The organism is Pseudoxanthobacter soli DSM 19599 (genome assembly GCF_900148505.1).
Classification (GTDB): Bacteria; Pseudomonadota; Alphaproteobacteria; order Rhizobiales; family Segnochrobactraceae; genus Pseudoxanthobacter; species Pseudoxanthobacter soli.
On record NZ_FRXO01000005.1, the window covers coordinates 1 to 57,671 of the forward strand.

General features: G+C 68.7%; 44 protein-coding genes (1 of these 44 running past the window's edge). 26 read left to right on the forward strand and 18 right to left on the reverse strand.

What is annotated here, in order from left to right:
* From BUF17_RS12825 to BUF17_RS12845, 5 genes are all read left to right on the forward strand, one after another.
* Positions 1 to 7,669 (forward strand): autotransporter-associated beta strand repeat-containing protein (locus BUF17_RS12825; RefSeq protein WP_175563694.1); only part of this gene is annotated, 7,669 nt, incomplete at its 5' end.
* A gap of 435 nt (positions 7,670 to 8,104) precedes the next feature.
* Positions 8,105 to 9,499 (forward strand): aminotransferase-like domain-containing protein, encoded by a 1,395-nt coding sequence (locus BUF17_RS12830; RefSeq protein ID WP_073629331.1) that lies wholly within the window; start codon positions 8,105 to 8,107, stop codon positions 9,497 to 9,499.
* 479 nt (positions 9,500 to 9,978) lie between these two features.
* A complete protein-coding gene (locus BUF17_RS12835; RefSeq protein WP_073629333.1) occupies positions 9,979 to 11,418 on the forward strand; it encodes a cytochrome ubiquinol oxidase subunit I in 1,440 nt (479 codons plus the stop codon).
* A gap of 11 nt (positions 11,419 to 11,429) precedes the next feature.
* Positions 11,430 to 12,440 carry a cytochrome d ubiquinol oxidase subunit II gene (gene cydB / locus BUF17_RS12840; RefSeq protein WP_073629335.1) on the forward strand — a complete coding sequence of 337 codons (1,011 nt, stop codon included), beginning with the start codon at positions 11,430 to 11,432 and terminating at the stop codon, positions 12,438 to 12,440.
* Positions 12,441 to 12,505: 65 nt separating this feature from the next.
* Complete coding sequence (locus tag BUF17_RS12845; RefSeq protein WP_073629337.1) at positions 12,506 to 12,661, forward strand: DUF2474 domain-containing protein; 156 nt, start codon at positions 12,506 to 12,508, stop codon at positions 12,659 to 12,661.
* Positions 12,662 to 12,852: 191 nt separating this feature from the next.
* Here the strand turns inward: BUF17_RS12845 and yghU are convergent, their stop codons facing one another.
* From yghU to BUF17_RS12860, 3 genes are all read right to left on the reverse strand, one after another.
* Positions 12,853 to 13,728, reverse strand: a complete 876-nt coding sequence (gene yghU, locus BUF17_RS12850) for a glutathione-dependent disulfide-bond oxidoreductase (RefSeq protein WP_073629339.1) — start codon at positions 13,726 to 13,728, stop codon at positions 12,853 to 12,855.
* A 433-nt stretch (positions 13,729 to 14,161) separates the two neighbouring features.
* Positions 14,162 to 15,082: an alpha/beta hydrolase family protein gene (locus BUF17_RS12855; protein WP_073629977.1), complete on the reverse strand. Its 921-nt coding sequence runs from the start codon at positions 15,080 to 15,082 to the stop codon at positions 14,162 to 14,164.
* Positions 15,083 to 15,543: 461 nt separating this feature from the next.
* Entirely contained in the window at positions 15,544 to 16,896 is a 1,353-nt protein-coding gene (locus BUF17_RS12860) for an aminotransferase-like domain-containing protein (RefSeq protein WP_073629979.1), read from the reverse strand.
* A gap of 164 nt (positions 16,897 to 17,060) precedes the next feature.
* On the opposite strand from BUF17_RS12860, the gene BUF17_RS12865 reads away from it, so the two are divergent.
* The 4 genes from BUF17_RS12865 (at position 17,061) to BUF17_RS12880 (ending at position 22,434) form a co-directional block, all read left to right on the forward strand.
* Entirely contained in the window at positions 17,061 to 17,957 is an 897-nt protein-coding gene (locus BUF17_RS12865; protein ID WP_073629341.1) for an NAD(P)-dependent oxidoreductase, read from the forward strand.
* A 117-nt stretch (positions 17,958 to 18,074) separates the two neighbouring features.
* Entirely contained in the window at positions 18,075 to 19,019 is a 945-nt protein-coding gene (locus tag BUF17_RS12870) for a bifunctional helix-turn-helix transcriptional regulator/GNAT family N-acetyltransferase (protein ID WP_073629343.1), read from the forward strand.
* A gap of 326 nt (positions 19,020 to 19,345) precedes the next feature.
* Complete coding sequence (ftsH, locus tag BUF17_RS12875) at positions 19,346 to 21,202, forward strand: ATP-dependent zinc metalloprotease FtsH (RefSeq protein ID WP_073629981.1); 1,857 nt, start codon at positions 19,346 to 19,348, stop codon at positions 21,200 to 21,202.
* Positions 21,203 to 21,462: 260 nt separating this feature from the next.
* Complete coding sequence (locus BUF17_RS12880; RefSeq protein ID WP_073629345.1) at positions 21,463 to 22,434, forward strand: glutathione S-transferase family protein; 972 nt, start codon at positions 21,463 to 21,465, stop codon at positions 22,432 to 22,434.
* Between the two features lie 202 nt (positions 22,435 to 22,636).
* On the opposite strand, the gene BUF17_RS12885 is transcribed toward BUF17_RS12880, so the two are convergent.
* Both BUF17_RS12885 and BUF17_RS12890 read right to left on the reverse strand, forming a co-directional pair.
* Complete coding sequence (locus BUF17_RS12885; RefSeq protein WP_073629347.1) at positions 22,637 to 24,016, reverse strand: aspartate aminotransferase family protein; 1,380 nt, start codon at positions 24,014 to 24,016, stop codon at positions 22,637 to 22,639.
* Positions 24,017 to 24,107: 91 nt separating this feature from the next.
* Entirely contained in the window at positions 24,108 to 25,001 is an 894-nt protein-coding gene (locus tag BUF17_RS12890) for a MurR/RpiR family transcriptional regulator (RefSeq protein ID WP_073629349.1), read from the reverse strand.
* A gap of 181 nt (positions 25,002 to 25,182) precedes the next feature.
* On the opposite strand from BUF17_RS12890, the gene BUF17_RS12895 reads away from it, so the two are divergent.
* The gene (locus tag BUF17_RS12895; protein ID WP_073629351.1) at positions 25,183 to 26,475 is read left to right on the forward strand and encodes a type I glutamate--ammonia ligase; all 1,293 of its coding nucleotides are present in this window, start codon (positions 25,183 to 25,185) and stop codon (positions 26,473 to 26,475) included.
* Between the two features lie 72 nt (positions 26,476 to 26,547).
* Here the strand turns inward: BUF17_RS12895 and BUF17_RS12900 are convergent, their stop codons facing one another.
* Genes BUF17_RS12900 through BUF17_RS12915 form a run of 4 tightly spaced genes read right to left on the reverse strand, consistent with a single transcriptional unit; the run spans position 26,548 to position 30,275 of the window.
* The gene (locus BUF17_RS12900) at positions 26,548 to 27,882 is read right to left on the reverse strand and encodes an aspartate aminotransferase family protein (protein ID WP_073629353.1); all 1,335 of its coding nucleotides are present in this window, start codon (positions 27,880 to 27,882) and stop codon (positions 26,548 to 26,550) included.
* Positions 27,883 to 27,931: 49 nt separating this feature from the next.
* A complete protein-coding gene (locus BUF17_RS12905) occupies positions 27,932 to 28,714 on the reverse strand; it encodes an N-formylglutamate amidohydrolase (RefSeq protein WP_244530873.1) in 783 nt (260 codons plus the stop codon).
* Between the two features lie 2 nt (positions 28,715 to 28,716).
* The gene (locus BUF17_RS12910) at positions 28,717 to 29,373 is read right to left on the reverse strand and encodes a cysteine hydrolase family protein (protein ID WP_073629983.1); all 657 of its coding nucleotides are present in this window, start codon (positions 29,371 to 29,373) and stop codon (positions 28,717 to 28,719) included.
* 17 nt (positions 29,374 to 29,390) lie between these two features.
* Entirely contained in the window at positions 29,391 to 30,275 is an 885-nt protein-coding gene (locus BUF17_RS12915) for a MurR/RpiR family transcriptional regulator (protein ID WP_073629355.1), read from the reverse strand.
* 168 nt (positions 30,276 to 30,443) lie between these two features.
* Between BUF17_RS12915 and BUF17_RS12920 the strand changes: the two genes are divergently transcribed.
* The 10 genes from BUF17_RS12920 (at position 30,444) to BUF17_RS12965 (ending at position 42,200) form a co-directional block, all read left to right on the forward strand.
* Entirely contained in the window at positions 30,444 to 32,330 is a 1,887-nt protein-coding gene (locus tag BUF17_RS12920; protein ID WP_244530874.1) for a branched-chain amino acid ABC transporter ATP-binding protein/permease, read from the forward strand.
* Positions 32,323 to 33,498 carry an ABC transporter substrate-binding protein gene (locus tag BUF17_RS12925; protein ID WP_073629359.1) on the forward strand — a complete coding sequence of 392 codons (1,176 nt, stop codon included), beginning with the start codon at positions 32,323 to 32,325 and terminating at the stop codon, positions 33,496 to 33,498. Before BUF17_RS12920 ends, BUF17_RS12925 begins: the two co-directional genes overlap by 8 nt.
* Before the next feature lie 4 nt (positions 33,499 to 33,502).
* Positions 33,503 to 34,207 carry an ABC transporter ATP-binding protein gene (locus tag BUF17_RS12930; RefSeq protein WP_073629361.1) on the forward strand — a complete coding sequence of 235 codons (705 nt, stop codon included), beginning with the start codon at positions 33,503 to 33,505 and terminating at the stop codon, positions 34,205 to 34,207.
* Positions 34,208 to 34,261: 54 nt separating this feature from the next.
* Positions 34,262 to 35,143 (forward strand): branched-chain amino acid ABC transporter permease, encoded by an 882-nt coding sequence (locus BUF17_RS12935; protein ID WP_073629363.1) that lies wholly within the window; start codon positions 34,262 to 34,264, stop codon positions 35,141 to 35,143.
* A 20-nt stretch (positions 35,144 to 35,163) separates the two neighbouring features.
* Positions 35,164 to 35,796: an FMN-binding negative transcriptional regulator gene (locus tag BUF17_RS12940; RefSeq protein WP_073629365.1), complete on the forward strand. Its 633-nt coding sequence runs from the start codon at positions 35,164 to 35,166 to the stop codon at positions 35,794 to 35,796.
* Positions 35,797 to 36,152: 356 nt separating this feature from the next.
* Positions 36,153 to 37,436, forward strand: coding sequence for a metal-dependent hydrolase family protein (locus BUF17_RS12945; RefSeq protein WP_073629367.1), 1,284 nt, complete (start codon positions 36,153 to 36,155; stop codon positions 37,434 to 37,436).
* Positions 37,437 to 37,508: 72 nt separating this feature from the next.
* Positions 37,509 to 39,041: a sugar ABC transporter ATP-binding protein gene (locus BUF17_RS12950; protein ID WP_244530875.1), complete on the forward strand. Its 1,533-nt coding sequence runs from the start codon at positions 37,509 to 37,511 to the stop codon at positions 39,039 to 39,041.
* The gene (locus BUF17_RS12955; RefSeq protein ID WP_073629369.1) at positions 39,038 to 40,021 is read left to right on the forward strand and encodes an ABC transporter permease; all 984 of its coding nucleotides are present in this window, start codon (positions 39,038 to 39,040) and stop codon (positions 40,019 to 40,021) included. The genes BUF17_RS12950 and BUF17_RS12955 overlap by 4 nt, the downstream gene beginning before the upstream one ends.
* Positions 40,022 to 40,059: 38 nt before the next feature.
* Positions 40,060 to 41,007: an ABC transporter permease gene (locus tag BUF17_RS12960; RefSeq protein ID WP_073629371.1), complete on the forward strand. Its 948-nt coding sequence runs from the start codon at positions 40,060 to 40,062 to the stop codon at positions 41,005 to 41,007.
* A gap of 56 nt (positions 41,008 to 41,063) precedes the next feature.
* Entirely contained in the window at positions 41,064 to 42,200 is a 1,137-nt protein-coding gene (locus BUF17_RS12965; protein ID WP_073629373.1) for a substrate-binding domain-containing protein, read from the forward strand.
* Between the two features lie 74 nt (positions 42,201 to 42,274).
* On the opposite strand, the gene BUF17_RS12970 is transcribed toward BUF17_RS12965, so the two are convergent.
* The 4 genes from BUF17_RS12970 to BUF17_RS12985 form a co-directional block, all read right to left on the reverse strand.
* Positions 42,275 to 42,865 (reverse strand): MarR family transcriptional regulator, encoded by a 591-nt coding sequence (locus BUF17_RS12970; protein ID WP_073629375.1) that lies wholly within the window; start codon positions 42,863 to 42,865, stop codon positions 42,275 to 42,277.
* Positions 42,852 to 44,294 (reverse strand): substrate-binding domain-containing protein, encoded by a 1,443-nt coding sequence (locus tag BUF17_RS12975; RefSeq protein WP_073629377.1) that lies wholly within the window; start codon positions 44,292 to 44,294, stop codon positions 42,852 to 42,854. The genes BUF17_RS12970 and BUF17_RS12975 overlap by 14 nt, the downstream gene beginning before the upstream one ends.
* A 170-nt stretch (positions 44,295 to 44,464) precedes the next feature.
* Positions 44,465 to 45,193, reverse strand: coding sequence for an acetoacetyl-CoA reductase (gene phbB / locus BUF17_RS12980; RefSeq protein WP_073629379.1), 729 nt, complete (start codon positions 45,191 to 45,193; stop codon positions 44,465 to 44,467).
* Between the two features lie 198 nt (positions 45,194 to 45,391).
* Positions 45,392 to 46,570: an acetyl-CoA C-acetyltransferase gene (locus tag BUF17_RS12985; RefSeq protein ID WP_073629381.1), complete on the reverse strand. Its 1,179-nt coding sequence runs from the start codon at positions 46,568 to 46,570 to the stop codon at positions 45,392 to 45,394.
* A gap of 428 nt (positions 46,571 to 46,998) precedes the next feature.
* Between BUF17_RS12985 and phaR the strand changes: the two genes are divergently transcribed.
* The 6 genes from phaR to acs all read left to right on the forward strand — a co-directional run bounded on the left by phaR (position 46,999) and on the right by acs (position 51,803).
* Positions 46,999 to 47,592, forward strand: a complete 594-nt coding sequence (phaR, locus tag BUF17_RS12990) for a polyhydroxyalkanoate synthesis repressor PhaR (RefSeq protein ID WP_073629383.1) — start codon at positions 46,999 to 47,001, stop codon at positions 47,590 to 47,592.
* Between the two features lie 157 nt (positions 47,593 to 47,749).
* A complete protein-coding gene (locus BUF17_RS12995) occupies positions 47,750 to 48,184 on the forward strand; it encodes a GlcG/HbpS family heme-binding protein (RefSeq protein ID WP_073629385.1) in 435 nt (144 codons plus the stop codon).
* A 70-nt stretch (positions 48,185 to 48,254) separates the two neighbouring features.
* Positions 48,255 to 48,542 (forward strand): YciI family protein, encoded by a 288-nt coding sequence (locus tag BUF17_RS13000; protein ID WP_073629989.1) that lies wholly within the window; start codon positions 48,255 to 48,257, stop codon positions 48,540 to 48,542.
* A 16-nt stretch (positions 48,543 to 48,558) separates the two neighbouring features.
* The gene (locus BUF17_RS13005; protein WP_073629387.1) at positions 48,559 to 48,981 is read left to right on the forward strand and encodes an EVE domain-containing protein; all 423 of its coding nucleotides are present in this window, start codon (positions 48,559 to 48,561) and stop codon (positions 48,979 to 48,981) included.
* Positions 48,939 to 49,643 (forward strand): class I SAM-dependent methyltransferase, encoded by a 705-nt coding sequence (locus BUF17_RS13010; protein WP_073629389.1) that lies wholly within the window; start codon positions 48,939 to 48,941, stop codon positions 49,641 to 49,643. Before BUF17_RS13005 ends, BUF17_RS13010 begins: the two co-directional genes overlap by 43 nt.
* 192 nt (positions 49,644 to 49,835) lie before the next feature.
* Positions 49,836 to 51,803, forward strand: a complete 1,968-nt coding sequence (gene acs, locus BUF17_RS13015; RefSeq protein WP_073629391.1) for an acetate--CoA ligase — start codon at positions 49,836 to 49,838, stop codon at positions 51,801 to 51,803.
* A gap of 80 nt (positions 51,804 to 51,883) precedes the next feature.
* On the opposite strand, the gene BUF17_RS13020 is transcribed toward acs, so the two are convergent.
* The 5 genes from BUF17_RS13020 to BUF17_RS13040 all read right to left on the reverse strand — a co-directional run.
* Positions 51,884 to 53,050 carry an alpha-hydroxy acid oxidase gene (locus BUF17_RS13020; RefSeq protein WP_073629393.1) on the reverse strand — a complete coding sequence of 389 codons (1,167 nt, stop codon included), beginning with the start codon at positions 53,048 to 53,050 and terminating at the stop codon, positions 51,884 to 51,886.
* Positions 53,051 to 53,324: 274 nt separating this feature from the next.
* A complete protein-coding gene (locus BUF17_RS13025; RefSeq protein WP_073629395.1) occupies positions 53,325 to 53,825 on the reverse strand; it encodes a thermonuclease family protein in 501 nt (166 codons plus the stop codon).
* Between the two features lie 117 nt (positions 53,826 to 53,942).
* Entirely contained in the window at positions 53,943 to 55,592 is a 1,650-nt protein-coding gene (purH, locus tag BUF17_RS13030; protein WP_073629397.1) for a bifunctional phosphoribosylaminoimidazolecarboxamide formyltransferase/IMP cyclohydrolase, read from the reverse strand.
* A gap of 130 nt (positions 55,593 to 55,722) precedes the next feature.
* On the reverse strand, positions 55,723 to 57,468 hold the full coding sequence (locus BUF17_RS13035) for a heparinase II/III family protein (protein WP_084564618.1): 1,746 nt from the start codon (positions 57,466 to 57,468) through the stop codon (positions 55,723 to 55,725).
* Between the two features lie 143 nt (positions 57,469 to 57,611).
* Positions 57,612 to 57,671, reverse strand: partial view of an RsmB/NOP family class I SAM-dependent RNA methyltransferase gene (locus BUF17_RS13040; RefSeq protein ID WP_073629993.1) — the 3' portion only. It continues 1,257 nt past the right edge of the window; only the last 60 of its 1,317 coding nucleotides appear in the window; the start codon falls outside the window, past its right edge — the gene reads right to left on this strand; the stop codon is at positions 57,612 to 57,614.

The following is a 57,671-nucleotide window of genomic DNA, read 5'->3' on the forward strand; positions in this document are numbered from 1 at the left end:
CACGCCCTCCACCGGCACCACGCTCACCCTGTCGGGCGTGATCTCCGGCTCCGGCGGCCTCACCAAGACCGGCGCCGGCACGCTCGTCCTCACCGCAACCAACACCTATACCGGCGGCACCACGGTCTCGGCCGGCACGCTGCAGGTTTCCGGGAGCCTCGCCGGCACAGCGTCGGTTGGCTCAGGCGCGACGCTCGGCGGCGCGGGTTCGATCACCGGCAGCGTGACGCTGGCCTCCGGCGCCACCCTCGCGCCCGGCGTCGCCGGTACGCCCGGCATCCTGTCCACCGGCAGCCTCACGGTGGGCTCCGGCGCCATCCTGGCCTTCGACCTCGCCCAGCCCGATGCGCCTTCCAGCACCCTCAACGACCGCATCTCCGTCACCGGCGACCTGACGCTCGCGGGCGGGCTGGTGACCGTGAACGGCGGCGGCACCTTCCAGGCCGGCAGCTACCGCCTCATCGATTATACCGGCACGCTCAGCCTCACCGGGTCGGGCCTGACCCTTTCGGGCGTGCCCTCTTCCCTGGCTTCGAGCGTGATCCAGACGGCGGTGGCGGGGCAGATCAACCTCATCGCCGTGGTGGACGGTGTCTCCACCCAATGGTGGAACGGCGCCGGCACGGCCGGCAGCGGCACCATCACCGGCGGCGACGGCAGTTGGACGACGACGGCGACCAACTGGTCCAACGTCAACGGGACGATCGCGTCGAGCTGGATCGCGGGCGGGCTCGCCATCTTCACCGGTACCGCCGGCACGGTCACGCTCGGCACGGCGGAGAGCGCCAGCGGCCTGCAGTTCGCGGTGACGGATTACGTGCTGGACGGCACCGGAACGCTGTCTCTGGTGACGCAGGCTGGTGGCGGCGCGCCCTTCGTGCAGGTTGACAGCGGCACGGCCACCCTCGGCGTGACCCTTGATGGCACGGCCGGCCTCACCAAGACCGGGGCGGGCACGCTCGTTCTCTCCGGGACGAACACCTATACCGGCGGCACGACCGTTTCGGCCGGCACGCTGCAGGTCTCGGCCGATGCCAATCTGGGCGGCACCGGCGGGCTCACCCTCAATGGCGGCACGCTCTCCACCACCGCCACCTTCAGCTCCACGCGCACGGTGGCGCTCGCGAGCGCCAGCACGATCACGCCCTCCACCGGCACCACGCTCACCCTCTCCGGCGTCATCTCCGGTTCCGGCGGCCTCACCAAGACCGGCGCCGGCACGCTCGTGCTCTCCGGGACGAACACCTATAGCGGCGGCACCACCGTCTCGGCGGGCACGTTGCAGATCGGCGGCGGTGGCACCTCGGGCAGCATCGCCGGGGACGTGGCGAACAACGGAGCGCTCGTCTTCAACCGCTCCGACGCGACCACCTTCGCGGGCGTCATCTCCGGCACCGGCGCGCTGACGCAGGCGGGCGCCGGCACGCTGACGCTGTCGGGCACCAACACCTATACTGGCGGCACGACCGTTTCGGCCGGCACGCTGCGGGTGTCTTCTGACGCGAACCTCGGCGATGCCTCGGGTGGCCTGACGCTCTCCGGCGGCACGCTGGCGACGACGGCGGACATGGCGTCGGCCCGGGCGGTCGCGCTGTCCGCTGATGGGACGTTCAGCCCGGCGACGGGCATGAACCTGACGCTGTCTGGCGTCATCTCCGGCTCCGGCAGCCTCACCAAGACCGGCGCCGGCACGCTCGTTCTCTCCGGCACCAACACCTATAGCGGCGGCACCACGGTCTCGGCCGGCACCCTGCAGATCGGCAACGGTGGCACCTCGGGCAGCATCGCCGGGAACGTGGCGAACAACGGAGCGCTCGTCTTCAACCGCTCCGACGCGACCACCTTCGCGGGCGTCATCTCCGGCACGGGCGCGCTGACGCAGGCGGGCGCCGGCACGCTGACGCTATCGGGTACCAACACCTATACCGGCGGCACCACGGTCTCGGCCGGCACGCTTCAGGTCTCCGCCGACGCCAATCTCGGCGGCACCGGCGGTCTGACCCTCAGTGGCGGCACGCTCGCCACCACCGACACCTTCACCTCCGCCCGGACCGTGGCGCTCGCGAGCGCCAGCACGATCACGCCCTCCACCGGCACCACGCTCACCCTGTCGGGCGTGATCTCCGGCTCCGGCGGCCTCACCAAGACCGGCGCTGGCACGCTCGTCCTCACCGGCACCAACACCTATACCGGCGGCACCACGGTCTCGGCCGGCACGCTTCAGGTCTCGGCCGACGCCAATCTGGGCGGCACCGGCGGGCTCACCCTCAGTGGCGGCACGCTCGCCACCACCGCCACCTTCACCTCCGCCCGGACCGTCGCCCTTTCCGGCAGCAGCACCCTCTCCGCGGCCGATGCCACAACGCTCACCCTGTCGGGCGTGATCTCCGGCTCCGGCGGCCTCACCAAGACCGGCGCCGGCACGCTCGTCCTTTCGGGCACCAACACTTATACCGGCGGCACCACGGTCTCGGCCGGCACGCTGCAGATCGGCGCCGGCGGCACGTCGGGCTCGCTTGTGGGCGCGATCGCGAACACTGGAACGGTTGCGTTCAACCGCTCGGACGACGTCACGGCTGCCGGGGCGATCACCGGCTCGGGCGCCCTCGTGCAGCAGGGATCGGGCACGCTCACTTTGGCCGGCGCGAACAGCGCCGCCGCGGGCACGACCGTTGCTGCGGGCACGCTGGAAATCCTCGGGGGCGTGACGCTGGCGAGCAACATCCTCGTCCAGTCCGGCGGGACGCTGCAGGGCGCCACCGACGGTGGGGCCGGCGGCGGCGTCACCGGAAGCGTGACCGTGCAGGACGGCGGCACGCTACGCGCCGCGCCGGGGCTCGCGGCGGGCGCCTATGGCCTGTCCATGACCAGCCTCACCCTCTCCAGCAGTTCGAACCTCGATGTGGCGCTGGGCACGGCGGCAGGCAGCGGCGCGTTCTCCACCGGCACGCTGACGCTGGATGGTGTGCTGAACGTCACCAATGCCGGCACTATGGCGCTGGGCGTGTACCGGATCATCGACTACACGACCCTGACGGCCGACAACGGGCTCACGCTCGGCTCCACCCCGACGGGCTTTAGCTACGAGATCCAGCAGGCGCCGGGCGCGGTGAACCTCGCCGTCCTGAACAGCAACATGCTGTACTGGAACGGCACCACCACCACGCCGGACGGAACCCTGCATGGCGGCAGCGGAATCTGGACGGCCAACCCCTCCGATACCAACTGGCTCACCGCTCCGTTGAACCAGTCGGTGGCATGGAACGGCGGGTTTGCCGTGTTCGCCGGCACCGCCGGGGCCGTGGCCGTCTCGGGCCCGGTCTCCACGACCGGGCTCCAGTTCATGGTCGGCGGCTATTCCGTCTCGGACGGCACGATCACGCTGGCCGCCACCTCGGGACAGACCCAGGTCCGTGTCGGCGACGGCACGCTGACGGGGGCCGCGTATACGGCCAGCATCGACTCCGTTCTGGAGGGCGCGACCGGCCTCGAAAAGACCGACCTCGGCACGCTGGTCCTGACCGGCGGTAACACCTATACGGGCGGCACCACCGTCACGCAGGGCCGCCTCCAGATTGGCAACGGCGGAAGCACCGGCTCCGTTCTGGGCGATGTGACGGTCGCGACAGGTGCGACGTTGGCCTTCGACCGCAGCGATGCGGTGACGTTCGATGGCAGCATCTCCGGCGCCGGTGCGCTCATCCAGGCGGGCACGGGCACGCTGACCCTCACCGGCACCAACAGCTTCACCGGCGGCACGACGATTTCGGCCGGGACGCTCCAGGTTGGCGACGGCGCCACGTCCGGCACGCTCTCCGGCGCTGTGGTCAACGCTGGCGCGCTCATTTTCGACCGCTCGGATGCGGTGACCTTCGCTGGCGCCCTCTCGGGCACCGGCAGCCTCACCCAGGCGGGCGGCGGCACACTGACGCTTTCGGGCATCAACAGCTTCACCGGCACGACAACGGTGTCCAGCGGCACCCTGTCCCTCGTGGGCGGCTCATCGCTGGCGGACGGCGCCCGCCTCACGATCGATGCCGGCGCCACGCTGTCGCTGGGCGATGCCGACGAAACCGTGGGCTCCGTCGCTGGCGCCGGCACCCTCGCCCTTGGCAGCCACGCCCTCACCGCAGGAGGCGACAACACCTCCTCGACGTTCTCCGGCGTCATCTCGGGCACCGGCAGCATCATCAAGGCGGGGACGGGCACGCTGACCCTCAGCGGCACCAACACCATCGCGGCGACCACCGTCTCCGCCGGCACCCTCGTCGCCGACGGCACCGGCGCCCTTGCAGACGCCGTCGCCGTCACGGTCGCGAGTGGCGCCGGCCTCACCCTGCAGATGGGCGCCACCAAGACCGTGGGCGCGCTCAGCGGCGGCGGCAGCGTCCGGATGAACGCCACGCAACTGGTGGTCGGCGCGGGTGGCGCCTCCTCCACCTTCTCCGGCGTGCTCTCCGGCACGGCCGGCTTCGGCAAGGTCGGCACGGGCGCCCTGACGCTGAGCGGCGCCAACACCTTCACCGGCACGACCACCGTAGGCGGCGGTACGCTGGACCTCACCGGCAGCCTCGCGGGCAGTGTGACGGTGCAGGATCAGGCCACCCTCTCCGGCACCGGCACCGTGGCACAGACCGTTCTGGTCGGGGCGGGCGGCACGCTGGGCGGCACGCAGCCCACCGGCCTCACCATGGGCGGGCTCACCCTCGCTGCGGGCGCGAACACGGACGTCACCCTCGGTGCAACCACGGGCGGCGGCGTCTTCACCGTCAACAGCGATGTGGTGCTCGACGGCACGCTGAACGTGACGCAGGCGGCGGGCTTCGGCACCGGGCTCTACCGCATCATCACCTATGGCGGCGGCCTTACCGACAACGGCATGGAGGTGGCGGCGCTGACGGGCGGGTTGGTCGGCGGGGTCCAGACCTCCGTGAAGGGCCAGGTGAACCTGGTGGTGGAGAGCGCGGGCAGCACCCTTCAGTTCTGGAACGGCACGCAAACCTCGCCGACCCAGTCGGTGCAGGGCGGCAGCGGCACATGGAGCGCGGCGGCCCAGACCAACTGGACCAATGCGTCCGGCACCATCACCGAGCGGTGGAATGGCGGCTTCGCCATCTTCCAGGGCAATGCGGGAACGGTGACCGTGGACACAGGCGCCGGCCAGGTGGCCACCACCGGCATGCAGTTTGTGACCAGCGGCTATGAGGTGACCGGCGGAACCCTGACCCTCACCGGAACGGATCCGGCCGTGATCCGGGTGGGTGACGGCACCGAGGCGGGAGCGGCCACTGTCGCCACCGTCTCCAGCGTCCTCGCCGGCACATCCGGCCTGACGAAGAGCGACCTCGGCACGTTGGTTATGACGGCGGACAATATCTATACGGGTGGCACCACCATCTCGGGCGGCACGCTGCAACTCGGCAATGGCGGAACGACCGGCTCGCTTCTGGGCGACATCGCGAACACGGGAGCCCTGGTGTTCGACCGCGCGGACACGACGAGCTTCGACGGCGTCATCTCGGGCAGCGGCAGCGTCTCGCAGATCGGCAGCGGCACCCTGACGCTTACCGGCACCAACACTTATAGCGGCGGCACCACGGTGAGTGCGGGAACCCTTCGGGTGCTCACCGCGGGAGCCCTCGGCACGGGCGCGGTCACACTCGCCCGCGGCGCGACGCTCCGGGCCGGCGACACCTTCACCCTCGGCAACGACATCGCGCTGACCAATCTGGTGTCAGCACCCGGCAATGCGGCCATAGAGGTGGACGCCGCAAAGACCCTCACGCTTTCCGGCTCGATCTCCGGCGACGGCGCGCTGGACAAGACCGGTGCGGGCACGCTGGTCCTCACCGGGACCAACACCTATACCGGCGGCACCACCATCGTCGACGGCACCCTCCAGATCGGCGACGGCGGCGTCACCGGAACCCTCACCGGCGCCATCGTCAATAACGGGTCCCTCGTCTTCAACCGCTCCGACGCCTACAGCTTCACGGGCACGATCACGGGCACGGGCACCATCACCTTCACGGGCGGCGGCACAGTGCGGCTCTCGTCGGACACCACCGCGCCCATCACCGTCGACGACACGGTGGTCAGCCTGGACCAGGGCTCGTCCTCGGCATCGACCTTCACGATCAATGCCGGCGGCGTGCTGAAGGGCACGGCGGCGATCGGCGGGCTCGTGCTCAATTCGGGCGGCAAGGTCGCCCCCGGCTACTCGCCGGGCACGCTGACGGTGAACGGCACGGTGACCTTCAATTCCGGCGCCATCTATGCCGTGGACGTGACGCCCGCCGGCGGCCATGACCTCATCGTCGCCACCGGCAATGTCACGATTTCCTCCGGCGCCAGCGTCCAGGTCAATGCTGTGCCCGGCGTCTATGCCGCCAAAAGTCAGGTGACCATCCTGACCACATCCGGAACGGTGACCGGCAGCTTCGGCTCCGTCACCTCGGATTATGCCTTCCTCGAGCCGTTGCTCAGCTATGACGCGCAGAACATCTATCTGACCCTCATCTCGAACGGGAGGGATCTGATCCAGTATGCGCAGACCCCGAACCAGGCGAATGTCGCCGTGGCGGCGCAGGCGCTGGGAGACCAGAGCCCGGTCCTTGAGGCCATCCACATGCTGCCGCAAAGCGCGGTAGCCCCGGCCTTCAACCAGCTGTCGGGCGAGGTCTACCCCTCCACGAGCACGGTCATCCAGCAGGAAAGCGTCTATCTGCGGGACGTGGTGGGCGCGCGCCTGCGCCAGTCGATGATGGGGGCCGGCGCCGATGCGATGTCCCGTGCGGCCGACGCGGCGGGGCCGGCAACCGCGGCCCTCAGCCGGGATCTGACCCCCACCTTGTGGGCGCAGGGCTATGGCGCCTGGGGCAATGCTTTCGGCAATGGCAATGCGGCCACCATCTCATCCTCCATGGGCGGCTTCTTCCTCGGCCTCGACTCGGCCATCGGCGAGACCGTCCGCGCCGGCATCATGGCGGGCTTCAGCCAGACCCAGTTCGAGGCGGATGCCCGCGGCTCCTCGGGCTCCATGGACAATTACGACGTGGGCGTCTATCTCGGCGGCCAGTTCGGCGGGCTGGGGCTGCGCGGCGGCGTCTCCTATAGCTGGCACGACATCGATGTGCAGCGGAGCATCGTCTTCCCCGGGTTCGCCGGCTCGGAGAGCGGTGGCTATGGGGTCGGCACCACCCAGCTCTTCGGCGAGGCGGCCTACCGCATGGCCTTCGGCGCCTACGATCTGGAGCCGTTCGCCGGCCTTGCCTATGTGAATGTCTCCGGCGGCTCCACCACGGAAACCGGCACCGGCGGCGCCGGCCTCGGGGTGGACGTTCAGGGCATGAGCACGCTCTACACCTCCCTCGGCGCCCGCGCTGCCACCACCTTCATGCTGGGCGGCCGTGCCCTCACGCCCAGCGTGACGCTCGGCTGGCAGCACGCCTTCGGCGACACCACGCCCACGGCGGACATGCGGTTCCTCGCAGGTTCGACACCCTTCCAGACGCAGGGTGTGCCGATTGCAGAAGACACGCTGCTGGTGGGGGCGGGGCTGTCCTATGCCCTCTCCGACCTCGCCAGCATCCAGGTGAACTATTCCGGCCAGATCGCCAGGCAGGCGAGCGAGAACGTCTTCTCGGCGCACTTCTCCCTGAGGTTCTGACCGCACGCAGCCCGTCCGCCGTGAGCTAAAGCCCACCGGCACTGCCGCGCCGCGTTCCGTGCCCCCGTGCAGTGCCATGCTCGTGCGCTGGCGTAGGGGCACGGCCGGTGCCCGGCGAGACCACCGCCGCCTATCGGGACTGGCTCGCGCGTCGCGTCAGTCCGGCTGACCGGCCCCGCGCCTGCGAAAGGCTCCAGAAGCTGCAAATCCAGGATCAGGGCCTCGTGGACGGGTTCTGGTGACGGAGTGTCGGTTCGAGTCCGACCGCCCGCACCATCGGCCGTGCGCCCGTATCGCCTCCCGCCGGTCCCCCGCCGCGCATGGCCTGACCCGTCCCGCCGTTCGTCCCCGCGTTCTTCCCCATACATCCCTTTCTCCATCGATCCATACATGCTACAGAGGTGTATGGCATTGGACCATACATTGGGGAAAGACATGTGGCAGCCGTGGCTGGTGGAGAGCGCCCGCCTGAAATATCTCGGCCTCGTCGAGGCGCTGGAGGCCGATATCCGCACCGGCCGCGTCCTGCCGGGCGACCGGCTGCCGCCTCAGCGCGCCATCGCCGAGGCGCTCGACGTCGACCTGACGACGGTGACGCGCGCCTTCAACGAGGCGCGCCGCCGCGGGCTGGTGGAGGCGCAGGCCGGCCGCGGCACCTTCATTCGCGAGGATCGCGGCGGTGGCGAGGGCGCCGCGCCGCCGCGGCCGCTGGTCGATCTCGGCATGAACATCCCGCCGCAGCCGCCGGAGGCCGATTTCCGCCGGCTCCTGTCCCAGGGCGTCGCCGGCGTGCTCGGCAGCCCGCGCGGCCTCCTCAGCCTGCACTATCAGGACAGCAGCGGCGCGGAGGCCGACCGAGCCGCTGCCGCGAACTGGCTGTCGTCCCGGCTGGGCCCGGTTTCGGCCGATCGCGTGGTGGTCGCCAGCGGGGCGCAGGGCGCGCTGTTCGCCATCTGCGCGCTCATGCTCGGCCGCGGCGATGCGGTCGCCGCCGGCGAGACCACCTATCCCGGCCTCAAGGCCGTCGCGGCGCAGCAGGGGCTGGCGCTGGTGCCGCTCGCCATGGACGAGTTCGGCCTCGTGCCCGCGGCGTTCGAGCGCGCCTGCCTCGAAGCGGCCGCATCCGGCCGGCCGCTGAAGCTGCTCTACCTGATCCCGAGCATCGACAACCCGACCACTGCCACCCTGCCGGAGGATCGCCGCCGCGCGCTGGCGGCGCTGGCGAGAACCCACGGCGTCGCCATCGTCGAGGACGATCCCTATGCGCCGCTGCTGCCCAAGCGCGCGGCGGCCCTCGCCGAATTCGCCGGCGACATCGTCTGGCACGTCGCCACCTTGTCGAAATGCGCCACGCCGGCGCTCCGCGTCGCCTATGTCGTGGCGCCCGGCGCGGCACAGGCGTCCCGGCTCGCGGGGGTGCTGCGGTCGACCACCCTGATGGCGCCGCCGCTGATGTCCGCGCTTGCCAGCCGCTGGATCGCTGACGGCACGCTCGACGGCCTCGCCACCGCGATCCGGGTGGAGAATGCCGGCCGGCAGGCCCTCGCCACGGCGATCCTCGGCGGCACGGCCTTCGCCGCCGATCCCAACGGCCATCATCTCTGGCTGCATCTGCCCGCCCACTGGCGCGCGGCGGATTTCGCCGGCCATGCCGATCGGGCCGGCGTTTCCATCGTGCCGGCCTCCGCCTTCTCCGTCGCGCCGCATCCGCCGGAAGCGGTGCGGATATCGCTCGGCGTCGCCCCGGATCGCGGCGCGCTGGAGGATGGGCTCTTGCAGCTCGCGAGCCTGATGGCGGAACCGCCGCTCGATGCACGGGCGGTCGTCTAAAGCGCTTTCCGAATCGGACGGGATCGTCCGATCGACAGGAAATCGCTCTTGATTCAAAGGCTTGGGCATATCCCGCTCAGGGCGCTTCGCGCGCGACGGGATGGGCTCCAGCCATCTCCCCGCCGCCCGCCCGCTCCGCCGGGCCGGGCTGCCGCGGGGGTGCTCCGCCGCGCGCCCGCAGCGCGGAAGCCGGAGCGCACATGCGGGAACCGGCTTCCCGGCCGGCCGGGCGTCCATCGGGCGCCGGCCGCCGGGGGCCCTTCGAAGGACGAACCGATGTCTGCGTTGATCGAAACCGCGACGGCCGGCCATTGGCCGGTGCCCCATTGGCCGGTGCCGCTCGCCCCGCAGCCGGCCGCCCGCGGTGGCACGGGCGTTCACGCGCCCGAAAGCCGGCGGCGGCCCGTTTTCACATCGCCGTTGCCCCCGCAACGCTTCGGCCCGGCCCGCGTTGCGGCCGGGGTACAGGAGGATGCGGCATGTTCGGATTGACGGCGCTGGAACTCGCCCGCATCCAGTTCGGCTTCACGGTTTCGTTCCACATCATCTTCCCGGCGATCACCATCGGGCTGGCGAGCTATCTCGTCGTGCTTGAGGGGCTGTGGCTCTGGAAGAAGAACGAGGTCTATCGCGATCTCTATCACTTCTGGACGAAGATCTTCGCGGTCAACTTCGCGATGGGCGTCGTCTCAGGTCTGGTGATGGCCTACCAGTTCGGCACCAACTGGAGCTATTTCTCGTCCTTCGCCGGCTCGGTGACCGGGCCGCTGCTCGCCTACGAGGTGCTGACGGCGTTCTTCCTCGAAGCGGGCTTCCTCGGCGTCATGCTGTTCGGCTGGAACAAGGTCGGGCCGGGCCTGCATCTGTTCGCCACCATCATGGTGGCGGTCGGCACCCTGATCTCGGCGACCTGGATTCTCGCCTCCAACAGCTGGATGCAGACGCCCCAGGGCTTCGAGATCATCGACGGCCGCGTCGTGCCGGTGGACTGGCTGAAGGTCATCTTCAACCCGTCCTTCCCCTATCGCCTGGCGCACATGACGATCGCGGCCTATCTCGCCACCGCGCTGTTCGTCGGCGCCTCCGGCGCGTGGCATCTGCTGCGCGGCCGCGATACGCCGGCGGTACGCACCATGTTCTCCATGGCGCTGTGGATGGTGCTACTGGTGGCGCCGGTCCAGATCGCGGTGGGCGACGCCCACGGCCTCAACACGCTGGAGCACCAGCCGGCGAAGATCGCCGCGATGGAAGGCCACTGGCGCAACGAGCCGGGCGCGAAGGGCGTGCCGCTGATCCTGTTCGGCTGGCCGGACATGGCGGCGGAGGAAACGCGCTACAAGATCGAGATCCCGCAGCTCGGCAGCCTGATCCTCACCCACAGCCTCGATGGCCAATATCCCGGCCTCAGCGCCTATCCGCCCGAAGACCGGCCGAACGCCACCATCGTGTTCTGGTCGTTCCGCGTGATGGTCGGGCTCGGCTTCCTGATGCTGCTGCTCGGCGTCTGGGGTGCGTGGCTCCGGTGGCGCGGCCGGCTCTATGCCTCGCCGCTGTTCCTCCGGTTCGCGACGGTGATGGGGCCGGCCGGGCTGGTCGCCATCCTCGCCGGCTGGTTCACGACGGAAATCGGCCGCCAGCCCTGGGTGGTCTACGGGGTGATGCGCACCGCCGACGCGGTCTCGAACCACTCGGCGGTGGCGCTCTCGGCCACGCTCGGCCTGTTCATCGTGATGTATTGCGCGGTGTTCGGCACCGGCATCAGCTACCTGCTCAAGCTCGTCGCCAAGGGGCCGCAGCAGGGCGAAGGCGAGGGCCACGGCCATACGCCCGTGCCCGGCGCCAACGATTACGGCCAGTCGGCGCGCCCCGCGCGGCCGCTGTCCGCCGCGCCCGACGACATCGATCCGGCGCTCGGTTGAGGAGACCGTTCATGGGCATCGATCTTCCCCTTCTCTGGGCGGTCATCATCGGCTTCGGGCTGATGATGTACGTCATCATGGATGGCTTCGATCTCGGCATCGGCCTCCTGTTCCCCTTCGTGCCCGGCCGCGACGACCGCGACGTGATGGTCAACACCGTCGCGCCGGTGTGGGATGGCAACGAGACGTGGCTGGTGCTCGGCGGCGCGGCGCTGCTCGCCGCCTTTCCGCTCGCCTATGCCGTCATCCTATCCGCGCTCTATCTGCCGCTGGTGCTCATGCTCGCCGGGCTCATCTGGCGCGGGGTCGCCTTCGAGTTCCGCTTCAAGGCGGACGAGGCCCACAAGCCGTTCTGGGACAAGGCCTTCGCCTGGGGCTCCTATATCGCCACGTTCTTCCAGGGCGTCTCGCTCGGCGCCTTCATCAACGGCTTCCCGGTGGAGAACGGCGCCTATGCCGGCGGCCTGCTCGACTGGCTCACCCCGTTCAGCCTGTTCACCGGGTTCGGGCTTCTTGTCGCCTACGCGCTGCTCGGCGCCACCTGGCTCGTGATGAAGACCGAGGGCGCGCTCCAGCGCCGGATGCGCGCGCTCGGGCGGCCGATCACCGCCGTGCTGCTCGCCACAATCGCGGCCGTCAGCCTGTGGACGCCGCTCGCCCATGCCGACGTGTCGGCGCGGTGGTTCTCGATGCCCAATCTCGCCTTCTTCGCGCCGGTTCCGGCGCTGGTGCTCATGGCGAGCGCGGCCCTCGTCCGGTCCCTCGGCCGCGACGACAGCCACGCGGCGCCGTTCGTGCTGGCGCTGGCGCTGCTGTTTCTCGGCTATACCGGGCTCGCCATCAGCCTGTGGCCCAACATCATCCCGCCGGCGGTCTCGATCTGGCAGGCCGCGGCGCCGCCCCAGAGCATGGGCTTCGCGCTGGTCGGGGCGCTGTTCATCATCCCGTTCATCCTGGCCTACACCGCGTGGTCCTATTACGTGTTCCGCGGCAAGGTGAAGGCGGGGGAGGGCTATCACTGATGAAGGCCCATCCAGTGATGACCCCGCCCGGCGTGATGAAGAGGCCCGGGGCGACGAGGCGGCCCATGGCGAGGAACGGGCGCGGCACACCGCGCCCCGGCACCCTCTGGGTGCGCCGCGTCGGCTGGCTCGTGCTGATCTGGGTTGCGAGCGTCGCCGCACTCGGCGTCGTCGCGCTGGTGTTCCGCGCGGTGATGAGCCTCGCCGGCATGACGCCCTGAGGCCGGCTCCGGCTTCCGGAGCAAAGTCCGGGCGAACCAGGGGCTCCGGTCACTGGGAGGCCGTCGGCTGCGGCCGGAAATGCGGGCGGCGAGCCGGAATGCCGCAACGGCATGCGCCCGGGCAGTGCGGCAGGGGCATGCCGCCGGCCGGAACGGGTCAGCCCCGCCGGCCAGCGGCCGCCTCGGAGGCGTCAGCCCGTCTTGCCCAGCTTGTCCTGCGTCTTCGTGGCGAAGTCGCCGGCATCGTGGCGCTCGTGAAGCTGCTCGGACGGATCGCCGTACGTGCGGTTCACCATGCGCCCGCGCTTGACGGCAGGGCGGGCGAACACCGCTTCCGCCCAGCGGCGGACGTTCTTGTAATCCTGCACCGACAGGAACTCGCCCGCATTGTAGAGCCAGCCCATCACGAGGCCGCCATACCACGGCCAGATCGCCATGTCGGCGATGGTGTAGGCGTCGCCGGCGACGAACGCGCTCTCGGCGAGCCGGCGGTCGAGCACGTCGAGCTGGCGCTTCACCTCCATCGCATAGCGGTTGATGGGGTATTCCAGCTTCGTCGGCGCATAGGCATAGAAGTGGCCGAAGCCGCCGCCGAGGAACGGCGCGGAGCCCATCTGCCAGAACAGCCAGGACAGACATTCCGCCCGGGCGGCCGGCTCGGTCGGCAGGAAGGCGCCGAACTTCTCGGCGAGATGGATCAGGATGGCACCGGATTCGAACACCCGGATCGGCTGCGGGCCGGACCGGTCCATCAGGGCGGGAATCTTGGAGTTCGGATTGACGGAGACGAAGCCGGAGCCGAACTGGTCGCCCTCGCCGATCTTGATCAGCCAGGCATCATATTCCGCGCCGCTGTGGCCGAGCTCCAGGAGCTCTTCCAGCATGATCGTGACCTTCTGGCCGTTCGGCGTCGCCAGCGAATAGAGCTGGAGCGGATGCTTGCCGACCGGCAGTTCCTTGTCGTGGGTCGGCCCGGCGATCGGCCGGTTGATGCTGGCGAACGTGCCGCCGCTCGGCTTCTCCCAGGTCCAGACCTTCGGCGGCGTGTATTCGGATGAATCGTTCATGGCCGATCGCTCCACTTCATCGTTGAACAGGCCCTTGCTTGAACAGGCCCTTGCGGGGAACGCCCGGCGCGATGCCCCGGGCAATGGGAATGGAAACGCCGCCTTCCCTCCGCCACAGAGGCGCCCGGGCCGCCTTGCCGCAGCCGGCAGGGCACGCGGCTTTGCAGGATCATGGCGGGTCGGGCAGGGCAGTCGCGAAAGGCGGGACGTCGGATCTGCGCCTCGGGCGCACCCTAGAGCGCTTTCCGATCTGATGGAATCATCAGATCGACAAGAAATCGCTCCAGATTCAGAAGCGTGAGCATATCCTTGTCGTTCAGATCGGTTCGATCTGAACGGGTTATGCTCTAGCATGTCGTGTCTTGCCTGGCGGAATTGAACCCCCACCGCCCCGCCATCCCGGCGGAAAATTTCGTTGCCGGGGCCGGGAATGTCAGGGCGTCCCGCCGGGCAGGGTCGGGCCGTGCAATGTCCGCTCCGGCCACGGATTTCGCCCCTGCTCAAGCCACAAAAGCATGTCCCGCCAGAAGCTGTCGGCGAAGCGGGAATGGAACAGGGCGAAGTGGCCGATCTCGGCGAGGCCGAAATCGGCGGGCTGGAGTTCGACCTGGGTGCGCGGCGCGCCGGCATAATAGGCGAGGCTGCGGCCGATGGCGCGGGGTGTGCCGAGTTCGTCGTCCGAGACGCCGACAGCGAGGATCGGCGCGCGGACGGCGGCGAACCGCCCCAGGATGGCATCGCGCTCCGCAGCGGGATGGCTGAGTTCCATCCGCGCGCGGCGGAAGCTCCAGTCGTTGGCGACGCCGGCCGGCAGGTCTTCCAGCCAGCCGAGGCGGCGGCCGGGGAAATAGCCGCAGAGCGCGGTGACGAGCGGCATCGCCACATGCCATTTCAGCACGAGCCCGGCCCGCCGCGCCGCGGCGTAGTCCCGCCACCAGGCATATTGCGCCCCGACGGTCAGCATCCGGTCGATCCGCGGTGCGCTCGCCGAAAGCCCGGGCAGGAAGCCGCCGATGCTGTGGCCGACGACCATCACCGGCCGCCCCGCCGCCAGCTCGTCCGCGAACCGCAACGCGGCCTCGAAGTCCCGCGTGCCCCAGTCGTGCCAGCGATAGCCGCAGCCGCGCAGTCGCGCCGGGCGCGAAGCCCCGATGCCGCGATAATCGTAGGTCAGCGCCTCGAAGCCGTGGCCGGCGAGGAAGCGGGCATAGCGATGATAGTAGCGCGCCAGCACGCCGGTGGCCGGATTGACGACCACGACCGCCTTGGCCGGCCTGTCCCGCTCCCGCCAGCGGTGGCCGCCAAGCCGCACGCCATCGGCGCACGCGATCTCGACGGCTTCACCGTCCGTCATCGGCGCGGCGGCAGGCGCCACCGCGTCCGGTTCGCGGGCGTCAAGTCCGCCGACAGGAGAACTGTCGACAGGAGAACCCCCGAGAGAGGAGCCACCGACAGGAGATCCGCCGGAGAGGGGTTCGCCGGAAGCGGCGGCACGGCCTGGAGGCACGGTCATCGGCGGCATCCCTGCTTGATCGACGTTCGGCCGGTCCCCCCGGAACCGGCGGCCGGGTCGCTGACTGCCGCCGCCGGCACCGCTCCGGTTCGACGGGCCGGAGGTCGGCATCGAGTCCGATCGGCCAATTGTATCGATTGAACAGTCAAAATGCTGTTCAATTTTGGAGTCCGGACCGACACGCTGGTCGTCGCTTGTCCCCGTGTTGGCTTTCCTGCACCGGCCCCTCTGTGAGCTGCCTCGTCCGGTAAAGCGGGGCGATCGGCGGTGTCCTCGGCCGGATGCGGTCCGGTCGCGCGATGTCAGATTACGGTCTCCTCCGGATCGCGCATCAACCGCGCAATGATGTGCAATGCGCGCTCAAGATCGTCGCGATGATCGGGCGCCAGAGTGCAAAGACGAACACCGCCGGCCTTGTCTCCGCCGAGCGAGGTCGCGTCGGGCGGGGTGAGGCGAACGCGGTGCTCGCTGCACCGGCGGGCGAGCTTTTCCGCCGCCACCGCCGGCATCGGAAGCCAGAGATGCGGCGATCCTTCCGGCATCGGCACGTCCGCAAGCCGCAGCACCTTCCGGGCGAGGTCGATGCGGGCTTTGGCCTCCCGGCGCAGCGCCTCGGCGGCGATGGCATCGGCGCCGAGTTCGATCAGCGCGCATCCGAGCTCGACCGCGCTCGGCGGCGCGCCGAAGACGTCGGCCCGAAGCGCCCTAAGCAGGGGCGGAAGCCGGTCTTCCGGCGGCACCAGCACGCCGAGGCGCACGAGCGGCGTCAGGCATTTCGAGAGGCTGGTCAGGTAGTAGGTCCGATCCGGTGCGAGTGCCTTGTAGGTCACCGGTCCCGCCGTGGCATAAAGACCATAGACATCGTCCTCGACGATGAACGCATTATGTGCTTCACAGACCTTGATTAGCGCGAGACGTCTTGCTTCGCTGACTTCGAATCCGAGGGGATTCTGACAAACCGGCGTGGTATAAACCATGCGGCATCCGGTTTCCTTGAAAGCCCGATCGAGATCGTCGGGCATCATTCCCTCGGCGTCATGGTCGACGACCTCCCACCCGAGCCCGAGATGGACGGCGGCAGCGATGGCGCCGGAGAACGTCGCCGCCTCGCAGGCGATCGAGGGCGACAGCCCGGCGAGGTCGGCGAAGGCGAGGTGGATCGCCTGCTGCGCGCCGACGCAGAGCAGAAGGCCGTCGGCCTCAGCCTCAAGCCGCGTCCGCGACAGCCATCTGGCCACGATGGCGCGCTGCCCCTCCGTGCCCCTCAGGTCGTGCAGTCCGCCAGCCGGCAGCGTCAGCACCCTCCGCGCCGCCCGTTCGCTGGCCTGCAGAAACAGCGCCTCCTCGATCATCAGCGGCGGCACGTTGAGGGTCAGGTCGACAGGCACGCCCCACGATTTCCGCTCAAGCTCGCTGACGAACGTGCCCCGTCCGACCTCGCCGCGCACCAGCCCGCGCCGGGTGAGCATGTCCACTGCCCGCGTCACCGTGCCGATGGCGACGCCGGCTCCCTGCGCCAGCACGCGGTGGGACGGCAGCCGTTCCCCCGGCGCGAGCCGCCCGTCCGCGATCAGCGCAGCGAGTGCGTTCGCCAGCCGTTCATGAAGCGGGTCGTCGGTTTCGGCCAGTTGCAATTCGGGAACGGCGCGCGCCACGGAACCTCCAGATGCCTCGCTGGCGTCTTCGGAGACACCCGGCGCTGCAATGATGATCGGGTTGACGATTCCGGACAAGTCACCGCAAACTGTATCGAATGTCATTATAAAATGGCGATCCAATTCCGCGGAAGACGCCGCCGGGGTTGGCAGGGAGGCGGCACATGGAGATCGGCTTCATCGGCCTCGGCATCATGGGTCAGCCCATGGCGGCGAACCTCAAGCGCGCCGGCGTGCCGCTGGTGGTGTGGAACCGGACGCCTCAGCGGACCGCGCCGCTCGCCGCGGAGGGTGCGGCGGTGGCGGAAACGGCCGCCGCGCTGCTCGCACGGGTCGGGATCGCCTTCCTGATGCTGATGAACGGCGAGGCGATCGATGCTGCGCTCGGTCGCGGCACCGATGCGTTTGCCGCAAACGTCGCCGGCCGCACTCTCGTCAATATGGGCACGGTGCCGCCGGGCTATTCCATCGCGCTGGAACGCGACATCCTCGATGCGGGCGGCGCCTATCTGGAAGCCCCGGTTTCGGGATCGCGGGCGCCGGCCGAGGCGGGCCGGCTGATCGCCATGCTGGCTGGCAGCTCTCCGCGCAAGGAAGAGGTCGAGCGCCTGCTCGGCTACATGTGCACGCGGGTGGTGCCGTGCGGTCCTGTGCCATCGGCGCTGCGCATGAAGCTCGCCGTTAATCTCTACCTGCTCACGACGGTCGCCGGGTTCGTCGAAGCCTTTCATTTCGCAGACGGACTGGGGCTCGACCTTTCCCGTTTCGTCGAGGTGCTCGAAGCCGGCCCCATGGCGAGCGAGGTGTCGCGCATCAAGGGCCGTAAGCTTCTGGCAGGCGACTTCACCGCCCAGGCCGCCATCGGCGACGTGCTGAAGAACAGCGCCCTTGTCGCGGACGCCGCGCACGAGGCCGGTGTGGCCTCGCCGCTTCAGAATGCCTGCCTGTCGCTCTATCGCGAGACGCTCGATCTCGGCCATGGCGATTCCGACATGGTGGCGGTGCTCCATGCCTTCGCCGCCCGGACGGCGGCGATCCGGCGGGCGTCGGCGGGCGCCTGAGAGCGGCTGCCGGGGTGGCGCCACGGCCTGATACCGGACAGCCACCCCGCGACCGCACATTGTTGTGCGCAACAACTGTTGTATGATGCAACGAAATACATGGGAGGGGGCGCGTCGATGGGCGAGAATGTGGACGTACAGGCGATCCGCGATGCGTCGCGCCGGCTGGTGCGCGCGCTCGGCTTCATGCGGCCGACGCTCGCCGGCACGCGCTATCACGCCTCGGCGGTCCATGCGATCATCGAGATCGGCCGCGGCCGCGGCATCACGGCGGCCCACCTCGTCGCGCTGCTCGATCTCGACAAGTCGAGCGTGAGCCGCATGATCCGCAAGCTCATCGAGGCCGGCGAGGTCGCCGAGGCCGTGTCGGATCGCGACGCGCGCGCCAAGATTCTGACGCTGACGGCGAAAGGGCGCGCCACTCTGGCGGAGATCGACGACGTCGCCACGCGGCAGGTCGTGCGCGCCACGGGCCCGCTCGATGACCCGACGCGACGAGACATCTCTGCCGGCCTGGCCGCCTACGCGGAGGCTCTCGAGAACGAGCGGGCCGGTCGTGCCGCCGCCCAGGCGACGGTCGAGATCGGACGAGGCTACCGGCCGGGCCTCGTCGGCCGCTGCGCTGCCATGCACGCGGCCTATTATTCCCGCACGGCGCGCTTCGGTGCCGTGTTCGAGGCCAAGGTGGCTGCGGGGCTGGCAGAGTTCGTCACCCGCCTCGATCGCCCGCGCAATGCGATCTGGACCGCGATCCACGGCAGTGAGATCGTCGGCACCATCGCGATCGACGGCGAGGACCTCGGCCGCGACGCGGCGCACCTCAGGTGGTTCATCGTCGGCGACGGCCTGCGCGGTCACGGCATCGGACGCCGGCTGATCGGCGAGGCGGTCGCGTTTTGCGACAAGGCCGGCTTCGGCGAGACCGAACTCTGGACCTTTGCGGGGCTGGACGCCGCGCGCCATCTCTACGAATCCGCCGGCTTCGTGCTCGTCGAGGAGAGCCCGGGTAGCCAGTGGGGCACGGAGGTGCTGGAGCAGAGATATGTCCGCCCCAGGCCTTGAGGCGGTCGCGGCGTTGGGAACGGGGCGGACAGCGGGGTGTTGTGCCCATAAGGTTCGCTGCGCGATCCCGATACCGGACGGCGTTCCGGCCAGCGCCGATCCCGCTTGAGCCAGGTCATCGCGTCAGGAACACCGCATGGGCTACAGCACTTCCGGCGTCTGTCCGGCACGGCTTGCCGGCAAACGGATGATTTTTTCCGACTGAAAGTGCCCCCGCGGGACTGAATGACCGGCCGGACATGGGCAATCGCCGGGGGGCACCGGACAGATAGCGGGCGCGACATGGCTTCCGGACCACGACGGAGGATGCGGCGATGGCGGTGCAGATGAACCGGAAGACCCAGTTTCACCTCTGGTACTGGGTCGCCGCCTTCCTCGGCCTCATGGTTTTTCAGTACCTGTTCATGAGCGCGACGCAGGTTGCGCAGATTCCCTACAGCCAGTTCGACGCCGATCTCGCCCAGGGCAAGATCGCCGAGGTCTCGGTCTCCGAGCGCTTCATCCAGGGCAAGTTCAAGGAGCCGCAGGACGGCCGCTCCATGTTCATCACCACACGCGTTGAGCCGGATTTGGCGAAGAGCCTGCAGCAGCACGGCGTCGTCGTGACCGGCGAAGTCGAAAGCACTTTCCTGCGCGACCTGCTGTCGTGGGTGGTGCCGGTGGCGCTTTTCTTCGGCGTCTGGATGTTCATGCTGCGGCGCATGGGCGGCGGCCTCGGCGGCGGGCTGATGCAGATCGGCAAGTCCAAGGCCAAGGTCTACGTCCAGTCCGATACCGGCGTGACCTTCAAGGACGTGGCGGGCGTCGACGAGGCCAAGGACGAGCTGAAGGAGATCGTCGATTTCCTGAAGGACCCGGTCGGCTACGGCCGGCTCGGCGGGCGGATGCCGAAGGGGGTGCTTCTGGTCGGGCCGCCCGGCACCGGCAAGACGCTGCTGGCGCGCGCGGTCGCCGGCGAGGCCGGCGTGCCGTTCTTCTCGATCTCGGGCTCTGAGTTCGTGGAGATGTTCGTGGGCGTCGGCGCCGCCCGGGTGCGGGATCTGTTCGAGCAGGCCCGCGCCAAAGCGCCGGCCATCATCTTCATCGACGAACTCGATGCGCTCGGACGCGCCCGCGGCATCGGCCCCATGGCCGGCGGCCACGACGAGAAGGAACAGACGCTGAACCAGCTTCTGGTGGAACTCGACGGCTTCGATCCGTCGAGCGGTCTCGTGCTGCTCGCCGCCACCAACCGGCCCGAAATCCTCGATCCGGCGCTGCTGCGGGCAGGGCGCTTCGACCGGCAGGTCCTGGTCGACCGGCCGGACAAGGCGGGACGAATCCAGATCCTCGGCGTGCACCTGCGCAAGGCGAAACTCGCCCCCGACGTGGAGCCGGAGAAGATCGCGGCGCTGACGCCGGGCTTCACCGGCGCCGATCTCGCCAATCTCGTCAACGAGGCGACCCTGCTCGCCACCCGCCGCAAGGCGGATGCCGTGACGATGGAGGACTTCAACAACGCCATCGAGCGCATCGTCGCCGGTCTGGAAAAGCGCAACCGCCTGCTCAATCCCAAGGAGCGCCGGATCGTTGCCTATCACGAGATGGGCCACGCGCTGGTGGCGATGGCGCTACCGGGCGTCGACCCGGTCCACAAGGTCTCGATCATCCCGCGCGGCGTCGGCGCGCTCGGCTACACCATCCAGCGCCCGACCGAGGACCGCTTCCTGATGACGCGGGACGAACTGGAGAACAAGATGGCCGTGCTGATGGGCGGCCGGGCCGCGGAATGGATCGTGTTCGGCCATCTCTCCACCGGCGCGGCTGATGACCTCGTCAAGGTCACCGACATCGCGCGGGCCATCGTCACCAGATACGGCATGACCGAGAAGCTCGGCCACGTCGCGCTGGAAAAGGACCGCCGCTCGCTGCTCGCCACCGATCAGCCCTATTACGGACCGCAGGAGCACGACTATTCCGACGAGACCGCCGCCACGGTGGACGAGGAGGTGCGCCGCATCGTCGACGAGGCCTTTTCCCATGCCGCTTCCGTGCTGACGGAGCGGCGGGAGGCGCTGGAACAATCCGCGCGCCTGCTTCTCGAAAAGGAAACCATCGGCGAGGACGACCTTGCCGCCATCGCCCGCCGCACGGGCAGCGCGGATGCCGGACCTGCAAAGGCGGAAACGACGACCGGGGCCTGAAGACAGCGGCGGCCCGGCGTGCATCGGGGGCCATTGAACACGTCCCGACAGCAAGCCCAGCCATTTCAAGCTCCTGGGTGTCTGTCTGCAGCCGGGAGACGGAACACGGTGCGTGCGGGGATGCGTCCGGGCGCCGGGCGTGCGAAGGTCCGGACGACCAGCGCGGCAGCGCACCCGATTCAATGGCTCTTGCCTTGTCCCTTCCGCCCGGTTGCGAAGGCGGGGAGGGGAGGCTCTGGAGCAGCAAAGGGAAGACGGCCATGGGGCTTCTGATCGACGGCAAATGGCAGGACCGCTGGTACGAGACCAAGTCGACCGGAGGCCGGTTCGTGCGCTCCCAGAGTGCGTTCCGCAACTGGGTGACGGCCGACGGCTCGCCGGGGCCGACCGGCGAGGGCGGCTTCGAGGCCGAGCCGGGCCGTTATCATCTCTATGTCTCCTATGCCTGTCCGTGGGCGCACCGCACTCTGATCATGCGCGCGCTGAAGGGGCTTGAGGACATGATCTCGCTCTCGGTGGTGCACTGGCGGATGCTGGAGAACGGCTGGACCTTCGAGGATGGCCCGGGCGTCATACCCGATCCGATCCACAATGCCGCGTTCCTCTATCAGGTCTACGCGGCGGCGGATCCGGGCTATAGCGGCCGGGTGACGGTGCCTGTGCTTTGGGACAGGAAGCGGGCGACCATCGTCAACAACGAGTCGTCCGAGATCATCCGCATGTTCACCCGGGCGTTCGACGGCGTCGGTGCGAAGCCTGGCGACTATTATCCCGCCGCGCTTCGCGAGGAGATCGACGCGGTCAATGCGCGCGTCTACGACACCGTCAACAACGGGGTCTACAAGGCCGGTTTCGCCACCTCGCAGGATGCCTATGAGGAAGCGGTCAAGCCGCTGTTCGCCTCGCTCGACTGGCTGGAAGAGCGGTTGTCGTCAACGCGCTATCTGGTGGGCGGGCAACTGACGGAGGCCGATATCCGCCTGTTCACCACGCTGGTGCGGTTCGATGCGATCTATGTCGGCCACTTCAAGTGCAACCTGAAGCGCATCGTCGACTATCCGGTGCTGTCGGCCTATCTGCGCGACCTCTACCAGACACCAGGAATCGGCGAGACCTTCGTCCTCGAACACGCCAAGCGACACTATTACGAGAGCCACCGCACCATCAACCCGACCGGCATCGTGCCGCTCGGGCCGGAGCTCGACTTTTTCGCGCCCCACGGCCGCGGCTAGAGCGCTTTCCGATCTGATGGAATCATCAGATCGCCAAGAAATCGCTCCAGAGTCAAAAGCTTGAGCATATCCCGCTCAGACAGGCCGAACTCGATCTGAACGACAAGGATAGGCTCAAGCCATTGAATCCCGCGTGATTTCTCTCCGGCCGCATGGGCCTGTCCGATCGGAAAGGCCCACCCGGCCGGGCGGGATTGCGGCTTTACAACTCGGCGGCCACGGTCTCCACCGCACCCTTGGTGGCGGCAGCGACGATGTCGGCCTCCTCGCGGGTGAGGCAGAGCGGCGGAGCGAAGCCGAGGATATCGCCCTCCGGCATGCCGCGACCGAGCACGCCGCGCGCGGCAAGAGCCGCCGCGATCCGCGGCCCGACCTTGAGGGCCGGGTCGAAGAAGCGGCGCGTCTCGCGGTCGGCGACGAACTCCACCGCTGCCAGCATGCCCTCGCCGCGAATGTCGCCCACGATGGGGTGATCGCCCACCGCGGCGGTCAGCGCCCGGCGCAGATAGGCCCCGACATCGGCCGCGTTTTCCACGAGGCCCATGCGGTCGATCAGGTCGAGATTGGCAATGCCGGCCGCCGTGCAGATCGGGTGGGCGGAATAGGTCCAGCCATGGCCGATGGGCCCCATCGCGTCGGAGCCGTCCTCCAGCACCTTCCAAACCTTGTCGGACACGACGACGCCGGAAAGCGGCGCATAGGCCGAGGTCAGCCCTTTGGCGATCGTCATCAGATCGGGCCTGAGGCCATAGAATTCCGAGCCGAACATGGTGCCGAGGCGGCCGAAGCCGGTGATGACCTCGTCCACCACAAGCAGGATGTCGTACCGGGCGAGCACGGCCTGGATCTTGTCCCAGTAGCCCGCGGGCGGCGGCACGATGCCGCCCGTGCCGAGCACTGGTTCGCCGATGAAGGCGGCCACGGTCTCCGGCCCTTCCTCGAGGATGGTCTTCTCCAGCGACGCCGCGCAGAGATCGGAGAACGCCTCCTCGCTCATGGAAAGGTCGTCGCGGCGGAAATAGTAGGGCGCCATCGTATGCAGCACCGGCGCGCGCGGCAGGTCGAACGCCCTGTGGAAGCCCGGCAGGCCGGTCAGGCTGCCGGTCATCACGCCCGAGCCGTGATAGCCGCGATGGCGGGAGATGATCTTCTTCTTCTCCGGGCGGCCGAGCACGTTGTTGTAATACCAGATGAGCTTGATGTTGGTCTCGTTGGCATCCGAGCCCGACAGCCCGTAATAGACCCGCGACATGCCGGCGGGCGCCCGGTCGATGATCATCTTCGACAGCCGGATCGAGGGCTCGCTGCCGTGGCCGGCATAGGCGTGGTAGTAGGCGAGACTGTGGGCCTGCGCGGCGATCGCATCGGCGATCTCGGTGCGCCCGTAGCCGACATTGACGCAATAGAGCCCGCCGAAGGCATCGAGACTGCGCCGCCCCTCGCGGTCGACGATGTAGACGCCCTCGGCCCCGGTAACGATGCGGTTCGGCGTTTCCCCGCGCGCATGGCCGGCCATGTGCGTGGAGGGATGGAAGAAGTGATCGCGATCCCAGGCATCGAGTTCGTTGGAGCGGTCGGTCATCGTCGTGGTTCTCCGGATAGGGCGTCGCGCGCCGATGGCACGGCGCGGCGTCGGGAAGCGTGGCAGGGCGCCCGGGGTCAGTCCCGTGGTGTCAGTCCCGTCTCGATGCGGGTAGCGAGGCGTCACCCGAGGGATCGATGCGCAGACGGTCGCGCAGGCCGTCCCAGGCCTCGAAGCGGGCGCGGGTGTTCTCCCATTCGTCCTCGCTGATCTTCACCACCAGCGCCTCGATCAGGGCGAGCGGGCCGACCAGCGTGTCCCACGCCGTTCCAACGGCGATGGGCAGGGCGAAGATGCGCTGGGCCAGTTGCGCCACGGGCGAAAGCCACTGGTCGGTCACGACCACGATCTGGGGGCGGGCGGTGCGCGAGGCGGTTTCGGCGAAGCGCAGCAGGCTCGGCTGATAGCGGCGGAAATCGAACAGAACCACCACGTCGCGGCTGGTCATGGTCTGGATATAATCGGGCCACATCTCCGGGTCGGCCGGAATGTGATGCACGCCCTTGCGCACCAGCCGGAGATTGATGGCGAGGAAGCGGGCAAGGGAATCGCTGACCCGCCCGCCCATCACGTAGACCGCGCGTTTTGGATCCGCGATCAGGGCGCAGACCGCCTCGAAGGTCTCCTCCGGCACATCGGCCGCGGCCTGCTCCAGCCGGCTGCGCACGCGCTCGAAATAGGCCGGCAGGAAGCCCCGCCGCGCGCTGATATCCTGTGTTGCCCGCAGGTCGATCGGCGATCGCGCGCCTTCCTTCAACTCATCGATCAGGCGGCGCTGGAATTCCTGATAGCCGGCGCAGCCGAGCTTGGCGACGAAGCGCGTGATCGAGGGGGCGCTCACCTTGGCGCGCTCGGCCAGTTCCTGGATGGAGGCGAGGCCCCCGAACGGATAATCGGCCAGGACGACCGCGGAGATCTTCCGCTCGGCCGCCGTCATCTCCTCGGAGACGGACAAGATCTGGGCTTTTACCGTCATGGTCGACATGCACCGTCGGAGGGGCGCGACGGGTTCCTGCTACGGGAGCCTGCCGGCGAGATGCACCCAGAGAATGAAAATCGAAGATCATCGTCAACCTGAATCTTATCATTTGACATTTCATTTTCAGATGCGAGATCATTCCTCGATAACGGCAGGGCCGAGGGGACAACAGGTGCGTGAGACGTTGATGATGGCCTGCGTGGCCGATTTTTCCGGCCGGCTGCGCGGCAAGGGCATTCCCGTCGCCGGGCGTCACGAGCGCTTCGGGAAGGGCCTTGGCTGGACGCCCACCAACATCCAGATCACCTGTTTCGATACGATCTCCGACAGCCCGTTCGGCTCGTTCGGCGATGTCGTGATGAAGCCCGACGCGGAGACCGAGATCGACGTCGATCTCGGCGACGCGGTGCCGCGCGAGCACCTCGTGCTGTCCGACATCCATCAGGGTGATGGGACGGTCTGGCCGTTCTGCATCCGCTCCGCCTGCAAGGCCGCGCTGGCCGATCTGGAGGCCGAGGCCGGCCTGACGCTGTTCTCGACCTTCGAGCACGAATTCATGTTCAAGTCGGAGGCGGATGCGGGATTCGCCTATTCGCTGCGCGGCTTCCGCAAGCGCAAGGCGTTCGGCGAACTGTTCGTGGACGCTCTGGTGCAGGCCGGGATGAAGCCCGACACCTTCCTGCGCGAATATGGCGACCGGCAGTTCGAGATCACCGTGGATCCCGAAGCCGGCATCCGCTCGGCCGATCAGGCGGTGCTCCTGCGCGAACTCGCCCATGCCTGTGCCGATGCCATGGGCGAGGAGGTGACCTTCACGCCGCTCAGTGCGCCGGACGGCATCGGCAATGGCGTGCACATCCACCTGTCGTTCCGCGACCGCGAGGGCCGTCCGGCGACCTACGATCCCGCGATGCCGGCGAACATGACCGCCAAGGCCGGCGCGTTCGTGGCCGGCATCCTGAAATATCTCAACGAGTTCGTGGCGATCGCCGCCCCCAGCGCCATTTCCTACCGCCGCCTGACACCCCACCGCTGGAGCGCGGCCTACAACAATCTGGGCGACCGCGACCGCGAGGCCGCCGTGCGCATCTGCTCGCTCTCCGCGCAGACGGAGGAGGGCAAGGCGAAGCAGTTCAACGTTGAGTTCCGCCCAACGGATGCCGCCGCCAGCCCCTATTTCGCCATTGCCGCGCTGGTGCGCGCCGGGCTGCAGGGCATCCGCGAGGGCCTGTCGGTGCCGGAGCCGACGCGGGAGGACCTGAGCCTGCTCTCCGCAGAGGCCCTTGCCGGCCGCGGCATCGCGCGCCTGCCGGAAAGCCTCGGCGAGGCGCTCGACAATCTGGCGGCGAGCGAAACCGTGCGCGGCTGGTTCCCGCCCGGCCTGATCGACGTCTACGTCGCCCACAAGCGCGGCGAACTGGCCTCGCTGGAGGGCAAGACCGAGGACGAGATCTTCGCCGCCTACGCCCGCGCCTATTAGAGCGCGCTGTCCACCGCTCCGGCTGCGAAGACCGGCCGGAGCGGCCCTTCATCCAGGCCGCGCCTTGCGCCCCTACCACATCATGAAGGGTGCCACGGCCTCGTCGCTGACGCGGCCGGCGGCGACGTCCGCCAGCGCGCGGTCGACGATGGCCACGCCCTCCAGCGCCTCGGCCTCGGTCAGCGTCAGAGGCGGGGTGAATTCCAGCACGTTGCCCTTCAGGCCGACATAGCTGAAGGCGGCGCCCAGTTCGTAGCCGCGATAGATCACCTTCGCCGTGGTCGAGACGGGAACGGGCGCGCGGCTTTCACGGTCGGCGACGAGATCGACCCCGACGGCGAGGCCGCGGCCGCGCACGTCTCCGATGATCTCGTGGCGTTCCGCCAGTGCCCGCAATCCGTCGGAAAACACCTGCCCGACGCGCGCGGCGCGTTCCCATAGCCGTTCCCGCGCGACGGTCTCGACCACCGCCCGGCCCGCCGCCGTGGTGACGGGATTGCCGGCCGTGGTCTGGAGCGCGAAGGCCGGCGCGTGGTCCATGATTTCGCGCGGGCCGACCACCGCCGAAAGCGGCAGCCCGCCACCCAGCCCCTTGCCCAACACCACCATGTCCGGCGCGAGCCCCTCGTGCTCGAAGCAGTGCATCAGGCCGGAGCGGCCGAGACCGACCTTGACCTCGTCGACGACGATGCGGATGCCGTGGCGCCGGCAGCGGTCGGCGAGCGCCTTCAGGAAGCCGGGTGGCGGCACGATCAGGCCGCCGTCGGACATCAGCGGCTCGATGAACACAGCCGCCACCTGATGGGGCGGGCAGGTGGTCTCGAACTGGTAGTCCAGCATGTCCAGCACCGCGTCCGCCGTGAAGCGGGGCCGGAATGGTTCGGGATAGGGCAGCAGCACGAGGCCCGGCCGGGGGAGGGTGTGGGTCATGGCGGTGTGGCCGCTGACCGCCATCGAGCCCGAGAGATTGCCGTGGTAGGAGCCGATGAACGAGATGAAGCGCGACCGCCCCGTTGCGGCCTGAAGCACGCGAACCGCGCAGTCGTTGGCGTCCGAACCTGAATGGCCGAACCACACCTTGCGCGCGCCCTCGCCGGGCGTGACCGCAAGCAGCGTTTCCGCCAGCGAGACCGCGTTTTCGTTGGGATAGAGCAGGAGGCTGGCACCCGCCATGTCGCGTGTCGCCTCCGTCACCGCTTCGACGACGGCGGGATGGCCGTAGCCCAGCGACGCCGAGCCGGCGGAAGCTGACAGATCGAGAATCTCGCGGCCACCCTCCTCGATCAGGCGGCTGCCGCGTCCGCCGATCAGGCTGAGCGGCGAGAACCGCAGGCGGGCGATCTCGGCGATCGTGTCGGCGTCGCGCTCTCGCAGGGACCGGGTTTTCTGCACTGCCTCGCGGGACATGGCGGCCCTCCGTGAAAGGGGTGAACGCGGTCGGTAAGGCGCGGGACCGCTAGGGTTGCAGCGCCTCTGCCATGCGCGCGATCCATTCGGCGACACCGGCGTCGTCGGAGATCAGGTCATTGCGGATCTCGACGAGCACGGCTTCGTGGCCGCGATCCTCGCCATGGACGAGAATGGCGTAGTCCTCGTCTCGGCTGACGACATAGGGCTCATTGGGCGCGACGACGAGGCTGCCGTCGGCGGCGAGCCGCGCGAGGATCGTTTCGGCCAGTTCCCGCGAGCGCTCGAACAGCACGCCCGCGTGCCACGGCCGCGCCCGGCCGAGAAAGACCGGGTTGAACGAATGGATCGCCACGATCCGCGTCGCCCGTCCCTCCTCCTCGCGACGGTCTAGATCCGCGGCGAGCCGGTCGTGGAAGGGATGGAACATCCGCTCCGCCCGCAGCGCGCATTCTTGCCCCGAAAGCCCGATATTGCCGGGGATGTCGGTCGCCTCGGAGCGCACGGGAATGGAACTCGGCGCATCGAGCGGGCGGTTGAGGTCGATCAGAAGCCGCGAATAGCCGGCGAGATAGGCGACGGCGTCGATCTCCCGGGAAAGCCCCCGCGTCACCGCCGCCGCGCCGATGTCCCACGCGATATGGCGGACGAGATCGTCCGCGCCGAGGCCGAGGCCTCGATAGGAGGCCGGCATGTGCCGCGAGGCATGCTCGCAGACCAGCACGACGGGCGAGGCACCCGCGGGGTTCAGCACCTCAACGGCCGCCGGCCAATCGGTCGGGACGTCATGCACGGCGGGGTCGAGCATGACACCCGCCGTTTCGTCAGCCATGGTCATGCCGCCACCGTCGCGCGCTTCATCGCCTCAAACCGCTTCACCACCTCGTCGGTGTTGGTAATCCAGCAATAGCCGCCGAAGGCCTTCAGCGCATTGTCGTGGCGCTCGGGCGTCGGCGCGGCGCAGGCGTCGGCCACGCAGGTGACCATGAAGCCACGGTCCGCGCCGTCGCGCACCGCCATGTCCACGCACTGGTCGGTGACGATGCCGACCACCACGAGATAGCGGATGCCGAGATTGCGCAGGAGATAATCGAGATTGGTGGAGTTGAAGACGCCGGACGAGGTCTTCGGCAGCAGGATTTCGTCTCCAACCGGGGCAAGCTCGGGCACCGGCAACCCCTCGGGGGCGCTCTTCGGAATGTTGATCGGCGACAGCTTGTGGTCGAGCGAGCGGTCGCGGCCGTCTTCGGTCAGGCTCTGGATGATGGTGTGGATCACCTCCACGCCCGCCTCGCGCGCCGCCTTCAGAAGCCGCACCTGGTTCGGGATCGTCCGGGTCGCGGTCTCGCGGTAGAAATAGTGGTCGGGGCCGCGCTCGGGATGGCCGTGATCGAGGCCAGGCTCCAGCCAGATGCGCTGCATGTCGACCAGCAGCAGCGCGGTCTCGCCCGGCACATAGGGCGCATCGCGGCGTTCGTCGGATCGGCTCATTTCGCTCTCCTGCGCGATCAAGTCTGTTCGGAAATGCCGGGGGCGCCGTCCCCGTCCAGGGTCACGGCGTTCTGGCGGCGCACCTGTTCGATGTCCTCGACGCGGCGGCGCAGGGCGGAATCCTCGGTCGCCAGCAACTGCGCCACCAGTGCCTCCACCTGGGCGACGGCCGGTACGAGGGTGTCATAGGGCGAGGCGGCCTCGATGGGCGCCACCATCACCACCTCGGCGCCCTCGGCGATGGGCGACAGCCAGGCATCCGTGAACAGCACGATGCGGGCGCCGCGCGCCGCCGCCTGCCGGGCGAACTGCACCACATCGGCCTGGTAGCGGCGATAGTCGAACACCACCAGCACATCGCGCTTGTCGAGATCCACCAGAAGATCGAAGGCTTCCGGCCCCAACCGGCCGAGATCGCGCACGCCGGGCCGGAACTGCACGAGATAGGCGGCGAGCATGCCGGCGACATGGCGGCTGAACCGGCCGCCCAGCACCACGACCTTGCCTTTCGCGTCGGCGATCAGGCGGATCGCCCGCTCGTAGTTCTGCGCGGGCACGAGGCCGACCGTATCGCCGACGACCGCGCCGATGGAGCCGAGATAGCTCTGCGCCACGCTCGCGTCTCCCGACGCCGGCCGCTTCGCCTCCATCATCAGGAGCGGCGAATGCAGCCGGGCCTCGACCTCCGCCAGAAGCTGCGACTGGAAATCGGGGAAGCCCTCAAACCCGAGCTTGACCACGAACCGCACCACCGTCGGGTCGCTGACGGCGGCCTTCTTGGCGAGGCTCGACACCGTGCCGAGGCCGGAAAGCGGATAATCCCCGAGCAGCGCCTGCACGATCTTGGCTTCCGATGGCGTCAGCGTCAGCCCGCTGTCCGTCAGCATGTCCCGGATCCGCATCGCCCGCCCTTCCACCAAGCCCCGCTCTTCTGCCATGGCATTTCGCCTCGCGTGGTTGTCCATCGAATTACAAAACTATCATCGAATGTCAAATCTGAAATAGAATTGACATTATGGTTCGCTGGCTTTCTACTGCACCGCACCACGGTACAGAATGGGACCGAGCGCATGGAAGCCGGCTTGCACAACAGGGCCGACAGAGGGCTGTCGAAGGCAATGGGCGGCGCGCTCGTGGATGCCGTCGCCATGGCGGTCCTGCTGGGGGTCATCGCGCTCGTGCTGACATCCGCGGGCGTCGCCTGGCAGCGCACCGGCGTTCAGGCCGCCATCATCCTGACGGCCGTGGTCTCGTTGCAGATCTTCTCCGGTAACACGGGCATCGTCTCGTTCGGGCACGCCGGGTTCGTCGGACTCGGTGCCTATGCGGTGGGGCTGCTCACCATGAGCGCATCGGTGCAGGCGAGCGCGCTGCGCAACCTGCCGGCCTTTCTCGCCGGCCACGAGATGTCGCTGCTGGCCGCTCTCGGCATCGTCGTGCTGCTCGGTATCGTCGTGGGGCTCGTGAGCGGCGCACCGCTGTTCCGCTTGTCGGGCTCCGGCGCGTCCATCGCCACGCTCGCGCTGCTCATCATCGTCTATACGCTGCTGGTCGCCTCGCGGGACATCACGCGGGGCAGTCAGCCGTTCTACGGCGTGCCGCGCGGCGTGGGACTTTGGACGGCGGTGCCGATCGCAGCTGCGGCGCTGGCCTTCGCGCGCATCTTCCGCGAGCTGCCGATCGGGCTCTCGGCGCGCGCGGCCGCCGACGACGAGCGCGGTGCGGCCGCCATCGGCGTCGACCGGCGGTTCACCGCGATGTTCACCTGGGCGGCGAGCATCGTGGTGGCGATGGTGGCCGGCGGCATGATGGCCCAGTTCCTGGGCGCCTTCTCCCCCAAGGACTTCTATTTCGAACTGGCGTTCACCACGCTGGCGATGCTGATCGTCGGCGGCATGACGTCCTCGCTCGGCGCGCTTTCGGGCGTTGTGGTGACCACGGTGGTGATCGAGTTCGTGCGCCGGATCGAAGGCGGCGGCGAGATCGGCGGGATCGTCATTCCCCACATCTTCGGCCTGACCGAGGCCGTGCTCGCGCTTTCCATGATCCTCATCATCTGGCGTCGCCCGGAAGGCCTTTGCGGCGGCCGCGAGCTCAACCTGCTGAAGCGCCTCGGGCTGTCCCGTCCGCCGGCCGTCGCCGCGGAGCCGCCGCCGCGCACGGAGCGCCTGACGATCCGCGCGGAGAAGCTGACCAAGCGCTATGCCGGCGTGGTCGCCGTGGACGAGGCGAGCGTCGAACTGCCGACCGACCGCATCACCGGCATCATCGGGCCGAACGGCGCGGGCAAGACCACCCTGATCAACATGCTGGCCGGCGCGGTGGAGCCGACCTCCGGCACGCTTGCCATCGCCGGCAAGCCGGTGACCCGCTTCGCCGCCAACCGCTTCGCCCGGGCCGGCCTCGGCCGTACCTTCCAGAACATCCGCATCTTCCCGCGCATGACGCTTCTGGAAAACGTGCTGGTCGCGGCGCGCCAGGTGGTGCCGGGGCTGGCCGCCGCGGAGCAGGCGGCGATGCGCGAGCTGGCGCGCGTCGGCCTCGCCCACCTCGCGGACCAGCCGGCGGCAAGCCTGCCCTACGGCCTGCGCCGGCGGCTCGAGGTCGCCCGCGCCCTGGCGCTCGATCCCGCCTTCCTCGTGCTCGACGAGCCGGCCGCCGGCATGAACCCGGTGGAGACCGAGGGACTGATGGCGATGCTGGCCGAGGTGCGGACGGAGCGCCGTCTCGGCATCGTGCTGATCGAGCACGACCTGAAGCTGGTGATGAAGCTCTGCGACCGCATCGTCGTTGTGGACCACGGCCGCGTCATCGCGGAGGGAACGCCGGCCGAGGTGCAGGCCAATCCCGACGTCATCGCCGCCTATCTCGGCAGCCGGACCGGTGCCCGGGTGCTCAAGCAGACGGAACAAGAAACCGGACCTTCAACGACAACAGGGGAATTTTCTCATGCCTGACCGCCGCTTCTCCGCCCGCCGGCTCGCCGGCGTCGTCTCCGCCGCCGCGCTCATGCTCGGCGTGGCCTCTCCCGCCTTCGCCGAGGACATCATCGTCGGCGTTGCCAGCGCGCAGACGGGCGGCCTCGCGCCGTTCGACCAGCCGTCGCTGGCCGGGCTCAAGATCGCCATCGACGAGATCAACGCCAAGGGCGGCTTCGACGGCAAGTTTCCGGTCAAGCTGATGATCAAGGACACCCGCTCGGACCTGGGCGCGACGGCCACCATCGCGCAGGAACTGGTCGATGCCGGCGCGAAGATCCTGATCACGCCGTGTGACGCCGATCCGTCCATCGCCGCGGGCCAGGTGACCCAGCCGCTCGGCATTCCCACGCTCACCTTCTGCGGCACCGCCCCGATCCTGACCGGCGCGGTCGGCGACGTGATGTTCGGCACCTATCCGGGCGACAACCTGCAGGCGACGGTGTTGGCCGACTACGCCTACGAGCAGGGCTTCCGCAAGGTCTACCTGCTGAAGTCGCCGGATTCGACCTACACCATGCGGCTGCCGGAATATTTCGGCGAAGTCTTCACCAAGAAGGGTGGCGCCATCGTCGGCGAGGGCACCTTCTCGATGAACCAGGCGGATTTCTCCGCCGAGGTCACCAAGATCAAGAATCTGGCCGACAAGCCCGACCTGATCATGACCGCCGGCTACGAGCCGGACTTCCCGGCCTTCGTGCAGCAGCTTCGCGCCGCCGGCGTGCAGACGCCCGTGTTCGGCGCGGATGCCATCGGCACCGGCACGATCCTCGGCCTCGGCAAGCTGGTGGACGGCACGGTCTATACCGCCGCCGGCTACGCCACCCCGGGCAGCAAGCTCGAGGCGTTCGAGGCCAAGTTCAAGAAGATCACCGGCCATGCCCCGGAATCGGCCTATGAGGCCAACGGCTACGATATCGGCCTGATCCTCGACACCGCTGTGACCAAGGCGGGGTCCGACGATCCGAAGGCGATCCGGGACGCGCTCGCCGGCATCGAGAAGCTGGAAGGCGTGACGGGCGAGATCACCTATGCCGGGACCGACCGGATGCCGCTGCGCTCGGTGGCGCTGGTGAAGTATGAGGACGGCAAGCGCGTGTTCATCGGCACGGTCGTGCCGGCCGCCTCCGAAGTTCCGGCACCCTGAGCCGATGCTTTCGGTCCGTTCGCTCCAGGTCCGCTACGGCGAGGTCGAGGCGGTCCGCCGCGTCGACCTCACAGTCGGCCACGGCGAGATCGTTGCTCTTGTCGGCGCCAACGGTGCCGGCAAGAGCACGACGCTTGCCGCCATTTCCGGCCTCGTACGCCCGGCGGGCGGCACGGTGACGTTCGAGGGCGAGGACGTGACGGGGCTCGCCCCGGAGCTGATCGCCCGGCGCGGCGTCGCGCTCACGCCGGAAGGCCGGCGGGTGTTCGCCAGCCTGACGACGGCCGAGAACCTGATGCTGGGCGGTGCGGTCCATCTCGGCCGCGCCGCGCTGAAGGAACGGGAAGCGGAGATGCTCGACCTGTTCCCCATTCTGCGGCGCTACTACCGCGTCAAGGCGGGCAATCTTTCCGGCGGCGAGCAGCAGATGCTGGCCATCGCCCGCTCGCTGATGTCGAAGCCGAAGCTTCTCCTGCTCGACGAACCCTCGCTTGGGCTCGCGCCGCAGATGATCGACAGGGTTTTCGATCTGATCGCCGACCTGCGCCGGAGCGGCCTCACGATCCTGCTCGTTGAGCAGAATGTGGCGCTGGCGCTGGAGATCGCCGACAGCGCCGTCGTCATCGCCAACGGTGATGTGGCGCTGTCCGGCTCGGCCGAAGACCTCGCAACCTCCGACCTTGTCCGGCAGGCCTATCTCGGCATCTGAGCCTGCGTGTCGCACCCTTGGCGGGCGCACTTCTTCGTGGGAGATCGAACGGCGATGTTGGTTCAACAGATCGTCAATGCCATCAGCCTCGGCGGCGTCTATGCCCTGCTCGCGCTCGGTCTCGCCATCGTGTTTTCCATCGTCGGCCTGATCAACTTCGCCCACGGCGAACTGATGACGATCGCCGGCTACAGCCTGCTCGGTGCGTTGCTGATGGGCGTGCCGCTGGCCGCCGCCGTGGTGGTGGCCGTGATATCGGCGGCGCTCGCGGCCGTGCTGATGGAGCAGATCGCCTTCAAGCCGATGCGCGGGGCGAGCGTCACCAGTCTGCTCATTACCTCGTTCGCGGTGTCGAACCTCCTGAAGGTTCTGTTCCAGAACGGCATTTCCGCCCGGCCGCAGCCGGTCGCGATGCCCTCGTGGATGACCGGGGCGTTCCAGTTCGGCGATGTCTCCATCGGTATCGGTCCGGTGCTGTCGATCACGGGCTCGGCGCTGGCGTTGGTGGCGCTGGAAGTGTTCCTGCGCCGCACGGTGATGGGAACCGCGATGCGCGCGGCGGCCGAGGACTTCAACGTGGTGCGGCTGATGGGCATTCCCGCCGGCCGCATCATCGCCGCCGCCTTCCTGTTGTCCGGCCTGCTGGCGGGCCTCGCCTCGCTCTTGTGGATCGCGCAGCGCGCGTCGGTCGATCCGCTGATGGGGTTCACGCCGGTGCTCAAGGCCTTCATCGCGACCGTTGTGGGCGGTCTCGGCAGCCTGCCGGGCGCGGTGGTCGGGGGCCTGCTGCTCGGCGCCATCGAGGTCGCGCTGCAATCCACGCTGCCGCCGGATATCGCGCCCTACCGCGATGCCATCGTGCTGTCGGGCGTGATCCTGGTGCTGCTGTTCCGGCCGGACGGCGTCATTCCGGCCGTGCGCGCCCAACGGAGCTGACGGAAGAGGAGCGGGAGGCGATGTATTCCAAGCCGGAGTTCGCGGCCCGCTCGCCCGCCGACGTTGCGGATGTGATCGCGGCCGCGCCGTTCGCCACGCTCGTCACCCACGGGCCGGAGGGCCTCGTCGCCACCCACCTCGTCATGCTGTTCGAGCCGGACCGGGGGCCGAACGGCACGCTCGTGTCACACCTTGCGCTCGACAATCCCCATGCCGCGCTGATCGCGGAGGGGAGGGAGACGCTCGCGATCTTCACCGGTCCGCACGGCTACGTGTCGTCGTCGTGGTATCCGGCCCTGCCGGTGCGCGACAGCGCGCCGACGTGGAACTATGCCGCCATCCATTGCCGCGGACGGCCGGTGCCGCTCGACGCGCGGCAAACCGCCCGCCACCTCGCGCAACTGGTGGAGCGCATGGAGCAAGGCCGCCCGGAGCGGTGGCGGATGGGCGAACTCGGCCCCGGCGGCCTGGAGCGGAGGCTGCCGCGCATCCTCGGCTTCGACCTTCCCGTCGAGCGGCTCGACGCCAAGTTCAAGATGGGACAGGACGAGCGCCTGCCCGACACCCGCGGGGCCATCGCCGCCCTGGAGAAGACCGATCCGCCCCTCGCGGCCATGATGACCCGTCACAACGCCGACCGCGACGAAGGCTGAGACGGCGGCGGCAGGCCATTGCTGCCGGGCCGCGGCCTGCCCCGGGCACCGCACGACTACCGCGGCGCCGCTTCGACGGCTGCCACCACAATTCCCCGCAAGCGCCCGCACGCCATTCCCGACCGGGCTTCGGAGGCAGAGGGCGGACGTTTGGCGACCGCTCCGGCTTCCGCCGATTGCCCCGTTGCTGGCCTTCCGGTTCCCTCCAATGTCCCAGATGTGGGACTGAAGCCCGACATTGGCGATACAATCCCGTTACCGATCCGCTTACTCATCATGGAAAGGCCGTCACAGAACGGCCGGTGAGGGGCGGGAGGCGGGGCATGGCACTGCGCCTCCATCCGGGAGGAAATGCCATGACGTCCTACCTTTTCAGGAACGTGGAGATCTGGGACGGCGAGCACGATGATCGCTATCCCGGTGAGGTGCTGGTTACGGGCAACCGCATCGCCATGGTCGCGCGCGGGCGGAACCAGATCGCCGCCGAGCAGGCAGCGGAGATCGTCGACGGCGGCGGCATGACGCTGATGCCGGGGCTCGTGGAAGGCCACTGCCATCTCTCGTTCGTGGGTCCGCGCCGCAATCAGGATCTCGGCGAGATCCCGCCGGAAGAGCATCTGCTCCGGACCTGCCGCAACGCCACCTTCATCCTCGATCACGGCTTCACCTCCTGCTACTCCGCCGCGTCGGCCAAGCTCAGGATCGATGTCGTCGTGCGGCAGGAGATCGAGGACGGCTATCTCGCCGGTCCGCGCTATCGCGCCGCTGGCCCCGAAATCACGGTGACGGGTGGCCTCGGCGACGAGCGCAAGCAGCACATCCACGCCGAAGGCTTCGGCATGATCGCCGACGGCGTCGACGAGGTGATGCGTGCCGTCCGGCTTTGCTGCCGCGAGGGCGTCGACAACGTGAAGCTCAACATTTCCGGCGACGAGTTCGTCGGACATGCCCGGGCCGAGGTCGTGTCGATGACGCAGGCCGAGGTCGATGCCGCGGTCGCGGTCGCCCATGACTGGGGCAAGCGCGTCGCCTGCCACAGCCGCGCGGCGGAATCGGTGAAGCGTGCGATCCGGGCCGGCGTCGATTGCATCTATCACTGCGACTTCGCGGACGAGGAAGCGCTCGACATGCTCGAAGCGGTGAAGGACCGGGTGATCGTCGGCCCTGCCTTCGGCCTCGTGCACAACTGCGTCTTCGAGGGCGACGTGGTCGGGCTTTCCAGGGCCGTCGTCGAAAGCATGGGCCTGCCACGCAAGCTCGAACACACAATCGCGACCTACCAGGAGATGCGCAAGCGCGGCATGAAGGTGGTGGTCGGCGGCGACTATGGCTTCACGGTCACCCCCATGGGCCAGAACGCCCGCGACATCGGCCACTTTGTGAAGTTCTTCGGCTATTCGCCAGCCGAGGCGCTGCGCTGCGCCACGGTCGTCGGCGGCGAACTCATGGGCCTGAAAGGCGAGCTCGGGGTGGTCAAGCAGGGCGCGCTCGCCGACCTTCTTCTCGTCGACGGCAATCCGCTCGAGGACCAGTCCGTGCTGGTCGGCCCGGCCCGCCTGGCCATGATCATGAAGGACGGCGGCATGCATCGCGATCCGCGGCGCTACGGCGCGCAGGACCGTTGCGCCGCCGCCGAATAGCGCCCATCCGAGGACCCGCCCGGCCGCATTCCGTCGGCCGCGACAATCCGCGATTCCCGTGGAGGCCCAGCCGTGTCCAAATCCGCCATCGCGCTCGAAATGCGCGACATCACCAAGTCGTTTCCCGGCGTTCGCGCACTCGAAGCGGTCAGCTTCGAGTGCGCGCATGGCGAAGTGCACGCCATCTGCGGCGAGAACGGCGCCGGAAAATCGACCCTGATCAAGGTGCTCGGCGGCATCTACCGGCCGGACGCCGGCGCGATCTTCGTCGAAGGAAAGCCGGCGGTGTTCTCGCACCCTGTCGAGGCGCGGCGGGCGGGCATCAGCATCATTCATCAGGAACTGAGCCTTCTGCCGCACAGGACTGTGGCGGAGAACATCTATCTCGGGCTGGAGCCGACGCGGCGCGGGCGGCTCGACAGGAAGGCGATGGCAGAGGGTGCGAGACGCCTTCTGGATCGCCTGGGCGCGTCGATCCACACCAATATCCGCGCCGGCGAACTCGCCATTGCCGAGCAGCAGACCGTCGAGATCGCGAAGGCCCTGGCCCTCGATGCCCGCATTCTGATCATGGACGAGCCCACCGCCGCGCTCGACGACGCCAATGCAAAGCGCCTGCTCGACCTGATCGCCCGGCTCAGGTCCGAAGGCGTCGCGATCGTCTACGTCTCCCACCGCATGCCCGAGATCGCTGCGATCGCCGACCGCGTGACCGTCATGAAGGACGGACGGAACGTCGAAACCGCGCCGATTGCCGACATGCCGACGGAGCGCATCGTGCGGCTGATGGTGGGGCGGGCCTTGTCCGATTATTATCCCGCGCGGCCGCAGACGCCGCCCGGCGCCGTGCTGCTGGAAGTCGCTGGCGGCGGCAATGCCGAGCTGACGGATATCGAGCTGCGCGTCCACGCCGGGGAGATCGTCGGCATCGCGGGCCTCGAGGGATCGGGCAAGGCGGCGCTGGCGCGGGCCATTTTCGGCGACGGACCCTTCACGCGCGGAGGGGTCCGGTTTCTCGGCGAGCCCGTCGACCTGCGCCATCCTCGTGCGGGCATCTCCGCCGGCATCGGCTATCTCTCCGACGACCGCAAGCGCGAGGGCTGCCTCATCCAGCAATCCCTGCGCGACAATCTCCTGCTGGTGCGCCGCGCCTTCGCAGGCGCTGCACGGGGGGCGTCCGCCGGCTCGCTCGCCGATGTCGGGGCGGACGAGATGATGCGCCGCCTCGACGTGCGCGCGGCTGATTTCGGCCAGGCGATCGGCGCGCTTTCCGGCGGAAACCAGCAGAAGGTGATCCTCGGCCGGTGGCTCGCGCGCGATCCGAGGCTACTGATCTTCTGCGAACCGACCCGCGGGATCGACGTCGCCGCCAAGGCGGCGATCTACCGGCTGATGCGGGACGTCGCCGCCCGCGGCCGCGGCGTCGTCATGGTCTCCTCGGACCTGCCCGAGGTGATCGGCGTTTCCGACCGCATTCTCGTTATGCATCAGGGCCACATCGCCGGCGAATGCTCTCCCGATGTGGGGGAGGAAGGCGTCATGGCGCTCGCCGTCGGCCATCTGCCTTCTCCGGCGCCCCTTTCCGGCGAAGGAGCCCGAGCATGACGATCGCGGATGCGGTTTCCACGTCCTCCCGATCCCGACGCGGCCTGCCGGTGCCGCTACTGCTCTTCCTCGCTTCGGCCGTGCTCTATGTCGGCGCGGCGGTCCAGGCGGGTCAGTTCAGCCAGCTCAATGCGGCCGGTTTTGTCGGTCTCGCGCAGCGAATGGTCGGTCTCGGCATTGTTGCCATCGGCCAGACCTTCGTCATCCTCGCCGGCTCGATCGATCTCTCGGTGGCGAACCTCATCTCCGTCGCGGCGGTGCTGGCCTCCTTCGTCATGCAGGGCGATCCGGCGATGATCGCGCCGGCCGTGGTGCTTGTCCTCGCCGTTGCGGCCGCGGTCGGCGCGCTCAACGGCGTCGTCGTCGCGAAACTGGGCGTCAATCCGCTGATCGCGACGCTCGGGGTGGGGCTGATCCTGCAGGGATTGCTGTCGGCGAGCTTCAACAATTTCGCCGGTTCCGTTCCGGAGGCGTTCCAGGGCTTTGCCTATGGCACAGTCGGCATCGTGCCCTGGTCCGTGCTCGGGCTGCTCCTTCTTGCGATCCTCGGCGCCTTCCTGCTCCGTTCCACGCGCTTCGGCGCCCATCTCTATGCGACGGGCGGTAATGTCGACGGTGCCCGGCTCGCCGGCATCCGCACCGACCGGGTCATTATCCTCGCGCACGTCATCTGCAGCCTGATGGCGGGCTTGACGGGACTGTATCTCGCCTCGCGGCTTCGCTCGGGCGCGCCCTGGGTCGGCCGCGACGGCGTTTACGATCTTGAATCGATTGCGGTCGTCGTCATCGGCGGCACGCTTCTCTCCGGCGGACGGGGCGGGATCTGGGGCACGCTCGCAGGCGTGCTTCTGTTCGCGACGCTCGACGCCGTCTTCAACATGCTCGGCGTTCCCGCTTTCCCGAAACAGGTGATGCGCGGCGCCATCGTGATCCTGGCGGTCGCGGCCTATGCGATCCGCAGCAAGGAGCCGGTGGCATGAGCGCGGCAGCGGCGAGCGAACCGGGCCGGAAGAGCGGCATGAACCTCATCAGGACGATCAACATCGCCGTCATCGTGTTCGTCGTTCTCTACGCGGCCATCGCGATCCTGCAGCCGAACTATCTCGAGCCAGGGGGCATCATGAACTTCCTGCGGCGGGCGACGCCGCTCGCCGTTCTCGCCTGCGGGCAGGTCTTCGTGCTGGTCTCGGGCGGGTTCGACCTGTCGATGGGCGCGCTCGTCACGCTGACGGTGATCGGCGGCTCGATGCTGACCGACAACGATCCGGCCAACACCGCCTGGGCGATCCTCGTTCTCTATGCGATCGGGCTGTGCGTCGGCCTCCTCAACGGGCTGGTCGTGACCGTGCTGCGCGTGCCCTCGATCATCGCGACGCTCGGCATGCTGCTGTCCCTGAACGGCGTTGCGATGATGTGGTCGGGCGGTTCGCCGCGCGGCTATCTCCCCGACAATTTCCGCTTCTTCGGCCGCTTCACGTTCCGGGACGTCCCGGTCGTCGGGTCGTTTCCGGTGACGGTGGTCGTGCTGGTCGCCGTCGCGCTCGTCGCGTGGTGGGGGCTTCAGAAGACCGTCTTCGGCAAGCGCATCTTCGCGATCGGCGACAATCCGCGGGCGGCGGCGCTCTCCGGTGTGCGGGTCGATGCCACCCGCATCGCGGCCTTCGTGATCTCGGCACTGGCGGCGGTCACCGGCGGCATCATTCTCGGCGGGTTCGCGGGCGTCTCCGTCGATGTCGGATCGGGGCTAGAGCTTCAGGCAATCGCGGCCTGCGTGATCGGTGGCGTTCAGCTGATGGGCGGGCGCGGCAGCGTCGTCGGCGCGGTGGCGGGTGCGTTCACGCTCTTCGCGCTGTTCACGCTGCTCAATCTGCTCGGCCTGCCGCAACCGCTCAAGGACACGGCGCAGGGCGTCATCCTGATTTCCGCCGTCGCCTCCGGTGCATGGCGCCGGCGCCGCGGCGGATGAACCGGACCGCAAGGTCCCAAATGCCGCGCAAAGCGGCTGTTGACGGGAGGAAGACCATGAGAAGACGTCTGCTCGGTATCGCGGCCGCGGTGTTGACGCTCGCCTTCGCGGGCGAAGCGTCGGCCCAGAATTTCGACGATCCGAAGGAATTCGAAGCCTCGAAGCAATTGCTCGAGATGAAGCCCGAGGGGCCGGCCGGCAAGCCGTGGGAACAGCATCTGGGCGGCAAGGAAGTCGATACCTCCCGGTACAAGAAGCCCGGTCCCTATCACATCTGCTTCTCGAACGCGGGCGTGAACAACCCCTGGCGCGTCGTCGGCTGGACCGACATGCAGGCCCAGGTGGAGATGATGAAGGGCGATATCGCCTCGTTCACCCATGCCGATGCCGAGGGCAAGGACGACAAGCAGATCTCCGACATCAACGCCTTCGTGTCGTCGGGCAAGTGCGACCTCCTGATCGTGTCGCCCAACACCACCGCCGCGCTGACGCCAGCCGTCGAGGCGGCCTGCAAGGCGTTGCCCGTCGTCGTCTTCGATCGCGGCGTTCTCACCGAATGCCCGGTGACGTTCGTCAATCCGATTGGCGGCTACGGCTGGGGCATCCAGACGGCGGACTTCATCGCCGGGAAGCTGCCGAAGGGTGGAAAGGTGCTGGCGCTCCGGATTCTGCCGGGCGTCGACGTGCTGGAGGCGCGCTGGTCGGCGGCGAACCGCATTTTCAAGGAAAAGGGCATCGACGTCGTCGGCGTCGAGTTCACCGACGGCGACAACGCCAAGACCAAGGCCATCGTCGAGGACTATATCAACCGCTTCGGCAAGATCGATGCGATCTGGATGGATGCCGGCGCGACCGCCGTCGCCGCCATCGAGGCCTTCGAGGACGCCGGCCAGCCCTATCCGATCATCACCGGCGAGGATCAGGAAGACTTTCTGGTGAAGTGGAAGAAGGAGGGCCTCACCGCCTTCGGCCCGACCTATCCGACCTATCAGTGGCGCTCGCCGGTCATCGCTGCCGTCAAGATCCTGAAGGGCGAGCCGGTCATCGGTCCGACCTGGAAATTGCCGCAGCCGGTGATCACTGAGGAGACGCTCGACAAATATGTGAACGAGAAGATGCCGCCGCTGCACTACGCCATGTGCGGCTGCGAAGACATGCCCGGCTATCCCGAGCGGTGGGGCGGCAAGCCGTAGACATCGTTCGCAACGAAAACGCGGGTAGCATCGACCGGGGCGCCGCAGGGCGCCCCGCTTTGATATCGGCCGGCTCAGACCGGGCCGTCACAGTCGGCGCGGAGCGAGGCGGCGAGTGCCGCCGCGACGCGATCGAGGCAGGCGGCCGCCGAGCGGACCTCGGCTTCGCCGGCATTGGGGCGAAGGGAGAGGCGAAGCGTCGCCGCGTAACTTCGGGCCGCGTAACCTTGGCTCACATGACTTCCGGCTGAACGGCCGATGTCCGTCGCGATCTGCCGCGGTGGCCGTCCGCCCTCGCGGTCCCACGGCGCGCGCCGCTCCGTCACGACGAAGGTCTTGTCACCATCGCAGAGGAGCAGCGCGACCGAGGCGTCGGTATCGTCGCGCAGCACGGGTATCAGGCTTTCGCAGGCCGCGGCCATTGCGCCGAGACCGAACCGGGCGAGCGCGAGCCGGGCGGCGGCGGGACCCGGCGCGAGGACGCCACCCGCATCGCGCTCGATGAGGCCGGCTGCATCGAGCTCAGCCGCGACGGCAAAGGCCGTCGAGCGGCTGAGGCCGGCCGCGCCTGCGAGTTCGGCGACGGTTTGCGGTCGGCCGTCGGCGAGGGCGACCAGAATCCGCGCCACGGCTGCGACGCCCGCCGTTTCGTCACGGGCCGGCATCGATGCGCCTTCCTCCGTCGACGGCGGCCGACCGGTTGTAGCGGTTGCCCTTGTAGTGAATCCTGAACGAGCGCGGATCGTAGGCCGGGCCGAGGCCGCTCGCGAGGATGAGGTCGTCCGGCAGATCCCATCGTACATGCTCGTCGGACCAGAGATCCGGCTTCACGGAGCGCGTCGCATGACCCCGGGTGACGACGATTTCCGTCGAGACGTCGACGCGGCGCGGCACGGCGCGGCCGCGCAGCACATCGATCAGCACCTCGATGGACCGCAGCCCCATCGCGGGCGGATAATCGACGGCGGCCTGCGCCACGCCGTGGCGGATGGCCAGCTTGTAGGCGAGATTGAGATCCCCGCCGGTGTGCGGGGGGATCGCGCCGGACCGCCCCGCCGCGACGAACGCCTTGAGCGACCCGACGGCCTGCAGACCGGAATCGCACCACACGCCGTCCGGCACTTCTGCGCCTGAAGCGAGGCGGGCTGCGACGATTTCGCGGCCACGCCGCTGCTGCCAGCCGGTCCAGCAGATATCGAGGACCCGGATGCTGGGATGGCGGGCGAAGACCGCCAGCGCGCCTTCCAGCCGGCGGTGGGCGGGATCGGCGCCGAGAAGCCCCGGCAGAAGCAGGACGGACCCACGGCCGTGCAGGCGCTCGGAAAGCCAGCGCGCGGTGATCTCGCCGATGGTGCGGTCGTCGCAGGTGACGAAGCTCGCATGGGGGAGGACATCGGGCCGGCCGCGATCGACGATGACGGTGGGCACGCCGCGACGCTCGGCTTCGGCGATCACCTCGGCCAGCTCCACGGACCGGGTGGCGCTCAGCACGAGCCCATCGATGCCCCTGGTAAGCAGGGCCTCGATGTCGCGGATCTGGCGGTCGGCGTCGAGGCCGGCATGCCGGACCGACAGCGCGGAGACAAGCGCCTCATGGCGCACGGCGCCATATTCGACGCTGTGAACGAGGGCCGTGCGCCAAGGGTGGTCGATCGAGGCGTTGGAAAAGCCGAGGCGGAATTTCGGCGTCCGCCGGAAGCGGCCGGTGTCGGAAAGGCGGATGCAGTCCGGGTTGCGGGCCAGCACGTAGCTCGCGCCGGGCGCCCGCGACAGGCGCTTGCGCCTTGGTGCCTGGTGCCGCTCGTCTTCCTGCCGCAGCATCGCCTCGCGCCGCTGGCCGAGCCTCAGCGCGGCGGGGCCGAGGGCGATCCAGCCGCGGCGCGAGAGATCCAGAAGCCCGTGATCGGCAAGCACACGGACGATGCGGTTGAGAGAAGAACGGGCGATCGCGAGATCGCGCGCCGCCTCCCCCGTCCGGATCGCCCCCTCGCGCGCTGCGAGCAGGCAGATGAGTTCGATCGCGACGGAGCGGCCGCGGCGGGTGCCTCCGGCCGGCGCCGGGGAGGTCTCATCGTCCGTCGCCGGTTCCTCCATGAGACCCACGCCTCCTTTCGCCTGCCTCAGTAGGACGGGAAGGCGGCGGGATTCTCAAGGGTTCTCCGGTGACATCTCGCCGAGGCCGATCCGGGGACGATGGTGGCGACAGCTTGGGTTTGCCGGCCGGATGGCGACCATCCGGCCGGAGCGAGTGCGGGAGCCGGCGATCAGCCGTTGGCGATGTACTGCGCGCCGTTGATGGTCAGCACCGAGCCGGTGATGAACGCGGCGGACTCCGAGGCGAGATAGGTGACGAGATCGGCCACTTCTTCCGGCTTGCCGAGGCGGCCGACCGGGATCGTGGCGATGATCGAGTCCAGGATCTGCGGCGGCACGGCGCGCACCATGTCGGTGTCGATATAGCCCGGGCAGATCGCGTTGACGGTGATGCCCTTCTTCGCGTTTTCCTGGGCGAGCGCCTTGGTGAAGCCGATGATGCCGGCCTTGGCGGCGGAATAGTTCGTCTGCCCGGCCTGGCCCTTCTGGCCGTTGATCGACGAGATATTGATGATGCGGCCGAAATTGCGGGCGCGCATGCCCTCGATCACCGGGCGGGTCATCGTGAACATGGAATCGAGATTGGTGCGGATGACGGCGCTCCACTGGTCGAACGTCATCTTGTGCAGGGTGGCGTCGCGGGTGATGCCCGCATTGTTGACGAGGATCTCGACGGGTCCGAGCTTCGCCTCGACATCGGCGATGCCGGCGGCGCATTCCTCGGGGTGGGCGACGTCCCACCGGAACACCGAGACGCCGTGTTCCTCGCTGAACTTGGTCGCGGCCTCGACGTGGCCGGCATAGGTCGACGCGACCGTGTAGCCCGCCTTCTTCAGTCCAACCGAGATCGCGGCGCCGATGCCCCGCGTGCCGCCGGTGACCAGCGCCACCTTACCCATTGCCTGTCTCCTTGATGTCGGGCGGTTTGCAGTCAGCCGCTGCTCCGCCGTTGCCTCGTTTGCCGCCGCCGGACGCCGCCGGCGGCAGATCGTCGCCCTGTGGAAGGTTTGCCGCGGGAGAACTCCCGCGGCGGGAAGGGAAGCCGGCCGTCGGGACCGCCGCGGGCGGCCCCGGCCTTTTCGCGGGCCGGTAAGGCCTCAGAGCGCTTCGACCGTCAGCGCAACGCCCATGCCGCCGCCGATGCAGAGGGTGGCGAGGCCCTTCTTCGCGCCGCGACGGTTGAGCTCGTGCAGCAGCGTCACCAGGATGCGGGCGCCGGAGGCACCGATCGGGTGACCGATGGCGATGGCGCCGCCATTGACGTTGACGATCTCCGGGTTCCAGCCGAGTTCCTTGTTGACCGCGCAGGCCTGCGCGGCGAAGGCCTCGTTGGCCTCGACGAGGTCGAGATCGTCGATCGACCAGCCCGCCTTGGCGAGCGCCTTGCGGGAAGCCGGGATCGGGCCGGTGCCCATCACCGCCGGGTCGACGCCGGCCGTGGCCCAGGACGCGATGCGCGCAAGCGGGGTGATGCCGCGGCGAACGGCCTCCGCCTCGGTCATCAGCACCACGGCGGCGGCGCCGTCATTGATGCCGGACGCGTTGGCGGCCGTGACCGAGCCGTCCTTGCTGAAGGCCGGGCGCAGCTTGGCTGCGGCCTCGAGGGTGGCGCCGGCGCGGATATATTCGTCGGTGTCGACGATCTTGTCGCCCTTGCGGTCCTTGATGGTGATGGGGACGATCTCGTCCTTGAAGCGGCCGGCGTCGCGGGCCGCTTCGGCCTTGTTCTGGGAGGCGACTGCGAAGGCGTCCTGCTGCTCGCGGGTGATCTGCCACTTGGTGGCGACGTTCTCCGCGGTCACGCCCATGTGGTAGCCGTTGAAGGCATCCCACAGGCCGTCCTTGATCATGGTGTCGATGAAGTTCATGTCGCCCATCTTGTGCCCGGCGCGCAGATAGGCGGCGTGGGTCGACAGGCTCATGTTCTCCTGGCCGCCGGCCACGACGATGTCCGCATCGCCGCCGGCGATCTGCTGCATGCCGAGCGCGACGGCGCGCAGACCCGAGCCGCACACCTGATTGAGGCCCCACGCGGTGGTGCCGATCGGCAGGCCGGCGCCGATCGAGGCCTGCCGGGCGGGGTTCTGGCCCTGGGCGGCCGTCAGAACCTGACCGAGGATGACCTCGTTGACCTCCTCCGGCGCCACCTTGGCGGCGGCCGTCACGGCCTTGATGACTTCGGCGCCGAGAACGTGGGCGGGCGTCGCCGCGAACGATCCGTTGAAGCTGCCGACCGCGGTGCGCTGCGCGCTGGCGATCACGATTGCCTGGCTCATGTCCCTGTCCTCATCCGCTTGTCCGGTCCGGGCGACCGGCGTCGTTTCAAGGCTGCTGCGAAGCCTGCCGGTCGGCGGGCCGTTTCCGTCCCGCGCGCCGTGCCGGTGCCCACGATGGCACTCTGCGGCTTCAGCTTCGCGACGCGCGTCTTCGTTCTCCCGATCGGCGCGAACCTCCTCCGGGTCTCACGGCAAGCCGTGCATCCCGGAGCGCAGCCGCACGCCGTTGCGGATCGATGTGAGCCGGGGCGATGGCGCAAGTCAACTCGGGTTTCAACCTTAGTGCGGTGCAGCGAGGTCGCGTGCAGCGCAACATGGGTGTTGCGATGCAAACGACGAAAGCGGTGGCATGGAAACGTGGAAGCTTTTATCGTCCCTTGGAAACCGGCTTTGCGCCGGACGAGACAGGGCGGGGCTAACGACCGACGATGGCAAAGACCAACGAGGCTACCATCATCAAGAAGTACGCCAACCGGCGGTTGTACAACACCGGAACGAGTACCTACGTCACCCTCGAAGATCTGGCCGAGATGGTGAAGAACGAAGAGGACTTCGTCGTGTTCGACGCCAAGTCCGGCGAGGAGATCACCCGCTCCGTGCTGACCCAGATCATCTTCGAGCAGGAGAACAAGGGCCAGAACCTGCTGCCGATTTCGTTCCTGCGCCAGCTCATCCGCTTCTACGGCGATTCGATGCAGAATCTGGTGCCGAGCTATCTCGACTTTTCGATCTCGTCGCTGTCGCGCGAGCAGGAGCGGTTCCGCAACCATCTGACGACCGCGTTCGGCTCCTCCGCCTTCGACGCGCTGGAGGATCAGGTCCGGCGCAACACCGAGATCTTCGAGCGGTCGATGCGGATGTTCCTTCCCTTCGGAACGACCGGAGAGCCGCAGCGTCCCGCCACGGAAGAGACCAAGGCCGCCGCGCCGGTCAACGAACTGGAGGAAATGAAGCGCCAGCTCGCCGACATGCAGCGCAAGATCGAGTCGATCGCCGTGCCGAAGAAGGGCGAGACCGACTGAAACGGACGCTGCCGGCCGGTTGCCTGCCCGCCATGCGTCCCGCAGGGGCGCGTGCGGGCGGCGCCTCGCTGCCGCGCTTCGCACCACGCGCGCCGTCCCTGCGGCTTGCGCGCAAGCCACCACCCCCGGGCGCACCTGCCCGGACCGGAGATAAATCGTGACCGACCTGACGCTGGCGCTCGCGCGCAAGATCATCGACGAGGGCTTCGTGAAGTCCGCGGAACTGGGGCTGAAGCCGCTCGCCATCGCGGTGCTCGATGCCGCCGGCCAGCTCAAGGCGTTCGCCCGGCAGGACGCGCCGGCCCTGCTGCGGGCCGACATCGCCATCGGTAAGGCTTACGGGGCGCTCGCCGTCGGGCTCGGCTCCCGCGCGCTGAACCGCATGGCGATCGAACGTCCGCATTTCGTCCAGGGCCTCGAGAGCATCTCGGGGGGCAAGATCGTGCCGGTGATCGGCGGCGTTCTGATCAAGACGGCGGAGGAACGCATCGTCGGTGCGGTCGGCGTCTCCGGCGACCTGTCGGAGAACGACGAGGCGGTCGCCATCGCCGGCATCGAGGCCGCCGGCCTCTCCGCCGATCCGGGGATGTGACGCCTGCGCCGAACCGCAGACCTTCCATCGGATGCCGCCCGCGCATCCCGTCAACACGGACACGCCCATCATGCTCTACGCCGCCGTCTGCATCGACAAGCCGAACGCGCTCGACCTGCGCATGGCCACCCGGCCGGTCCATCTGAAGTGGATCGAGGCCAACCTGTCGACGATCCGCACCGCCGGCCCGCTGCTCGATCCCAAGGGCGAGAACCCGATCGGCTCGCTGTTCGTGGTGGAGGCGGAGAGTCTGGAGGCGGCGCGCACCTTCATGGCGGAGGATCCCTACAATGGCGCCGGCCTGTTCGCCTCGGTCGATGTGCGGCCCTGGCGGATGACGTTCGGCACGTTCGGCTGAGCGGGGCGCGACTTCGATGCCGCACTGGCTCTACAAGTCCGAGCCGTTCAAGTGGTCGTGGGATGCCCAGGTGGCGGCCGGCGAGAAGGGCACCCACTGGGACGGCGTGCGCAACCACTCCGCCAAGCTCAACCTTCTCGCCATGCGCCTCGGCGACCGCGGCTTCTTCTACCACTCCAACGAGGGCAAGGAGATCGTGGGCATCGTCGAGGTGATCCGCGAGGCCTATCCCGATCCGTCCGATCCGGCGGGCAAGTTCGTGATGGTGGACCTGAAGGCGGTCGAGCCGCTGCCGCGCCCGGTCACGCTCGCCGAGATCAAGGAGGAGCCGGCCCTGAAGGACATGGCGCTCCTGAAATATTCCCGGCTTTCGGTTCAGCCGGTCACGGACGAGGAATGGGCGTTCGTGCTGCGCATGGCCGGGAAAGCGGCGGCGTGAGCGCGCCGCTGGAAGACCCGGTCGCCTTCATCCGCGCCAACACGCTGCTGGCGCCGTCGTCCCTCGTGCCGGAGGTGCGGCTTCATCTCGCCGACGAGGCCATCGAGCTTTGGCGGCGAACCGAGGACGTGCTCGGCGAGAGCGACCTGCCGCCGCCCTACTGGGCTTTCGCCTGGGCAGGCGGGCAGGCGCTCGCCCGTCACGTGCTCGACCATCCGGACCTGGTGGCCGGCCGGCGGGTGCTCGACTTCGCCTCCGGTTCGGGCATCGTGGCGATCGCCGCCTTGAAGGCGGGGGCCGCCTCCGTCGTCGCCACCGAGATCGACGCCTTCGCGCGCGCAGCGATCCTCCTCAACGCGCAGGCGAACGGCGTGGAGGCCGATCTTGCTGTGTCGGGCGAGGATGCGACCGCGGGCGAGGCCGGCCGCTTCGACGTGGTGCTGGCGGGCGACGTGTTCTACGAGAAGCCGATGGCGACGCGTGTCGGCGGCTGGCTCGTGCGCGAATGCGCCGCTGGAACCGCGGTTCTCGTCGGTGATCCCGGCCGGTCCTACCTGCCGAAGGCCGAGCTCGATCCGGTCGCGGAGTACCGCGTCCCCGTGCCGCGGGCCATCGAGGACAGCGACCTCAAGCACACCCGCATCTGGCGGTTCCGCTCCTGATGCGCTGCGGCGCATCCGGCTGCGACGAAAGACGTTGAGACGAAAGACCTAGCCCTCACGATGCGCCACAATATGGACGGCCGCACCCCCCGCGCCTTATAATTCGCCCAAGCATAACAATCGTACGATGCGGGTCGCCGGCCGGCTTCAAGCCGATGTCCTCCTGGCAAGACCGCGCACACGGAGGATTCCATGTACGAACCAGTCATCGCCGTTCCCCCGTCCTTCGCGGCTTCCGCTCTTGTGGACGAGGCCGGCTATCGCGCCATGTACGAGCGCTCGATCGCCGATCCCGAGGGCTTCTGGGGTGAGCATGGCCGGCGGATCGACTGGATCAAGCCCTACACCACCGTGAAGAACACCAGCTACGGCCATCCCGACGTGTCGATCCGCTGGTACGAGGACGGCACACTGAACGTCTCGGCAAACTGCGTCGACCGGCATGCGGCCACCCGGCCCGACCAGGTGGCGATCATCTGGGAGGGCGACGATCCGGGCGAGCAGCGGCTCATCACCTATCGCGAGCTGAAGGACGAAGTCTGCCGCTTCGCCAACGTGCTGAAGGCGCACGGCGTGAAGCGCGGCGACCGCGTCACGCTCTACCTGCCGATGATCCCCGAGGCGGCGTTCGCCATGCTCGCCTGCGCGCGCATCGGCGCGGTGCATTCGGTCGTGTTCGGCGGCTTCTCGCCGGATGCGCTCGCCGGCCGCATTGAGGACTGCGCCTCGACGGTCGTCATCACTGCCGACGAGGGCCTGCGCGGCGGCAAGCGCGTGCCGCTCAAGGCCAACGTGGACGCCGCCATCTCCCGTATCTCGGAGGATCATTTCGCCCCGGTCGAGACCGTGATCGTGGTGCGCCGCACCGGCGGCAACGTGGCGATGACCCCCGGCCGTGACGTCTGGTACGACGAGGAAGCCGCCAGGGTGCCGGCTGTTTGCGGGCCGGAGGAGATGAACGCGGAGGACCCGCTGTTCATCCTCTATACGTCGGGCTCCACCGGCAAGCCGAAGGGCGTGCTGCACACCTCCGGCGGCTATCTCGTCTATGCGTCGATGACGCACCAGTACGTGTTCGACTACAAGCCCGGCGACATCTACTGGTGCACGGCTGATGTCGGCTGGGTGACCGGCCACTCCTACATCGTCTATGGTCCGCTCGCGAACGGCGCCACTACGCTGATGTTCGAGGGCGTGCCGACGTGGCCGACCAATGCCCGGCTGTGGCAGGTGGTCGACAAGCACAAGGTCACGATCTTCTACACCGCGCCGACCGCCATTCGCGCGCTGATGGGCGCCGGCGACGAGCCGGTGAAGAGCGCGTCGCGGGCGAGCCTGCGCCTGCTCGGTTCGGTCGGCGAGCCGATCAATCCGGAAGCGTGGCTGTGGTATTATCACACCGTCGGCGACAACCGCTGCCCGATCGTCGACACCTGGTGGCAGACCGAGACCGGCGGCATCCTGATCACGCCGCTGCCGGGTGCGACGGCGCTGAAGCCGGGCTCCGCGACGCTGCCGTTCTTCGGCGTGCGTCCGGCGCTGGTCGACAACGAGGGCAACACGCTGGAAGGCGCGGCGGAAGGCAACCTCGTGCTGCTCGATTCCTGGCCCGGCCAGATGCGCACGGTGTTCGGCGATCACCAGCGCTTCGTCGAGACCTATTTCTCCACCTACAAGGGCACCTATTTCACCGGCGACGGCTGCCGGCGCGACGCGGACGGCTATTACTGGATCACCGGGCGGGTCGACGACGTGCTGAACGTCTCTGGCCACCGCATGGGCACCGCCGAGATCGAATCGGCGCTCGTTGCCCATCCGGCGGTGTCGGAGGCGGCGGTGGTCGGCTATCCCCACGACATCAAGGGGCAGGGCATCTATGCCTATGTCACGCTGATGCAGGGCGAACAGCCGACCGACGACCTGCGCCGCGCGCTGGTGCATTGGGTGCGCAAGGAAATCGGCCCGATCGCGACGCCCGACCTGATCCAGTTCGCGCCGGGCCTGCCCAAGACGCGCTCCGGCAAGATCATGCGCCGCATCCTGCGCAAGATCGCCGAGGATCATTACGAGGCGCTCGGCGATATCTCGACGCTCGCCGATCCCAGCGTGGTGGCGGACCTCATCGAGAACCGGATGAACCGCCGCGTCGCCGTCGCCTGACGGCTGACAGCGTGAGACGCAAACGGCCGGAAGCGGGACACCGCTTCCGGCCGTTCGTGCTTTCAGGCCTTGGGCCGCGATTAGCGGTAGCGCAGGTTCTCGCGCGAGAGCTGGTCGAGACGGGTGATGCCCATCAGGCGCATGTCGCGCTCGATCTCGGTGCGCAGGTTGCCGAGCGCCTTCTCCACGCCCGCCTGCCCGCCGGCGGCGAGCGCATAAAGATAGAGATGGCCGCCGGAGCAGGCGGTCGCCCCCGCCGACATCGCCTTGAGCACATGGGTGCCGCGGCGGATGCCGCCGTCGCAGATGATCTCGATCTGGCCGCCGACCGCATCGGCGATCTCGGCGATCTGGTCGAACGGCGCGCGCGAGCCGTCGAGCTGGCGGCCGGCGTGGTTGGAGATCATGATCGCGTTGGCGCCGATATCGACCGCGCGCTTGGCGTCGGCGACGCTCATGATGCCCTTGAGGCAGAAGTGGCCGCCCCAGCGCTTGCGGACTTCCTCGGCATCCGACCAGTTCATCGACGGGTCGAGCATCTTGGTGAAGTACTCGCCGATGGAGATCGCCATGTTGGTACCTTCGCTCACATGGCCTTCGAGCTGGGGCAGGCTGAACTTCTCCCGGAAGAGGTAGTTGAAGGTCCACGACGGCCGCATGGCGAAGCTCATGAGGCTGCGCAGGGTCAGCTTCGGCGGCGAGGTGAAGCCGGTCATCAGGTCGCGTTCGCGGTTGCCGCCGGTGATGGAATCGACGGTGAGCGTGATGGAATCGAACTTCGCCGCCTTGCAGCGCTCCACCATGCTCCAGGTCAGTCCGCGGTCCTTGTGGAAATAGAGCTGGAACATCTTCGGCGAGGAGATCGCGTGCCCGATCTCCTCGATGCTGACGGTGCCGAGGGAGGAAACCGCGAACAGCGTGCCGAACTTCTCCGCGGCGCGGGCGACCGCGCGCTCGCCGTCATAGTGGAACAGGCGCTGGAGCGCGGTCGGGGAGCAGAACACGGGCATCGCCAGCTTGCAGCCCATGACCGAGACCGACATGTCCACCTTCTCGACGCCGGTGAGCACGCTCGGCACCAGATCGCAGGTCGAGAACGCCTCGGTGTTGCGACGATAGCTGGTCTCGTCCTCGGCGGCGCCATCAATGTAATGGAAGATCGGCGACGGCAGACGCCGCTTCGCAAGCACCCTGAAGTCGCCGACGTTTCGGCAGCGATCGATTCCGTCGAACAGGCCAGGATACATAAAGGTCGCCTTCGTCAGATGCAGTGTGCGCCGGTGACGGGCACCGGAACGCCGTTGCGGTTCACGGAAACCGGAAGCGCGGCAGAGCCGATTCGAACGCTCCCGTCCCGGTCGGACGTGTCGGCAGACCGGGACGCCCCGAAGCCGGCCGTGGGCGGCGCCGGCACGGCCGAATCGGCCCCGGGACGTTGCGCGCAATATACGACTGTTGGGCGTGCGATCCCAAGCCCGGCCGCGTTGCCGGCGGGCAATTCCGTCACGCGGCCGCCCGTACTCAGCCCGGGTTCGAACCCGCCGTATCGGCGGCGCCGACATCGCTGCCGGCGCACCATCCGCCGCGGGCGGCCCCGGCATAAGCGCGGGCAAGGCCGGTGCCGAGAAGGTGGTGGTCGAGCGGGCCTGCTTCCGGCGAGGCGACGTCGGCGAGGATACGTCCGCCATATTTGTCGGCTTCGATCGCGCTCAGCGTGACGGTCCCGGCCTCCACGGCCGCCGCCAGGGCGCCGCGGGCGGCCAGGGCCTGCTGCCGCTCGGCCGCGCAGCGTCCGTGCAGTTCCGGCGCGTCGATGCCTCGGATGCGGACCAGAACGGACACATCCTGCCCGAGCCAGATGTGGGCGCGGACCGCGAGCGTGTCGCCGTCGATGACGCGCTCCACCCGCGCCTCCACCGGCCCGGCGATCCGCTCCGCGGCCTGCAGGCACGACGGCACGAACACCGCGCCCCAGAGGAGCGCGGCGGCCTTGGCCATGCGAAGGCGGGATACGCGGGACATGCTTCCGTCCGTCAACGACTGAACGGTCGCAGTATAAGAAAAAATTCCTCATCACGACAGGAATTTTTTCTTAACGCCCGGTTTCAGGCGGAGTCGTTCAGCGACCCCGTCCGTCGCTCAGTGGCGGAAGTGGCGGACGCCGGTGAAGATCATGGCGAGGCCGGCCTCGTCGGCAGCGGCGATCACCTCGGCGTCGCGCATGGAGCCGCCGGGCTGGATCACGGCGGTCGCGCCGGCATCGACGGCGGCGAGAAGACCGTCCGCGAACGGGAAGAACGCGTCGGAGGCGACCACCGAGCCGATGGTCGGCGACCCGTCGAGGCCGGCGGCCTTGGCGGCATCGGCGGCCTTCCAGGCGGCGATGCGGGCCGAGTCGACCCGGCTCATCTGGCCGGCGCCGATGCCGACCGTGGCGCCGTTCTTCGCATAGACGATGGCGTTCGACTTGACGTGCTTGACCACCTTCCAGGCGAACTTCAGGTCGGCGAGTTCGGCCGCCGTCGGGGCGCGCTTGGTGACGACCTTGAGGTCGAGGTCGTCGATCACCGCGTTGTCGCGGCCCTGCACCAGAAGGCCTCCGGCAAGCGACTTCACCGTGAGGCCCTGCTCGCGGGGATCCGGCAGCGAGCCGGCAATGAGCAGGCGCAGATTCTTCTTGGCGCCGACGATGGCGATCGCCTCGTCCGTCGCGGCGGGGGCGATGATCACCTCGGTGAAGACCTCGACGATCCTGGCGGCCGCCTCGGCATCGAGAGTGGAGTTCAGCGCCACGATGCCGCCAAAGGCCGAGACCGGGTCGCAGGCGAGGGCACGGTGATAGGCCTCGAGAATGCTGCCGCCCTGGCCGACGCCGCACGGGTTGGCATGCTTGATGATGGCGACGGCCGCGCCCGCGGCCGGCGGGAACTCCGCAACAAGTTCATAGGCGGCGTCGGTGTCGTTGAGATTGTTGTAGGACAGCGCCTTGCCCTGCACCTGGCGGGCGGTGGCGACACCGGCGCGCGACGGCGCCGAGCGGTAGAACGCGGCCGGCTGGTGCGGGTTCTCGCCGTAGCGCATCGCCTGGACGAGTTCGCCGCCGAACGCGCGCCACTTCGGCGTCTCCGGTTCGGCCGCCGGGTTCGCGGCCAGCGCCTCGGCGGCGACGACGTCCGTCATCCAGCGCGAGATCGCGGCATCGTAGGCGGCGGTGCGGGAGAACGCCTTGGCGGCGAGCCGGCGGCGGAAGGCGGCCGTCGTCGCACCATCATGGGCGCCGATTTCCGCCAGCACGCCGGCATAGTCGGCCGGGTCGACCACGATGCTGGCATAGGCATGGTTCTTGGCGGAGGCGCGGATCATCGCGGGCCCGCCGATGTCGATGGTCTCGATCACCGCCTGGCCGACCGCGCCGGAGGCGACCGTCTTCTCGAACGGATAGAGGTCGATCACCACGAGGTCGAAGGTGGGGATGCCGTGGGCGGCGAGCGCCGCGGCATGTTCGGGATCGTCACGCACCGCCAGCAGGCCGCCATGGACCTTCGGATGCAGCGTCTTGACCCGGCCGTCCATGATCTCCGGGAAGCCGGTGATCACGGAGACGTCGATGACCGGAACGCCGGCATCGGCGATCGCCTTGCGGGTGCCGCCGGTGGAGACGAGCTCGACGCCCTGAGCCGCGAGCGCGGCGGCGAACTCCACCACGCCCGTCTTGTCGGAAACCGAGATCAGGGCGCGCTTGAGAGCGACGCGATCGGGCGTGGCGATCTCTTTGACGGTGACGGACATCGCAGCAGGGCTCCGTGGGATTGAAGTCGCGCGCGGGTTAGCACGAATCGATGCCGCCCGAAACCTCGGCGGCCGGCGGGCTGGCATGTCGCTGCGGTGCAGGTGCGGGCGGGCTGCGACGGCAGCCGGATCAGAACAGCCGGGGCGCCTCGGACGGTGGAGCGCGGCGCGCGGCGCTGCGGCCGGCGGCCTGGCGGTCGAACCGCCAGGCGACGTCGGGGTTCGCATCGACGCGGCCGTGCAGCACGATCTGTTCTGTGCGGCGCACGCCCTGAAGGCCGGCGAGGAAAATCGATTCCTCCAGCGCGATCTCGGCGCCGTTGGCGGTGAACTGCCAGGCCTCGCCGTCCGGGCAGACGATCAGCACCGAGCTGCCGCCGGCGGCGCGGCTGGCGCGCACCGAGGGGTGAAGGTGGAAGCGGATGGCGTAGCGTTCCGCCATCGCGGCGCTGCCCTCGGCCGGCTGCAGCCGGTCAATGCCGTTCAGCCGCCTGCCGTCGGCGGTCAGGGCGATAGCGCGTTCGTGGATCACGCCGAAGCGGCCCTGGTAGCCGTCGTGAGCGGCGGTGAGCACGACGTGGTCGGGCGTGTCCTCGCGGTGGACCTCGATCGGGCCGGGACCTTCGAGGATGAGGGGGCCCAGCCAGCGCTCCAGCCGGCCGCTCAGGAAGCGCACCGAGGAGGCGTCGTCGACGACGAGGGTCGAGTGCGCCGCGGTGGACCGGGCGGCGGTGCGCCACTCCCCGCGGTTCGACGCCGGGGCGCCGCAATTGACGACGATGAGGTTCTGCCCGGACGAGAACTCGAACGAAAGCGCACCGGCATGGGCGCTGGCGCTGACGGCGGCCGGCGGTGGCGCGCCGGTGTCCATGATTACCACCGCCTGGCCACCCTCCACCCGCTGGTAGCCGGAGTGGCTCGCGTTCGCCGGGGCAGTGCCGAAGCTGTCGTCGTGGGCCATCACGGTGGCGACGAGCCCGCGGGGGGTGACGCCGACGCCGTTGAAGCGGGCGAAGCTGCCGTCGCCGTGCCGGAAGAAGCGGATCATCGGCATCATCCGGTCGATGGTGCCCATGAGCGTCGGCGAAGGGGAGACGCCGCGGGCCGAGATCGCCTGCCGGATCGGCAGGATCTCGATCAGCGCGTCGAGGATCGCGGCTGGATTACGGGAGACGTGGCCGCCGTCCGGCAGGAACTGCCGTTCGAGTTCGAGGTCGAGCACCCGGAGCGCGCTGCGGACATGGCGCTCCTGGCCGGAGATCGAGACGGCGGCGGCGACGAGCGCGGCGGCGGCCTGAAGCCGGGGCAGGCCGTCCTGCACGTCCGAGAAACTGTGGCGAAGGAAGCGCACCTGCCGCGCGAGCGAGCGCATGAAGCGCTGGTAGAACGGCCGGTCGCAGCCTTCGAGGATGAGCGGCGACTGCGACAGCCACGACAGGATGCGGCGCGCCACCACGTCCGGCCGCCAGGCGATGTCGGGCAGCTTCGCCGAGGAGCGGACCCAATCGTCGACGAGCGCGCGGGCGTTGGAGCGGGACAGCGGCGAATCGGAGGCGCGCAGATGCCGGAGCCAGCCGAAACCGTGCAGCGCCGCCGCCCACTCCGGCGAGGGGGCGGGCTCGATCTCGAACGGCGAGCGGCCGCCCGCCTCGACGATCTGGCCGGAGAACACGAACACGCCGGCATAGATGTCGGCGGCAACTGTCGGGTCGGCGGTGCGGATGTCCTGATGGGCGATCAGGAGGCGTTCGGGCGTCGCGCCCATCTGCGTCCAGCGGCCGAGCGCCGACAGCCGGAAACCGAGACGCAGATCCGCCGCGATCCGGCGCGACAACAGCCGCCAGATGGGGGTCCGCCTCGCCGGTTTCGACGCCATTCGCACCTCGCCCGCCGGTGCGCCCCAGACCGGACGATATCGCCCGCGCGGAAGGAACGGCCCCGGATTCAAACACTTCCGCGGCGATGATACGCGCCGATTGGTTACCAGGTTGATGCCGGCGACGCGGTTTTGGGCCGCTTTCAGTCCTCGACGCGCACAAGACGCGCGGCAAAGAAGCCGTCGAGGCCGCCACGGCGGTC

Excerpts from the sequence above, each read along its gene's own strand:
- yghU (WP_073629339.1), bottom strand. The coding sequence starts at position 13,728 with ATGAACGATTCATCCGAATACACGCCGCCGAAGGTCTGGACCTGGGAG.
- BUF17_RS12975 (WP_073629377.1), bottom strand. The coding sequence starts at position 44,294 with ATGGAGGAACCGGCGACGGACGATGAGACCTCCCCGGCGCCGGCCGGA.
- BUF17_RS12960 (WP_073629371.1), top strand. The coding sequence starts at position 40,060 with ATGAACCTCATCAGGACGATCAACATCGCCGTCATCGTGTTCGTCGTT.
- BUF17_RS12845 (WP_073629337.1), top strand. The coding sequence starts at position 12,506 with ATGGCGAGGAACGGGCGCGGCACACCGCGCCCCGGCACCCTCTGGGTG.
- cydB (WP_073629335.1), top strand. The coding sequence starts at position 11,430 with ATGGGCATCGATCTTCCCCTTCTCTGGGCGGTCATCATCGGCTTCGGG.
- BUF17_RS13035 (WP_084564618.1), bottom strand. The coding sequence starts at position 57,468 with ATGGCGTCGAAACCGGCGAGGCGGACCCCCATCTGGCGGCTGTTGTCG.
- BUF17_RS12915 (WP_073629355.1), bottom strand. The coding sequence starts at position 30,275 with ATGCGGATCCGGGACATGCTGACGGACAGCGGGCTGACGCTGACGCCA.
- ftsH (WP_073629981.1), top strand. The coding sequence starts at position 19,346 with ATGAACCGGAAGACCCAGTTTCACCTCTGGTACTGGGTCGCCGCCTTC.
- BUF17_RS12920 (WP_244530874.1), top strand. The coding sequence starts at position 30,444 with ATGGAAGCCGGCTTGCACAACAGGGCCGACAGAGGGCTGTCGAAGGCA.
- BUF17_RS12905 (WP_244530873.1), bottom strand. The coding sequence starts at position 28,714 with ATGGCTGACGAAACGGCGGGTGTCATGCTCGACCCCGCCGTGCATGAC.
- BUF17_RS12865 (WP_073629341.1), top strand. The coding sequence starts at position 17,061 with ATGGAGATCGGCTTCATCGGCCTCGGCATCATGGGTCAGCCCATGGCG.
- phaR (WP_073629383.1), top strand. The coding sequence starts at position 46,999 with ATGGCAAAGACCAACGAGGCTACCATCATCAAGAAGTACGCCAACCGG.
- BUF17_RS13000 (WP_073629989.1), top strand. The coding sequence starts at position 48,255 with ATGCTCTACGCCGCCGTCTGCATCGACAAGCCGAACGCGCTCGACCTG.
- BUF17_RS13025 (WP_073629395.1), bottom strand. The coding sequence starts at position 53,825 with ATGTCCCGCGTATCCCGCCTTCGCATGGCCAAGGCCGCCGCGCTCCTC.
- BUF17_RS12945 (WP_073629367.1), top strand. The coding sequence starts at position 36,153 with ATGACGTCCTACCTTTTCAGGAACGTGGAGATCTGGGACGGCGAGCAC.
- BUF17_RS12855 (WP_073629977.1), bottom strand. The coding sequence starts at position 15,082 with ATGACGGACGGTGAAGCCGTCGAGATCGCGTGCGCCGATGGCGTGCGG.
- BUF17_RS12880 (WP_073629345.1), top strand. The coding sequence starts at position 21,463 with ATGGGGCTTCTGATCGACGGCAAATGGCAGGACCGCTGGTACGAGACC.
- BUF17_RS12935 (WP_073629363.1), top strand. The coding sequence starts at position 34,262 with ATGTTGGTTCAACAGATCGTCAATGCCATCAGCCTCGGCGGCGTCTAT.
- BUF17_RS12985 (WP_073629381.1), bottom strand. The coding sequence starts at position 46,570 with ATGAGCCAGGCAATCGTGATCGCCAGCGCGCAGCGCACCGCGGTCGGC.
- BUF17_RS13020 (WP_073629393.1), bottom strand. The coding sequence starts at position 53,050 with ATGTATCCTGGCCTGTTCGACGGAATCGATCGCTGCCGAAACGTCGGC.
- acs (WP_073629391.1), top strand. The coding sequence starts at position 49,836 with ATGTACGAACCAGTCATCGCCGTTCCCCCGTCCTTCGCGGCTTCCGCT.
- BUF17_RS12965 (WP_073629373.1), top strand. The coding sequence starts at position 41,064 with ATGAGAAGACGTCTGCTCGGTATCGCGGCCGCGGTGTTGACGCTCGCC.
- BUF17_RS12930 (WP_073629361.1), top strand. The coding sequence starts at position 33,503 with ATGCTTTCGGTCCGTTCGCTCCAGGTCCGCTACGGCGAGGTCGAGGCG.
- BUF17_RS12970 (WP_073629375.1), bottom strand. The coding sequence starts at position 42,865 with ATGCCGGCCCGTGACGAAACGGCGGGCGTCGCAGCCGTGGCGCGGATT.
- BUF17_RS12885 (WP_073629347.1), bottom strand. The coding sequence starts at position 24,016 with ATGACCGACCGCTCCAACGAACTCGATGCCTGGGATCGCGATCACTTC.
- BUF17_RS13005 (WP_073629387.1), top strand. The coding sequence starts at position 48,559 with ATGCCGCACTGGCTCTACAAGTCCGAGCCGTTCAAGTGGTCGTGGGAT.
- BUF17_RS12955 (WP_073629369.1), top strand. The coding sequence starts at position 39,038 with ATGACGATCGCGGATGCGGTTTCCACGTCCTCCCGATCCCGACGCGGC.
- BUF17_RS12940 (WP_073629365.1), top strand. The coding sequence starts at position 35,164 with ATGTATTCCAAGCCGGAGTTCGCGGCCCGCTCGCCCGCCGACGTTGCG.
- BUF17_RS13010 (WP_073629389.1), top strand. The coding sequence starts at position 48,939 with ATGGGCGTTCGTGCTGCGCATGGCCGGGAAAGCGGCGGCGTGAGCGCG.
- BUF17_RS12835 (WP_073629333.1), top strand. The coding sequence starts at position 9,979 with ATGTTCGGATTGACGGCGCTGGAACTCGCCCGCATCCAGTTCGGCTTC.
- BUF17_RS12890 (WP_073629349.1), bottom strand. The coding sequence starts at position 25,001 with ATGTCGACCATGACGGTAAAAGCCCAGATCTTGTCCGTCTCCGAGGAG.
- phbB (WP_073629379.1), bottom strand. The coding sequence starts at position 45,193 with ATGGGTAAGGTGGCGCTGGTCACCGGCGGCACGCGGGGCATCGGCGCC.
- BUF17_RS12900 (WP_073629353.1), bottom strand. The coding sequence starts at position 27,882 with ATGTCCCGCGAGGCAGTGCAGAAAACCCGGTCCCTGCGAGAGCGCGAC.
- BUF17_RS12925 (WP_073629359.1), top strand. The coding sequence starts at position 32,323 with ATGCCTGACCGCCGCTTCTCCGCCCGCCGGCTCGCCGGCGTCGTCTCC.
- BUF17_RS12830 (WP_073629331.1), top strand. The coding sequence starts at position 8,105 with ATGTGGCAGCCGTGGCTGGTGGAGAGCGCCCGCCTGAAATATCTCGGC.
- purH (WP_073629397.1), bottom strand. The coding sequence starts at position 55,592 with ATGTCCGTCACCGTCAAAGAGATCGCCACGCCCGATCGCGTCGCTCTC.
- BUF17_RS12870 (WP_073629343.1), top strand. The coding sequence starts at position 18,075 with ATGGGCGAGAATGTGGACGTACAGGCGATCCGCGATGCGTCGCGCCGG.
- BUF17_RS12910 (WP_073629983.1), bottom strand. The coding sequence starts at position 29,373 with ATGAGCCGATCCGACGAACGCCGCGATGCGCCCTATGTGCCGGGCGAG.
- BUF17_RS12895 (WP_073629351.1), top strand. The coding sequence starts at position 25,183 with ATGATGGCCTGCGTGGCCGATTTTTCCGGCCGGCTGCGCGGCAAGGGC.